We start from the raw sequence: 56328 nt of genomic DNA, 5'->3' as shown, positions 1-56328 counted from the left end.
GCCGGGCACTTCCGCCGCCAGCCCTTCCGCACGGAACTGGCGCACAACGCCGTCCGTTACAATCATTTCCCCATCAAGGGAGTTAAAGGTGCCAAGGCCGAAGTTGCCGTGCTGGAGCAGTTCATCCAGCGTGGTTTCCCCGTCGTACACCGCGTCCAGCAGGGCAGCCATGGTGGAGGTCTGGTAAAGGCGGTTCACTGGGGGTTTGCCCACAACCCCGTTCCCCAACGCCGCAGACCGCAGATCGATATCCGCTACCGGCTGCTTTACCATGCTCAACACTCCTTCAAACGCTTAACGGCCCATACTCATCTGACGCAGATGTTATAACGGCTTGAAGCAGTCTTCCAATATATCTTGGCGGTGTTATCCATATCGGATATATATGGGTTATGGACATCCGACACCTGCGCTATTTTGTAACCGTGGCCGAACATGGCTCCATTACCCGCGCGGCCGAAGCGCTGGGCATGGAACAGCCCCCCCTGAGCCAGCAGATCCGCCAGCTTGAAAAAAACCTTGGCGTGGTCCTGTTCGAGCGCCTGACACGCGGCGTCAAACTGACCGACATCGGGGCCGTGCTCCTCCCGCGCGCCAGAACCATTCTGGACCTGCAGGCCCAGTTTCTTTCCACCGCGCAAGGTCTGGCTCGGGGGGAAATGGGGCATATCCGTCTGGGTCTCGCGGGGGCTGTCTCGCTTTTGCCGGTTATCCCGTTCACTATCCGCCGGTTCCGGGAAATGGCGCCCGATGTCACCATTTTTCTGGAGGAGAGCAATACGCCCTCGCTATGCACCGCGTTGCACGAACCCAGCGTGGACATTGCCATTGTGCGCCCCCCTGTGCCCGACCCCGTGCGGCTTTCGGTTTTTCATCTGCTGGATGAACCCACGGTTATTGCCCTGCCGCGTGGGCACAAGCTGGCCGATACCCCCGTGATCAGTCTGGACATGGTGGCACAGGACCCGCTGATTATCTTCCCACGGGAACTGGGGCCGGGCTTTCATGACGCCATTCTCTCAGCCTATCAGGTGGCCGGGGTAACACCCGTTATGGGGCAGCAGGCACCGCAGATTGCGGGCACCATTCCGCTGGTGGCCGCAGGGCTTGGGGTTTCGGTTGTGCCACGCTCACTCAGCCAGATTCATGCCGGGGGGGTCACCTTCCATACCATTAGCGAGCCTGCCCCACGCGCCACACTGGCTGTGGCCATACGTGCGGGCCAGAACATGCCGCTGGTCACCCGCTTTGCCGGTGTGCTGCGCACGGCCTGCCGCAAATGGACAAACCGCCAGCCAGATCAGGATTTTTTTGATCTGGAAGATCAGACAGGACCAAAATGACCGTGCCACCGGGGCCTAAAACGCGTATTCCCTTGCGTCGGCCACGGCCCTGAGCACAAAAAACGTGCGGGTCTGGCGCACATGGGGCACCACACTCAGCACCTCGGCATGGAAGCGGTCAAAACCTTCCATATCTCCAACACGGATTTTTAAAAAATAGTCAAAATCTCCCGCCACAAGGTAGCAGTCCAGTACGGCGGGCTGGGCAGCCATGGCGGCCTCGAACATGGGAAAACTGTCTGCCGCACGCTCCAGTACAACCCCGACCAGCACCACCATGCCCAGCCCGACCCTGCTGGCGTTCACCCTGGCCTGCACGGCGGAAATATACCCTTCGTCAAACAGCCGCTGCACCCGGCGGTGGCAGGTGGCGGGGCTGACCTGCACCTTGTCCGCCAGATCGGTATTGTGGATGCGTCCGTTATTTTGCAACAGGCGCAGAATCTGCCGGTCCGTCTTGTCCAGACAATTTTCCATGGCTCCGGCTCTCCAATTACCCAAATATATGAAATTTTGTTATCTGCTTTTTATTAAAAGAGAAATTTTCCGTCATTGCAGTTCTACTTTTTGAATTCAAACTGTCTGACCCCGGCTCTCACCATTTCATAATCACATCTGGGTGCACAAGAGCAAAAATGCCCCCCCATTCTGGCCTGTCCATGAGAAAACAATAAAATTATTTGCCGCACAGGACGGATTTTGTTTAATTTTATATAAGTTGCAAAAGGACTTACACATTACCCCGGTTTATTGCACAAAAGAAACGGATACAGACCCGCCACGTTAACCGGTTTCTGTACCGGAACAATCTATCGACCCCGTTCCCGCCACCAGCACGGAGACAGACCACTTTGAGCACGCATGCACCGCCGCCATCCGATGCCCCGTCAGGCCTGACGACGGAAGGTTACCGGCAGGGTCTGGGTAAACGACAGATCCAGATGATTTCCGTTGGCGGAGCCATCGGCACCGGCCTTTTTCTGGGCGCGGGTAGCCGGTTGCAGGCTGTGGGACCGTCCCTTGCCATTGTTTATCTGGTTTGCGGCGTGTTTTCCTTCCTCATGCTGCGCGCCTTGGGGGAACTGGTCATGTACCGCCCCACCAGTGGCAGCTTTGTCTCCTACGCTCAGGAATTTCTGGGGAGCCCGGCTTCCTATGTTGCAGGTGTGCTCTCGTTCTTCAGCTGGGCCATGACCGGCATTGTCGATATTACCGCCGTTGCACTTTATATGCATTTCTGGGGTGTTTTTGCCGCTGTTCCCCAATGGGTCATGGCGCTGATGGCCCTGATTGTCATTACCTGCATGAACCTGATTGGCGTCAAATGGTTTGGGGAGATGGAGTTCTGGTTCTCCATCATCAAGATTGCCGCCCTGCTGGCCTTTCTGGTGGTGGGCACGGCCATTCTGGGCCTGCGTGTACCCGTGGACGGGCATAGCACCGGCATACAGCTTATTACCGAACATGGCGGGCTGTTCCCGCACGGCATGCTTCCTGCCCTTGTACTTATTCAGGGCGTTGTGTTCGCCTATTACGGTATAGAGATGATCGGCACCGCCGCAGGGGAATGCAAAAACGCGCGCGAAGTGCTGCCCTCGGCCATTAACAACGTGATCTGGCGGATCATGATCTTTTATGTCGGCACGGTTACCTTGCTGGTTCTGCTGCTGCCCTGGTCGGCCTATCAGGCCGGGGTTAGCCCGTTTGTCACCTTCTTTTCCCGCCTTGGGGTACCGGGGGTGGATTCGCTTATGAACATCGTGGTGCTGACCGCTGCCCTGTCCAGCCTGAACTCGGGCCTGTATTCCACCGGGCGGGTCCTGCGCGCACTGGCCGTAAACGGGACTGCTCCGCGCTACCTTGCCCATATGAACAAACAGGCCGTGCCAGCCGCCGCCATTTTAACAACCGTTGCCATTTATCTGGTTGGGGTGGGGTTAAACTACCTGCTGCCTTCCCAGATTTTTGAGATTGTTCTCAACATGGCCTCTATCGGCATTGTCAGCACATGGTGCTTTATCGTGCTCTGCCAGATCAAACTGCGGCAGGCCATTCGGGCAGGCCGGATTGCCCCCACGGGCTTTGCCATGCCCGGCGCACCCGTTACCGCTTGGCTGACCATTGCCTTTTTTATCAGCATTCTGGGGCTGATGCTGTTTGATTACCCAACAGGCACCTATTCCATTATGGCCATTCCAGCCCTTGCCGCCCTGCTGTTTGTAGGCTGGAAGGCTGCAAGCCACACGCCCCTTAACGTTGTGCCCCAGACCATACCTTCGGCTGAATTAACCGATGATGCCGATTTTACCCCACCCCGTACAGTGTAAACAGGCGTATTCCCTTCCCTGCGGCATCTGGCCCGCAGAGGGCACAGAGCACAAAAAAGGGGAGCCGGTCTGGCTCCCCTTTTTTACTGGGCCACACAGACCACCTAGTAGCCCGGTGGCGGTGGATAAGGCACGGGAGCGGGTACTACCGGATAGACCGGGTAAGGTGTTGCCACCGGGTAGGGCGTTACCGGATAGACACTCCCCGCAATGACATTGGAAATAATACCCGTGGCCACAGCCGCCAGCAGAAAGCTGCCGCCGTAGTTAATCCAGCGATAACCCGGTGGCGGCGCATACAGGCCACGATAACCGCGCCAGTTATCCACAAAAATACCGCCGCCATCATACCGGTCACCCCGCCGCCACATACGGCCATGCGGGCCGCGATAAGGGCCACCGCCCCAGCCCGGACCACCCGGCCGACCTCCCGGACCACCATGACCACCACCTGGCCTCCAGCCCGGATCTCCGGGTCTACCATGGCCGCCACCTGGTCCCCAGCCCGGGCCACCGGGACCACCATGGCCACCACCTGCCCCCCAGCCGGGACCACCGGGACTGCCCGGACCACCCGGACCACCGGGACCGCCGGGACCGCCGGGGCCGCCGGGGCCGCGCTGGGCATAAGCCGCAAGCGGTGCTGCGGCAACAAGCAGCCCCATAAGAAGCGCCATTGAACGTTTTGTTTTGAAGATCATGCTGAATCTCCTGCCTTCCACCCCATTAAGCCTACCATGATATGGCGGAAGTTTGTCGATTTCATAGCTGCCTGTCGTCGGGGTTAATCCGGCCTGCCCGCCCGGTGGTACGGGTGGCCCGCAGCAATGGCCTGCGCGCGGTAAACCTGCTCGACCAGCATAATCCGCACCAGCATATGCGGCCACGTGAGCGTACCAAAAGACAGGGTGGCATCTGCGCGTTGCAGAACGGAACTATCCAGCCCTTCCGCCCCGCCAATCACAAAGCAGGGCGTGCGCCCCGCGTCCTGCCATGCGGCAAGGCTGGTGGCAAAGGCAACACTGCTATACGTGCGCCCGCCTTCATCCAGCGCCACAACATGGCTGTGTACGGGACAGGCGGCCAGAATGGCCTGTGCCTCACGCCGTTTGATCTCATCGGGGCTGCCGCGGCCGTCCGGCAGTTCCACAATATCCAGCGCCGGACGCAGGCGCTTGAGATACCGCTCTACCAGCGCACGCTCGGACCTGTCCTTCATGCGCCCTACCGCCACGAGCCTCATACCCGGCACCTGTGGCGGCAGAATCGTCCGTCCTGTAAACCAGACATCCGCACTTACAGACGGGTCACGCCGTCTTCGTTGCTTTCATCCAGTTCCGCACCCCACATTTTTTCCAGCCCATAGAGCGCACGCGCTTCGGGCTTGAACAGGTGGACCACAATATCGCCCGTATCCAGCAGAACCCAGTCGGAACCATTCGCCCCTTCGACCAGCACGCGCTTGATACCAATATCCCGCAGCTTGCGCTCGATATGCTGGGCCATGGCGGCAATCTGGCGGTCGGCCAGACCGGTTGCAATCACCATTTTATCGGCAAAGGAGGCACGACCGGCAAGGTTGATCACAACCAGATCTTCCGCCTTGTCATCCTCCAGACTGGCGGTGATCAGCGCAAGGGACTGTTCGAGCAGATCGGGGGCAATGGCCTCACGCTTGGTGCGGGTTTTTGGCCCTGCTGCGGCTGCTTTTTTGCGCACAGAGCCGGGGGCTGCCGCCGCTTTGGGGACTGCGGCTGCACGGGTGGAGGCCGCACGGCCCCCGCGAGCGGTGGCCGTGGACGTGCGGGTGCGTGCGGGCGTCTCGGCGGGTGGCTTGGTGGTTATGACCGTTCTCCTGAAAACTGACTACTCTTTGGGGTGATGGGCTGATCCGTAGTGGCGTCAAACCCGCCCCGCTGACGAATGGCTGTTGCAGATATACTGTTTTGTGCCCCCGGAAGGAAAGCCCAAGCCGGGGGAGAAAGTGTAGCAAGCCGTGCTGCCTGCCGTGCAGGCACACGCCAGCGCGCCAGATACTGTGCCGCCAACCCGCCCAAAGCCCGCACATTCTGCCCCGGACGGGGGAAAACCGCCACAGGTACCTGCCGCACCAGTTGGTGCCAGTGCTTCCAGCGTGGCAATGTTACCAGACCATCCGCCCCCATCAGCCACACAAATCTGACATGGGGGAAGCGGGCCTTGAGCCGGGCAAGCGTGTCCACCGTATAACGGGTGCCGAGTCGGGCCTCCAGATCGGTAGCCACAATCCTGCGCCCATCCGCCAGATGGCGCGCAGTGGCCAGACGGGTGGCAAAAGAGGCCATCTCCCGCCCGGCCTTGAGCGGATTGCCCGGAGACACCATCAGCCAGACCTGATCCAGCCCTAGCTCCAGCATGGCCCGCCGGGCTATGGCCTGATGCCACCTGTGCGCGGGGTTGAATGACCCGCCCAGAAGCCCCACGCGGCTGTGGCGGTTATCCCCCCATGTGGGAATCCGGCACCCTGCGGGCTGCACTCCCCTGCCCGTTATGGCCGCCATATCTGCTTTTGTAACCAGCATACCCCGTTGTGGCCCATGCAGGTCGTGCGCCCTATCCTCCCCGAATATGCGAGGGTGAGTGTGCGCCACTGGCCTGTTATGGGCCTGCGCGCTCAGGAACGGACCTGACCGCTACCAAGCACCTCGTAGCGGAAGGTTGTCAGCTGTTCCACGCCAACTGGCCCACGGGCATGGAAGCGCCCTGTGGCAATGCCAATTTCCGCCCCGAACCCGAACTCCCCACCATCACAGAACTGGGTGGAGGCATTCCACATGACAACCGCACTGCTCACACCGTTCATGAACCGGGTGGCAACGGCTTCGTCCGCCGTAACAATGGCTTCGGTGTGGGAGGAGCCAAAGCGGGCAATGTGGTCGAGTGCCTCATCCACACCATCCACTACGGCTACGTTCAGCACGGCATCCAGCCATTCGGTGGCAAAGTCTTTTTCAGTGCCCACGGGCAGGTCGGGCATGATCTGCCTTGCGGCTGCATCCGCCTTGAACGTGCAGCCCTGCTCGGCCAGATCAGACACAATCTGGGGCAGCAGGACCGAAGCAATGGCTGCATCTATCAGCAGGGTTTCGGTTGCGCCGCAAATACCCACACGGCGCATTTTGGCGTTGAGCACAATCCGGCGGGCCATGGCATGGTCGGCTGCGGAATGGACATAGGTGTGGCACAGCCCTTCCGCATGCGCCAGCACAGGCACGCGGGCCTCACGCTGCACGCGCTCAACCAGCGAGCGGCCACCACGTGGAATAATCAGGTCCACAAGGCCAGCAGCGGTCAGCATGTCCGCCACGTGTTTGCGATCAGCATCCGGGGCGATCAGCACGGCATCTTCCGGCAGGCCCGCATTGCGCAGGCCGGTCTGCATGGCGGCATGAATGGCGCGCGCGCTATGCAGGCTTTCCGACCCGCCGCGCAGCAGCACGGCATTGCCGGACTTGATGCACAGCCCGGCCGCATCGGCCCCTACATTGGGGCGGCTTTCGTAAATAACGCCAATAACGCCAACAGCCGTTGCCACCTTGCGGATACGCAGGCCATTGGGGCGGGACCATTCCTCCAGCACCTGCCCTACGGGGTCGGGCAGGTCCGCAATGTCTTCCAGCCCACGGGCCATGGCCTCGACCCGCTCGGGGGTCAGGGTCAGCCGGTCACGGAAGGCATCCTTGGCGGTAGATGCGGCAAGGTCAAGCGCATTGGCCGCCAGAATGGCCGGAGCAGACGCCCGCAATGCGCTGGCCGCAGCCCATAGAGCCTTGTCCCGCTCGGAGGAGGAACTCTGCGCCAGCGTGCGCGCGGCCAGTCTGGCCCTGTGTGCCAGATCGTGCATGGAGCATGGCGATGGCACACCCTGTGCTGGTGCGCGCATATCTGCCGTGGCCACATGCTGCCGACTGTCTTCCTCCGTATTCATGCTGGCGTCCCTTATCTCCATTGTCCGGTTTTCTTTTTATCGTGTGTGGTCCGCCCACCGGGGCGGACCTGATCATGCGCTTTAGAGTGCCGTATCAGACATTAAAGCGGAAGAGCAGAATGTCGCCGTCCTTCACAACGTAGTCACGGCCTTCAATCCGCAGGCGTCCTGCTTCCTTCGCACCTGCTTCCCCATTATATCGAACATAATCGTCAAATGCGATGGTTTCGCAGGCAATAAAGCCACGTTCAAAATCATTGTGAATAACGGCGGCAGCCTGCGGGGCCTTGGTGCCGACCGTAATGGTCCATGCACGTGCTTCCTTGGGGCCTACGGTAAAGTAGGTGCTCAGGCCCAGCAGTTTGTACCCTGCGGCAATCACACGGTCCAGACCGCTATCGCTCAGGCCCAGCCCTTCCAGAAACTCGCGGCGTTCCTCGTTTTCGAGCTGGCTCACCTCAGCTTCGATCGCGGCGGAAACAATCACCACCGCAGCCCCTTCGGCTTCGGCCCTGGCCTTCACCTTTTCGGAGAACGCATTGCCGGTGGAGGCCGAGTCCTCATCCACGTTGCACACATACAGCACGGGCTTGCTGGTCATGAGCTGCAGGCGGCGGACAGTCTCCTCCTCCCCGGCGGGAATGGCGGTGCGCGCAGGGCGGCCATCACGCAGGGCATCAAGGATGGGCTGGATGATCTCGATCTGGGCCATGGCTTCGCTGTCGCGGTTGCGGGCGCGTTTTTCCAGCGCGGGCAGGCGTTTTTCCAGCGAATCCAGATCAGCCAGCATCAGCTCGGTTTCAATGATCTCCGCATCCCGGACGGGGTCCACGCCCCCTTCCACATGGGTAATATCATCATCCTCAAAGCAGCGCAGGACGTGGATAATGGCGTCCACCTCACGGATATTGGCCAGAAACTGGTTGCCCAGCCCTTCCCCCTTGGAGGCACCGCGCACAAGGCCCGCAATATCCACAAACTCAAGGCTTGTGGGCACTTCACGCTGGGATTTGCCAATAGCCACCAGCTTGTCCAGCCGTGGGTCCGGCACCGCAACGCGGCCCACATTGGGCTCGATCGTGCAGAACGGGTAGTTGGCGGCCTGCGCCGTGGCCGTGGCCGTAAGCGCGTTGAACAGGGTGGACTTGCCCACATTGGGCAGACCAACAATACCGCAGTTAAAACCCATCAGCCCTTGCTCCCTTGTGGCAGTGCAACCTTGGTCATAAACCGGTCGGCATGCCCATCCGCCAGCAGGGGGGCGGCATCGGCCATGCTGGCGAGCATGGGGTCGAGCCAGTCCTGCTGGTCTGTTTGTGTAAAATTACCCAGCACCCAGCCATGCACCCGTTCCTTGGCGCCGGGGTGGCCTATACCTATACGAACACGCCAGTAATCGGGCGTGCCCAGCATCTTGTCTGTCGAGCGCAGGCCGTTATGGCCCGCTGCACCGCCGCCACGCTTGATGCGCAGCCTGCCCGGCTCCAGATCCAGCTCATCATGGAAAAGCGTTATCTGCTCGGGGGCTATTTTGTAAAAGGCCGCCGCTTCCTGCACACTCTCGCCCGAGCGGTTCATGTAAGTCATGGGCAACAGTGCAAGCACCTTGTGGCCGCCTATGCGCCCCTCGGCTACCTCACCCTTGAAGCGGCTGCGCCACGGCGTAAAGCCGTATCTGGCGGCAATGGCCTCGACCGCCATAAAACCAACATTGTGCCGGTGCCGGCGCATGGAGGACTCGGGGTTACCCAGTCCGACCCAGAGCAGCATTGCGGATTCTGCCTTGTGTTTATGAACAGAAAGGGGGGCACATGCGCCTGCACGTGCCCCCGCGTTCCATAAGCTTCAGATAACCTGAACTTCCGATCAGGAAGCGCTGGCACCGTCTGCGGAAGAGGTGTCAACCAGCGGTGCGGCAATGGAGGCAACCACAAAGTTGGCTTCGTGGGAAACAGGCGTTGCGCCTTCCGTCCCCTGCACATCGTCCCAACGCACGTTGTCGTTGATGTCGAGCTTGGTCAGGTCAACAGTGAAGAACTCGGGGATGTTCTCTGCCGCCACTTCCACGTCAACCGTGTGACGCACGATGTTGAGCATGCCACCACGCTTGATGCCGGGGCACTTGTCTTCACCCACAAAGTGCACAGCCACTTCAACATGCACGCGCGAGCCAGCGGCCAGACGCAGGAAGTCGATATGGACGGGCGAATCCTTGACCGGGTGGAGCTGCACGTCACGCACCAGAGCGCGTTCGTTCTTGCCGCCTTCGATCTGGATGTCATACACGCGTGAGCGCCAGCCAGAGGTCTGGATTGCCTTGACAACCAGACGCGGGTCGAGCGCGATCAGCGTGGATTCCTGCTTGCCACCGTACACAACGCCGGGCACCAGGCCTTCACGCCTCGTCGCACGCGCTGCCCCCTTACCAGCCTTCGCGCGCGCAGAAGCTTGGATTGTTGTAATTTTGGACACCTTGACTTCTCCTGAAAAACTTGAGCACGCAGGCCTCCAGGGGTGCCTGCGCGGTGGCTGCGGCCTTACAGCAAAACCCCGCCACAGGCAAGGTCCGGCTTGGCTTGTGGCACCTTTATCCCGCCCTGTGCCCCATCTGGCACACCCCAACCCCGGCCGGAGCCTCCGCCATGACCCTGCCTTTTCAGCCCGTCCCCCACCTGCCTGCGGCCCCCGCGCCCACGCAGCAATTTGGCAGTGACCATGATACGGGCCTGTGCCCCCAGGCGCTGGAAGCCATAAGCCGCGCAGCCTCCGCCAGCGCTCCACCTTATGGGGATGACGCATGGACCCGCCTTGGGGCCAGAGCCGTGGCCGACCTGTTTGCCGCCCCGCAGGCCCGCGTGTTTTTTGTGTTCAGCGGTGCGGCGGCCAATGCGCTGGTGCTGGCAACACTCTGCCCGCCCTATTGCAGCATTATTGCCTCTGAAATCGCCCATGCGGACACCTCCGAGCGGGGGGCGACGGAATTTTTCTCCGGTGGGGCAAAGCTGGTCACCCCTCCCACGCAGGATGGCAAGCTGACCCCTGCCGCCATTACGCAGGCCATGCGCCGCGCACGTGGCCCCGGAGCCTCCACCCCGGCGGTCGTGAGCATAAGCCAGCCGACCGAGAACGGCCTGCTCTACGCGCTGGACGAAATACGCGCCATTGCCAACGCCTGCCACGACAACGGGCTACGCCTGCACATGGATGGCGCACGCTTTGCCAACGCCGTGGCCGCGCTGGACTGCACCCCCGCCGCCATGACATGGCAATCCGGCGTGGATGCGCTCAGCTTTGGTGGTGCCCGCAACGGCATGGCCATGGGGGATGCGGTGGTGTTTTTTACCCCCCAACTGGCTCAGGGCTTTGCCGAGCGTGCCATGCAGGCCGGGCAGATGGCCGCCAGAATGCGGCTCCTGTCCGCTCCGTGGCGGGGCATGCTCCAGTCCGGCGCATGGCTGGCCAATGCCCGCCATGCCAATGCCAGCGCGCAGGCTCTGGCACAGGCCATAACGGCGCTGGATGGGGTGGAACTGGCATGGCCCGTGCAGAGCAATGCCGTGTTTGCGCTCATGCCCGAGCATGTGGCCAACACCCTGCGCGCGCAGGGGTGGCGATTCCATACCCTGTTCGGGAGTGTTTACCGCTTTGTCTGTGCATGGGACACGCGCGCAGACTCCATTACCGCCCTTGCCGCGGACCTGCGCCGCAGCACACAGGGCTGAATAACGCGTAAAATGCCCCACAAGCGCTAAAACAGGCAGGCTAAGCCTGCACCAGCCTTGACATAACGCCCCTGCCCCTGCTTCCTCCACCCCAATTCTCTATGGCAAAACACGTGCCCGCCCGCAGGCCGGGCCACAATTTGTGGGACAAGACCATGCACCCTTACCGTACCCATAGCTGCTCGGCCCTTCGCGCAAGCAATGCTGGCACCACCGCGCGCCTGTCCGGCTGGGTGCATAGCAAGCGCGACCATGGCGGCCTGCTGTTTATTGACCTGCGGGACGAAACGGGCATGACCCAGATTGTCATCCCCGCCGGGTCGGATGTCATGGCAACAGCCGAACACATCCGGGTAGAAAGCGTGATTACCGTAACCGGTGAAGTGGTCCTGCGCGAGGAAGGCACGCGCAACCCCGACCTTGCCACCGGTGATATTGAAGTGCGCGCAAAAGACTTTGTCGTGCAGTCCCATGCCGCCGTGCTGCCCCTGCAGGTAGCCGGGCAGGAACATTATTCGGACGAGCTGCGCCTGCGCTACCGCTACATCGACCTGCGGCGTGAAAAAGTACACGCCAACATCCGCCTGCGCTGTGCCGTTATTGCCAGCATGCGCAAGCGCATGACGGACCTGAACTTTGTAGAACTGCAAACCCCTATCCTGACCGCCTCCTCCCCCGAAGGGGCGCGCGACTTTCTGGTGCCCTCCCGCAACCACCCCGGCAAGTTCTACGCCCTGCCGCAGGCACCGCAGCAGTTCAAGCAACTGGCCATGGTGGCGGGGTTTGACCGCTACTTCCAGATTGCTCCGTGCTTCCGCGATGAAGCCTCCCGCGCGGACCGCTCCCCCGGTGAGTTCTACCAGCTTGACTTTGAAATGGCCTTTGCCACGCAGGACGAAATTTTTGCGGTGATGGAAGAGGTCATGAGCGGGCTGTTTACCGAATTCGGTAACGGTCGCACGGTCAGCACCGCGCCGTTCGAGCGTATTCCCTACACTCGCGCCATGAAGGTTTATGGTTCCGACAAGCCGGACCTGCGCAACCCGCTGCTGATTACGGACGTCACGGAAGACTTTGCAGGCTCCGGTTTTGGCCTGTTTGCCCGCATTGCCGCCGATGGTGGTGAAATCCGCGCCATTCCCGCCCCCGGCGCGGGGGACAAGCCCCGCTCATTCTTTGACAAACTCAATGCCTGGGCGCGTGAGAACGGGGCTGGTGGTCTGGGCTACATCACCTTCAACGCCGAAGGTGGGCAGGGCCCGATTGCCAAGAACCTTGAGGCCGACCGGGCTGAAGCCATTCGCGCCAAGCTGGGGCTTAAGGCCGGGGATGCCGTGTTCTTTGCCGCAGGCAAGGGGCATGACGTAGCCAAGTTCTCCGGCCTTGTGCGCACCCGCATTGCCGAAGAACTGGACCTGATCGAGAAGAACGCCTTCCGCTTCTGCTGGATCACGGACTTCCCCATGTACGAGCTGAATGAGGAAACGGGGCTGGTGGACTTCTCCCACAACCCGTTCTCCATGCCGCAGGGCGGGCTGGAAGCCCTGAACACCAAGGACCCGCTGGATATTCTGGCCTACCAGTACGACATTGTATGCAACGGGATCGAACTCTCCTCCGGTGCGGTGCGTAACCACCTGCCAGATGTCATGGTGCGTGCGTTTGAAATTGCAGGCTACCCCGAAAGCGAGGTGGAAGCCCGCTTTGGCGGCATGCTCAACGCCTTCCGCTACGGAGCGCCCCCGCATGGTGGTTCCGCCCCCGGCGTGGACCGCATTGTGATGCTGCTGGCCGATGAACCGAACATCCGCGAGGTTATTCTGTTCCCGCTCAACCAGCAGGGCGAAGACCTGATGATGGGGGCCCCCGCCCCCGTAGCCCCTGAGCGCATGAAGGAACTTTCCCTCGCACTCAACCTGCCCAAGCCCAAACCAACGGTTAAAAAAGACTGATAACCGTTTTTTGAGACCACAAACAGTCATCCGGCTGGTTGCATGACCACGCCGGATGTTTTTTTGTAGGGGGTATGACCATACGCCCCCCGCGCCACCAGACCACCCTGCTGGCAGCCCTTGCCCCAGCCTGCCTTACCCTTGCCCTGCTGTGCCCGGCTGCACGCGCGGCGGCCCCCACATCCGCCCTTGTGTCGCAACAGGCGGTGTATGATCTGGGGCTGGTGGAATCTGCGGGCGGGCAAACGCTCTCTGCTACCGGGCGCATGAGCTACTCCGTGCTCAAGACCTGCCTTGGCTGGTCCTCCCACCAGAGGCTGGACATACAGAGTGTCACCCGCAAGCAGGGCGAGGAGCATCTGCTTTCCGACTATGCCGCGCAGGAAAGTCTGGATGGCCGCCACCTGACCTTTAAAAGTCAGGAAACACGTAACGGCAAACTGCTGCGCGTTGTCAGCGGGGAGGCAAGCCTTGCCCCCGATGGGTCCGGGGTTGTGCAGTATCGCCAGCCGCTGGCCAAAACGCTGCGCCTGCCCGTGGGCACCCTGTTCCCCGTAACCCATACGGCCCGTATTTTAAGTGCCGCCCGGCAAGGTGAAAAAGACCTGACCACCCCCCTGTTCGACGGCACCCTGCCTGATGGGCCGGAAGATGCCTATGTAACCCTGCTCACATGGTCGCCCCCTCCGGCTGGCAACACGCCGTACCAGCCCTTGCAGAAACTGGCCTCCGGGCACGTGCATATCGCCTTTTACGACCGCAACGCCCACACCATGATGCCTGAATACGAGATGGGCATGCGCTATTTTGCCAATGGCGTGTCTGACCAGCTGCATCTGGATTTTGGCGATTTTAAAATGCAGGGCACACTCAGCACACTCGACCTGCCCCCCACACCCACCTGCACGCAGGATACCGCACCTTAAGCACCCGCTCGGCGGGAGCGCGCGGCGGGGTGGACCTATGCCTCCACCGTGTCGCCCATGAACAGCAGGTTCTGGAAATCCATTCTCTGGTTCGGGCTTTTTCTGCGCCACTTCTTTTTATCCGCCCGCCGCCACACACGCGGCACAAACGGGTAGGCCCGAGGCAGGCAGCCGGACAGAAGTGCCGCCCAGCTCATGATCAGGATCGGGGTCAGGCTGGTGCTGGCCAAAGCCCCCATATAGGGGGAATCTGCCATAAGGTTCTGGGAAAAAGCCATGATGGAGGACACATCCAGTGCCTCATCCATCCACTGCTCACGGCTGCGGCCTGCAAAACCCCACTCTGCCAGTGCGGCTGCCACGGCTTCGGCCTCCAGCTTGCGGGTTAACTCGAGCGCGTGGTCCAGCAAGGGGGTCTGCACCGCTGCCAGATACGCAGCGTTTTTGCGCAAAGCCGCCCGCAGCCCCGCCACACCCGGCTGGTCAGTCTGTTCGGCCTCTGCCAGTTGCCCCATATCTTCCACCTCCCCCGCCAGAGCGGCGCGGACCAGCCGCCCCCGCTGGGAGGGGCTGAGTGCGGGCATAAGGGCTGCTGCAACCAGCGGGTTAAGCAGGGCCTGAGGAATATCGGGCGCATTGTCTGCCGTCTCCAGCATCTGGAGCAGGGCGGTGGCGGCGGCTTTTTGCTCATCCGTTGCATTGGTGTTTGCCAGCACGGCAGAAAGTGCTCTGAACAGGTCTGGGAGCAGGGCGCTGCTAAGGGCGTTGGTCAAACTCCCCCCTACTCCTGCGGAGGATGCGGGCATGAGTACGGCAACAGTCCCGGCCTCCATGTCCTGCGGGAATTGCACAATACCGCCGGGCAGAACGATTTCCCCCTCCTGAGGGCCTGCCATACCTTGCAGGGCGATGGCCAGCCTGCCGTCCTGCACGGTGTTGCCAACCAGCCCGTACAGCCCTGCCGTGGTGACAACCGCCCCACCCAGCGCGCCCGGTGTTTCCGGCGGCGCCCCAAGGGACTGGAGCAGAGGCAGGGCAGCGGCAATCCCGCCCGCAAGCGCACTGCCTCCCCCGCCAGCAGGCTGGCCCGCCATGGCTGTAGCCAGTTGCACAAGCCTGCTGGCCATGGCTTTCTGGTCTGCTGTGGCTGCGGGGTCATTCAGCACCGTATCTGCAGCCCGCATGATGTCTGCAACAAGGCTTGTGATCCCTGCCCCTGTGGGCGCACGCCCAGCCATGCTGATGGCGGTATTCTGGCTGGTTTCTGCCGCAGTGGCCGTATTATCCGCACTGGCCGTGGGCTGTCTGGCAGAGGACGCCCCGTCAAGCAGGGTTTTTGCCCCTTCGGATAATGTGAGCATAACCTCGGCCTGCTGGGCCTGTGCTGCAACCAGTGCCGTGCGCGCGCTCTGCATCAGTGCTGTGGAAGAGGGCAAGGCCCCGACAAGGCTGGACTGCACGGTAGCCTGCCCGGCCCCGGCATCGGCCATGCTGGTGCCTTGCCCGGCCTGCCCCAGCCAGTTACCCACGCCGGGCAGGCTGCCTGATCCTGTGGTTGCTGTCATGGCCTGCTCCGTAGCCTTTATGGCATGGTGGACAAAACCCGCCATGCCCCTCCCTGCGCGGTGCGTTACCCTGCCACACCGCGCAGGCTCAGGCCAACAGGATTAAGCGGCTTAGTGAACCTGCGTGCTGCTGGCAGGCGAGCCCTCGCGCAGAACACCCACCAGTTCCTGCAAAGCCTGCGGGTTGTTCTTGAGAACAGCCACATTGGCCGCATCGGGCACAGGCATATGCGCCCCCCCCTGACCGGGTGGAATATTGAGCAGGCTACCGGTCAGCCCCACACAGGTCAGGCTCATGACAAAGCTACGCGCATCCAGCCCGTGCGCCTTGAGAATGGCATCCAGCCCCGGCACCTGCCCCACAAGGGCGATCTGCTGGTCAAGCGACATGCCCGCATGCCCCGGCGGCTGTATTTTGGCAGCCTGAATAGCCCGGAGTGCTGCACTCAGCCGGGGCAGCACATCGGGGGCCAGCTTGTAGTGCAGGGCTGTATCCATGTCATGCTGCATGGTGGCGACCTGCTCGGGCGTGAGGGAGGGGGCCTGCGGCCTGCTCCCCCCAACGGGAGCAACGCTCTGGGCCTGTGCGGCTCCGGCCAGCAGCAGGGCCACAGCCCCCAGAACAGTGGACGCCTTGCGAATAAAAACCATGTTTTTCAACCTCTTCATGCTTCAATCACCCATTCACCCTTCCGCATGAGCGGCACGCGGCCACCCTGTGCGTCCAGCCCATCCACATCAATCTCACCCGAACCGATCATCCAGTCTATGTGGATCATGCTGGTATTGGCCCCACGTGCGGCCAGTGCGGCCTCGTCCTGCCCCTGCGTATCGCGCATGCATTTGGTGTAGGACTGGCCAAGGGCTATGTGGCTGGCGGCGTTTTCATCAAACAACGTGTTCTGGAATAGCAAGCCGCTGCGCGAGATGGGGGAGGAATGGGGCACAAGCGCGACCTCGCCCAGCCTTCTGGCTCCTTCATCCGTATCCAGCACGCGCTCCAGCACATCCTGCCCACGGGTTGCGTGCATTTCCACAATACGCCCGGCCTCAAACCGGACCCTGATCCCATCAATCAGCGTACCCTGATGCGAGAGGGGCTTGGTGCTGGCCACGGTCCCTTCCACCCGCAGGCGATGGGGGGTGGTGAACACCTCCTCGGTCGGGATGTTGGGATTGCACACAATGCCGTTGCCTGCTTTTTCCGCGCCGCCCGCCCAGTCATGCCCATCGGCCAGCCCGACAAGCAGGTCCGTGCCGGGGCCGGAAAAATGCAGCGCGTCGTAACGCACATCATTCAGGTAGGCTGCACGGCGGTGCAGAGTGGCGTTGTGGGCCTCCCACTGGGCTACGGGGTCATCCCCCGTAAGGCGGGAGACGGCAAAAATGGCCTGCCAGAGTTTTTCCACCGCCTGCTGTTCAGGCAGGTCCGGGAACACCTGCGTGGCCCATGCCGGGGTTGCGGCCGCCACAATGCACCAGTTCACATCAAAATTGGTAATGATCTCCATGGCCGGACGGTTAACCCGTGCCGCCGCCTTGCTGGCGCGGGAGACGTGGTCCGGGTTCTGCCCCGCCAGCAGGGCCGGGTTGGAACCGGTAATGGCCATGCGCGCAGCCCCTGCGCGAAAACCCTCCGCCATACCGGCGGACAGCCAGCCCGATGCCGTATCAAACGTGTTTTCCGCACCATATTTGTAGCGGGCCAGCGTGGTTTCCTCATCCGAATAGAATGTGGTGACCAGCGACGCCCCAGCCTTGTACGCATGTTCCGTAATACGGCGCACCAGCGGCACGGCATGCAGGGGAGCAGTCATGATAACCTGCTGCCCCGGAGCCACATTCAGCCCCGTGCGGGCCGCAACCTCGCCCAACCGGTCAAGCTGGGCTGCAAATTCGGCCGAAGCCAGATAGCCACCATGGGCCTGCGTGTTGCGTTCTGTCACGTTTATGCCTGTCCTTTTTTGTGGCGTAACCCTTTGGTGCTTATGGGATACGGATGGAGCGCGTCCGTCAACTCCGGGTTTTTGCGCCCTGCCCTGCTGGCTGGCCCCATTATGGGCCAACGCACGCTGCAAACCCGCCAGACCTGCCTTTTTTGCTGGCCAGCCGGGCAAAGCCTGCCGGGTGCCCCAGCCTACGGCATGGGCAGTTCAAACGGTTTTAACTCCGCTGGCAGGTAGAGCGGGTGGCACGGCCGCCCGGCGTTACTCAGCCGCAGCGCACAAACCGCAATGCCGTGGTCCTGAAGCATCTGCACAACCTGCGGCCCACGGGCGAGCAGCGCCTTGTGGTGGGGCGAGCCATAAGCCGCCACGACCAGATCGGCCTTGCCCGCCATGTCCAGCAAGGCGGCATCGTTGCCGGGGCCTATGGGGTCCGGGGTTTCCAGCAGACGCAACTGGTCCGTGCAGCGGTAGGCAAAGGTATTGCCAACATACAGGCCACCATAGCCCCATGCACGCGCATAACGCTGGCACTTGGCCACGGTCCGGTCATCCCCGTGTTCGGTTGCGACCGATGGGTTCATCATCAGCCACATGACCAGCGGCTTGTCCGCATCCCACACCCGGCGCAGGGTGTAGCGGTAGCAGTCGTCCGGCCCGCCATAGGTGGCGGTACTGACAACATCCCCCGACAGTTTGAGCGGGCGGGACTGGCCTACACGGTGGCCTGCAAACAGATCGTTCATGATACTCCGGCTGGCAGAGGGTTAGGCACGGCTTTCTCCCCCTCGTTTACGGCGCAATGGCGTGTGGCACAAACCCGCATGCCCCACCAGACCATGAACCCTGTGCGTTTGGCCGGATATACGCACAACACCCGGCATGGCGCGCACTCCCCTCCTGCCCGGCGGCCAAACCGCCAAACCGCCAAACCGCCAAACCGCCAAACCGCCAAACCGCCAAACCGCCAAGACCTGTATTCTGGAGGTGTTCCCCGGCACAACGGCATGCGCACAGACCTATCCGTTATGTGTTGCGTGCCAGTGTGCCGTGGTGGCCGCCCGGATTGCGTCCTGCTCATGCTGTATTTTTTCCGGATCATACCCAAGGGCCACACATTGGGCGTGTGTAATATACCCGGTTTGCAGCAAAAACAGGGCCAGTTGCTGTGGGTATGGCACCGTGCGCACGTATGGTGCCGGGCAGGCCGTACGCCCTTTACCCCATGCGGATTTATCCAGCGTGCACCATTTTAGCAGATAAGGTGATTGCGGGTTATAACGTGCCAGCATAGAGTGCCACCCGGCCTGCAATTGCCCGGCGTTAGCACTGGTTGCCACATAACCTGCCAGATACCCATTAACCTCGCGGCTTCTGGGGGCAGGCACATCCTCCTCAGTTGGCAAGACCCTGACGGACAGTTCCATGTACGGCCTGAAGCGGGGCTGCCGGGTGATGACATTCAGCTTCCCCTGCGCGTATTCATAAATAACGTCCGGCCCTACAGAAAAATCATACGAGGCAAAAACGGCATCAAACCGTTTATCCGGAAAAATGAACTGCCGCCCGCCATCATGAGCAACATCCACCACCGAGGGCGGCCCGAACCCATTCTGTTTGGGTAGCTGAACCGCATACCACTGACCTGCATCCCCTGCCCCCACAATAGCACTGACCAGACAGCAATGCGTTCCCCCCGTAAAACCGGACAGGAGAACCTGTGGCAGCACTGCCCCTTGCTCCAGATAGTAAAAAGACAGGTTGAGATCACTAAGTGTCCCTTTTCCTCCGCCCCCGAGCGCTGCAATAACCTGCCTGAAATCAGGGTGACCCGGAGCACTGGCCACCAGTGTGGCAACCTTGCAAAGCCCCCCTGAGCGTGAAAGCGTAGCCTGCTCCTCCCACTCCAGCAGGCCATGGGAGGGGCAGGGCTGGTGCTCGGCAAACTCCACCCGCATGCTCAACTCCCCGACAGTGACACTCAGAGGTTGAGAAAATGACCGATCCGCAGCGTTAAAAACAATTGCACTGGCAAACGGCCCAACATCCTGAGCGACAGCGGAAAAATCATCCTGCGCGGGAGCCGCCAGAGCCTGCGTGCCGCAGACAGCCGCCAGAAACAGGCACAGATGAAGGGGAAGCTTTAAATAACGCATGAACACACATCTCTTTTTTGTATCTTCTCTGCCCGACCCGCTTTGCGAGTGTGTGCGGAAGGTTTTGAATAGATTGTTATAAATTAAAGATACTTTTATAAATTAAAGACACTTCTTTTACGGGTGCGCTGCTTTCCACCGGGCCGTTGTGCGCGCAATAACCTGCTCCTGCGTTTGCCTTATTTTTTCCGGGTCATACCCAAGGGCCACGCATTGGGCGTGCGTAATATACCCTGTTTGCAGCAAAAACAGGGCCAGTTGCTGTGGGTATGGCACCGTGCGCACATACGGTGCCGGGCAATCCTCCTGCCCCGCTCGGCTCCACGCGGACTTGTCCAGCGCGCACCAGACGACACCGGTATTGTCCGTCTTGCGGTTATAATGGCGTAACATGAACTGCCACCCGGCCTGCAACTGGCCAAGGTTGGCACTATTGGCCACATATGCGGCCAGAAAGCCATTCACGGCCCCATGGTCAAACCCGCTCATGTTATTAGGAGCAAAGTCATGCCTGAAATACGCGCGCAAGAAAGGCCGGTAAACCGCCTGCGTGGTGACATTTCGTAACTGCCCCTGTGTGTATTCATAAATCACAATTGGCTTGACCGACCAGACATAGCTTTCAAACCTGTAATTGAAGCGCTCGTCCTGAAAGATAAGCTCCCGCCCGTTATCGTGTTTTATATCCACGACACCGGACACGCCATCCCCGTCCTGAGGTGGCAGTGCGCTCACATGCCATGCTCCAGTGCGGTCTGCGCCAACAAGAGCACTGACCGTGCAGCAATGCGCGCCGCCTGTGTAACCAAAGAGCAGGAGCTGAGGTGGCCCATCCCCCGCCTCCATCTGGTAAAGGGCAAGATGCAGCGTATCCAGCGCCCCGTTATCCCCGGTCAGCAGGGAGGCAATAACCTGCCGGAACGCCGGATGGTTCGGAGCCTGTGCAACCAGTGTGGCAACCGTGCAGAACTGCCCCTGCCCGGGGGAGAGTCCTTCTCCCTCATCATCCATCAGAATACCGCGGGTCGGGCAGGGCTGGTGCTCTGCCACCTCCACCTGCACGGAGACATCCGTAAACTTCAGCTCCATGGAGCGGGGTTTTATGTGCTCGAACCTGTCAAACACCAGTGCGCTGGCCAACGGCTGAACCGGGGCCGGGTCACGCTGGTCATCCACCCCCACCTTGGTTGCGGCAGGGGCCGCAGTGCTGGCAACAGTAGCCAGCAGCACACCACACAGACCAAGCGGCAGAAGGCCACGCAGCCGGGCGAACCAGATGTTTGAGCGGTGCATGCATGCCTCTCCGTGTCTGCGGTTTTCAGCCCAGCCTGCTTTGCGGGTGCAGGCGGGCGTTCAGCAGGGTCAGCACCAGCACTCCCAGTGCTGCTCCCCCTACAGTGAGCATAAGGGCGGGAGCAAGCCCTGCCCCGATCCACCCTGCAAGCCGGGTTTGCACAAGTGCGTTGCTGGCCGCAATAAGATTACCACACTGATACGCCAGCCCCGGAAACGTGGCACGGACAGAAGCAGGGGAGAGTTCGCTCAGATACGCCGGTACCACCCCCCACGCTCCCTGAATACAGAACTGGATGCACACAGCCCCCACCCCAAGCCAGAAAATGGAATGCGGCAGGGTCCACAACGGCAGCAGCGGAATAGTCAGCGCTGCGGCCACAGCAATGGCATACTGCCGTCCGATACGCTGGGAGAGCACGCCAAACACCACCCCGCCCGCAATGGCCGCCAGATTGTACAGCACAGCCAGCAGGGTAATGGAGGGAGGAGGCACATGCCGCTCAAGTGCCAGAAACACCTTGGGATACAAATCCTGCGAACCGTGGCTCATGAAGTTGAAGGCCGCCATAAGCGCCACCGCAAACACACACAGGGCCATGTTCTGGCGTGCAACCGCCAGCATGCCCGGCGGGCGCTCGGCCCCTGTCCCCTGTGCCTGACGGGCCAGCCAGTCCGGGCTTTCGGGCACACACAGCCAGATGTATAGGGCCGACACAATAGCCCCACCCCCCAGCACAAACAGCCCCCGCCAGCCCAGTACGGGCAGGAGCAGGAACATAAGCGAGGCCAGCAGATACCCGGCCGGATACCCGGCCTGCAAAATGCCCGATGCCGTACCCCGCCATGACGGTGGAACACTTTCCATGATCAGGGAGGTGCCAACCCCCCACTCCCCCCCAAGGGCCACACCGAACAGGGCACGCAGAACCAGAAAAACCGTAAGCGTGGGCGCAAAGGCCGATAAGACCTCGATCAGCGAGTAAATGGTAATTGTGCCGATCAGCACCGGTTTGCGCCCGTACGCATCCGCGGCGCGCCCGCATACAAAAGCCCCTATGGGCCGGGTGACAAGGGTTAGTGTGGGGGCCAGCAGCACCACCTCCAGCGAGGTGGAAAAACTGTGGGCGACATTATCAAGCGTAAACAGGACAATAAAAAAATCGCAGGCATCGAGCATCCACCCCAGAAAGGAGGCGGCTACCACATGCCGGGCTGTTGTACGGTCAATGGGGGAGAGAGCAGTGGCGGCCATTGGGAACTCCTGCTTGCCGGTTACCCACCTTGTGGCATGCCCGCCACTGGCTTTGCCATGTGGGAATAATCACGAATACGCCAGCACGTCTGAGGTCGTGCGGGCCTGCGCACACGACCGCGAACACCACCCATACCCTGCAAAAGAGGAAGGGAATCCCACGCAGGAATCGTTCCAACCCCACCACCGGGCACACACGACAGCCATGATGACACGGGCGTTGACCAGAGGGCGCGCACCCATGCTTAATGAATACGGATACTACTGTTTGTGTCTGGTATTATCAGCAGTTTTTCAAAATATCTTTGAAGGAACGTGGAATGTCTCAATGGACAGGCTTGTGGCGCGTGGCAGGCCATGACGGCAAGGACAACCGGATTGTTGTGCTCAAAGGTGAAGTGGAGGACGAAATTGATGAGAAAGATTACGTCCTGAACAAGATCCAGCCTCCGGTTGAAGATCTGGAATGGCGGAAAAAGTAAGGTTTCCGCCATTTGGTGGGTGGGGATGTTCCAAAATGAACACAAGGGGGGTGGAATATCCCACATCCACCAGACCAGCGCGCCGGGTCCGGCCCTGCCTGCCGGACCCGGTTGCATGCTCTGTATGAGCGCATGCCCGGCACCTGCCCTGTGGGGCCGTATACTCCGCGCCTGATGCTGCACATATGCTGGTAAACCCGGTGCGGTCTGGCCCGGATAAGCAGAAGGGCCGGGGCGTTACCGCCTCGACCCCTCCGGTCTTGCCGCGCTTAGCAAGATTCCGTTACGTACCGGCCTACAGAACCTCAGGCTCTGGCCTGCACGGCTTCTGACTTCCCGAAAGCCATCTGCCCCCATACCCGCTCCCGGAGCATGGGCACGATGGACTGATCGCTCAGGGCTGACAGATCACCCAGATCATTCGTATCGCCACTTGCGATCTTGCGCAACAGGCGGCGTACGATTTTGCCCGAACGTGTGCGGGGCAGATCGGGCACCAGATACACCGCCTCCGGCGCTGCGTACCGCCCGATCAACTGCACCACAAGGCGGCTTATACCCGCCTCATCCAGCCCGGTGGTTGCATCCTTGCGGGGGATGGCGAACACGACCAGCGCCTGCCCCTTGACCGGATGCTCCACGCCCACGGCCGCACATTCCACAATCCTGTGGTCCGCGCCCAGAGCGTCCTCCACCTCCGCCGTGCCAAGGCGGTGCCCGGCAATGTTGATCACGTCATCCATGCGGCCGGTTATCCAGTAATACCCGTCCTCATCCCGCCTTGCGCCATCGCCTGTAAAATACAGGCCCGGTGCGAGGGCAAAATACGTCTGGCAGAAGCGGGCATGGTCACCCCATATGGTGCGCGCCTGACCGGGCCATGAGCGCGCAATGCACAAAGCACCTTCCGCAGCACCCTGCTCCACCTTGCCCTGCTGGTCGAGTATGGCCATTTCCACCCCCGGCAGAGGCATGGTGGCCGAACCGGGCTTGAGGGATTGCACACCCGGTACGGGGCCGAGCACAATGCCTGCGGTTTCCGTCTGCCACCATGTATCGGCCACGGGGCAGCGTTTTTTGCCCACCACATCATGGTACCACAGCCACGCATCGGGGCTTATGGGTTCACCCGCAACACCCAGCAGGCGCAGGGAACCAAGGTTGTGCCGGTTCACCACCTCATCGCCTTCGGCCATCATGGCGCGTACGGCTGTGGGCGCGGTAAAGAGCATGCTCACCTTGTATTCATCAATCAGTTCAAACCACCGCCCCGGCCGGGGGTGAGTGGGCAGACTGTCCGAGATCATGGTCGTGCCACCATTGGCCAGCGGGCCATACACAACCGAGGTGTGCCCCGTAATCCAGGCCACATCGGCCGTGCACCACAGCACATCGCCCGGCTGGTGGGTATAGACCATGCCCATGGTGTAGGCTGCCCAGACCATATACCCGCCCGTTGCATGCACAACCGCCTTGGGCTTGCCCGTGCTGCCCGAGGTATAGAGCATGAACAGCGGGTCCTCCGCCCGCATGACGGCAGGCACGAAATCCGCCTCGAAATTATCCACAAAATCATGAAAATCGTAGTCCCGGCCAGGCAGCATGGGCACGGCTTCCTCCGATGTGCGCACGACCAGCATGGAGTGCACGCCACTATTGCCCCCGGCCTTGCGCAGGGCTTCATCCATGCTCTGCTTGTACGCCACGGGCTTGTTGCCACGCCATGCCATGTTGGCGGTAATAACAGCCACGGCCCCACTATCCACCAGGCGTTCGGCAATACCCTCGGCCGAGAACCCGCCAAACAGCACCACATGCACCGCACCAATGCGCGCGCAGGCCAGCATGGACACAACCGCCTCCGCCACCATGGGCAGGCAGATGGCCACGCGGTGCCCTTTTTCCACTCCCAGATGGGTCAAGGCATTGGCCAGACGGCAGACCCGTTCGTGCAGGTCCCTGTAGGTCAGGCTTTCCGAGCGCCCCGCTGCCTCGCGCTGGCTGATCAGGGCAACCTGATCGCCCCGCTCGGTCAGGTGCCGGTCTATGCAGCAGACCGAGGCATTCAGCGTGCCATCTGCAAACCAGCTTATGGACACGTCTTTTTCAAAACTTCCGGAAAAGCCCTGAGTGGGGCGGGAGCACCAGTGGATGCGCCGCGCCTGTTGTAACCAGAACCCGTCCGGATCGCGTTTTGCATGCTCACGCATAACCTGCAACTGCTCCGGCGTCATGATAGCCGGATAATGAGGGTAGTTGCGTGCCGGGATGAATGTTTGGTCCGTCATGGTCTTGTATCCCCTGATTCTTGTTGTTTGTATGGGACAGAAGTCTGCGGTTTTCAGGCTGCGTTGCGGTCGGGCTGTCCTATGTGCGGAAGAACCGTGGCCACGATGCCTGCATCCAGTGTTTCATAATCATAATACCGAAGCGTTTTGTACAGCTCCTCACGGGTTTGCATCCGCTCCAGCATGGCGTGTGTGCCCCCCGTACGCGCAATGGTGGCATACAGATCCGCCTGTGCCTTGTTGGCCGCACGCAGGGAACTGACCGGCCATATGATCATGCTATACCCCATGTCCTCGAACTCGGAGGCGGTAAAATAGGGGGAACGGCCGAATTCGGTCATATTGGCCAGCAGGGGCACATCTGGCAGGCGGCGCGCAAACTCCCTGAACATATCTTCCGATATCAAAGCCTCTGGGAAAATGGCGTCTGCTCCGGCCTCGTAATACAGCCTTGCACGGGCCACCGCGCCGTCCAGCCCTTCCGAGCCAGCGGCATCTGTGCGCGCGATCACCACCATGTCGCGCCGGGCACGGGCGGCGGCGGCCACTTTCTGCGCCATTTCCTGAGGGGAAACGAGCTTCTTGTCATTCAGGTGCCCGCATTTTTTGGGCAGAACCTGATCTTCAATATGCACGGCGGCGGCTCCGGCTTCCTCAAACGCGCGCACCATGTTCATCACGTTCAGGGTTTCGCCATACCCCGTATCGCCATCCACCAGCACGGGCAGGCCCGAGGCGCGCACAACCTGACGGATGAAAAAACACACTTCGTCTATTGTAATAATACCAAGATCAGGCAGCCCCATGCTGGCGGTCATGGCTGCCCCCGAAAGGTACAGCGCGCCAAACCCGCAATCCTTTGCCTGCAGGGCCGCCTGCCCGTTATGCGCACCGGGGATTTGCATAATGCCCTTGCGGTGCATCATTTCCATAAAGCGCTGGCCCGCAGGAGTTGCGGGCAGGTCTTTGCCTACCAGATAGGTCATGCGGCGTACTCCAGTCCATCACGTTCACGCAAAGGGATAAGCGGACGGGCGTCTGGCCCGGTATAATTGGCGGAGGGGCGGATGATTTTTCCATCCATCCGCTGTTCCATGATATGCGCACACCAGCCGGTCACACGGGCCATGACAAAAACAGGCGTGAACATGGCCGTTGGAATGTTCATGGCGTTGTAGGAAACAGCACTGAACCAGTCGAGGTTGGGGAACATCTTTTTCTGTTCAGCCATAACCCGCTCTATGCGCTCGGCTACGGTATAGAGCCGCATGGTGCCGTTGCGGGAGGAGAGGTCCCTCGCCGTTTCCTTGATAATTTCGTTACGCGGGTCGGCCAGAGTGTACACCGGATGACCAAAACCGATAATCACCTCCTTGGCTTCCAGCCTGCGGCGGATGTCCGCCTCGGCTTCGTCCGCCGTGTGGTAGCGTTGCTGGATGTCCAGCGCCACCTCGTTCGCACCCCCATGTTTGGGGCCACGCAGCGCGCCAATGGCGGCCGTTACGGCGGAATACATGTCCGACCCGGTGCCCGCCACAACGCGCGAGGCAAAGGTGGAGGCGTTAAACTCATGCTCGGCATACAGGATAAGCGATGTATGCATGGCCTGCACCCAGCTATCCGGAGGCGTGGTGCCGTGCAGAAGGTGCAAGAAATGCCCGCCTGCACTGGCATCATCCGTATGGGTGTCTATCCGCCGCCCGTGGTTGGAATAATGGTACCAGTAAAGCAGCATGGATGCGGTGGAGGCTACCAGCCTGTCCGCGATTTCCCGCGCGCCTGCGGTGGGGCAGTCACTCCGCTCGGGCAGGGCGCACCCCAGAACGGACACCGCCGTCCGCAGGACATCCATAGGGTGGGTGGAGGCTGGCAAACGTTCCAGAGCTGCCCGCACGATATCAGGAATATCGCGCAGGCTCATCAGGTGACGTTTATACCCTTCCAGTTCCGCCGTGTTGGGCAAAAAGCCGTAGATCAGCAGGTAGGCGACCTCCTCGAACGTACAGGTACGGGCGAGGTCTTTTATGTCATACCCACGGTAATGCAGGTCATTCCCGCTATGGCCGACCGTGCTCAGGGCCGTATTGCCCGCCACGGTGCCGGACAGGGCCACGGATTTTTTGGGTTTTGTGCGGTGCAGTTCGGTGTGCATTGCTGTTGCTCCCCTGCCTTGGTCTTTATGTGTCTGTCAGGACGTAAAGGCTGCGGTCTGCTGGGTATTTCTGGCACCCTGAGCAGACTGGCCGAAGTTGAAAATGCCTTCCACCTTGTTGATCTGCATGTCCTGTGGCGGAATAAGCAGTTCAAGCTGGTGGAGTTCCCCTGCCCCAAGTTCTGGCAGGCGCTGCACGGCGGCCAGAAAACGCTCAACTTCCGCCGGAGCCACAATACCTTCAGACAGGGTGCGGAACTTTTTAATGTAATCCGCACGCTGCCACGGCGTTGCCCCCAGCGTATGGGCGTTGGCCACGGCCAGTTCGTCTGCCAGCACGGTGCCATCTTTCATACGGATGACAATACGCCCGCCAAAGGCTTTTTTGTCAGGGTCGCTCTCATGGTAGCGTTGTGTCCATTCGGGCTTTTCAATCGTGTGGATTTTTTTCCACAACCGCACCGTATCGGGCCTGCGCGCCCGTTCGGGCTCGTAGGAGCGCACATGGTGCCAGGATCCGTCCTGCAGGGCCACAGCCACAATATACATGATGGAGTGGTCCAGCGTTTCCCGCGTGGCCTGTGGGTCAAACTTCTGCGGATCGTTGGAGCCGGTGCCAATCACGTAATGGGTGTGGTGGCTGGTTTCGATCAGCACGTCTTCCACATCTTCCCAGTTGCTGATTTTTTTGCCCATGCGGAAGGCAAGGTCGATCAGCGCCTGACTCTGGTATTCGGCTGAGTGTTCCTTGGTAAAGGAAGACAGAATGGCGCGCTTGGGTTCACCCATGCCCGGCAGGGGCACGGTGTAATGCGCATCTTTACCATCGAGCATCCATGCGATGACCCCATCCTCCCCTTCATAGATCGGGGTCGGGGATGTTTCACCCAGCATGGCGCGATCGACTGATTCCACCGCCATTTTGCCAGCATGGGCCGGGGCGTACGCCTTCCAGGACGAAATCTCGCCTTTGCGGCTCTGGCGCGTGGCGGTGGTGACATGCAGCGCCTGCCCGATAGCCTGATAAATGACCGAGGGCGGCAGGCGCAGCAATGTGCCAATACCAGCCGCGACTGATGGGCCAAGATGGGCCACATGGTCAATCTTGTGCTTGTGCAGGCATATGGCGCGGGCCAGATCAATCTGGATTTCGTAGCCCGTGGCAATGCCGCGGATCAGGTCCGCGCCACTGCGGTTGCACTGCTGCGCCACGGCCAGAATACCGGGAATATTGTCCCCCGGATGGGAGTATTCAGCCGCCAGAAAGGTGTCATGATAGTCCAGTTCGCGCACAGCGGTACCGTTGGCCCATGCCGCCCACTCCGCATGGACCCGCACATCCGGCCCCATGCCAAACACCGTAGCCCCGCCGGGCCTGCGATGGGCCAGCGCTTCTGTCCGGGCGCTCATGACCGAATGACGGTTGACCGAGGCCATGGCTACGGCGGCATTGTCAATCATGCGGTTGATGATCATATCCGCCACAGCGGATTCCACCGCAACCGGGTCTGCCGCGACCTGTGCAATTTTCCAGGCCAGCTGGTCCGCGCGGTTCAGGCGTTCACTTTCTGGGTGTACGCGCACTTCATGATTTTGCATTATTCCGGCCCTTGCCATCTTGTGATCTAGGGAAACAGTTGCAGACTGTTGCGTAAAGCAGCAGAGGAATAAGAGTAAAAAGAAGCGAAGGAATTCGCGTCCGTTGCAAAGTCTGTGAAGGTTGCCAAGCATGCCCAGAACCAAAACCAAGCTGTTTGCTGGCAACAGGCTCCGCCAGCTCCGCCAGCGTGAAGGTATGACACAGGCCGTACTGGCGGAGTGTGTTGGCGTATCGCTCAGCTATCTTAACCAGATGGAGCGTAACCATCGCCCCCTGCCCGACCACCTTCTGCAAAGTCTGTGCGAACGGTTTGCCCTGAGCCCCGCATGGTTTGCCGACACGCGAGAAGCCCATGCCGTGCAGGCGCTGCGCGAGACCATGGCCGACCCGATTTTTAAAACCTCTCCGTTACAACTCGTCAAAATGGCGGAAGCGGCCCGCCAGAGCCCCGAACTGTGCGAGGCATTTTTAACGCTCTACCGTGCATACACGTTTGAGCAGGAGCGGCACGCCCATGCCCCCTTGGCCAGCATGCCCCCGCTTGAACCTTATGAGGCGGTTGGTAACTGGGTGCAGGACCATAACAACTATTTTCATGAACTTGATTGTGCTGCCGAGGAATTTTACGAACGCCTCATCAGCACGGATACATCGCTGGACACAGCTCTTGCCAGACACCTGCGCAACCAGCACGGGCTGGGTATCACCCATAATACGGACATGCAGGAGCGTGGGCTGGTCTGGCGGATTGACCGGCATAAACATCAGATCCAGCTCCCCCATAACCAGCCGCCGGAAAGCACGCTGTTTTTTCTGGCCCAGATTATAGGCCAGTTGGAACATACCCGTCTGATGACAGACATTTTGCGCCGCGAAGGCCCAAAAGAGCGTAATGCGCAGGAACTCGCACGGGTGTATCTGGGCAATTATTTTGCTGGCGCACTCATCCTGCCCTATACGCGCTTCCTGCATAAGGCCCAGAGCATGCGGTATGATGTGGACGACCTGCGCCGCCACTTTGGCGTCAGCTTCGAGCAGGTAAGCCACCGCCTGAGCACCATGCAGCGCTTTGGCGCGGAAGGTATTCCGTTCTATTTTCTTAAACTGGATATTGCTGGCAATATTCTTAAAAGTTTTTCGGCCAACCGTTTTTCTCAGGCGCGCTTTGGTGGCCCCTGCCCGTTGTGGAACGTGTTCCGCGCCTTTGCAACACCGGGGCAGATTCAGGTCCAGCTTTCGCAGACAACCGATGACTCCATTTACCTGAATGTCGCACGTACCGTCGGGCGGGAAGGGCTGAGCTACGCCGACCGCCCCCGCCAGATTGCCATTGTTCTGGGCTGCACCATAACCGATGCGGCAAAAACCGTTTACGCCTCAGGGCTTGATCTGGCGGACCACACGCTGGTTGTGCCTATTGGGCCAGGGTGCCGGGCCTGCGGGCGGGAACTGTGCAGCCACCGCTCGCTCCCGGTTTCCGGCAGGGTGCTGGATACGGGCAGCAATGCGCGTGGGGTTGTCCCCTACAGAGCCGTGCCCGAACACTAAAAAACCCGCTCAGGGAGCGGGTCTGGCGCTGGTAGGGCAAGGGGGAGGAGGAGGAGGAGAAGAAAGAACCTTCCGGACTGACCGGGGATGCAAAACAGCCCGGAAGTTTAGGGGGGATAGTTTTTTACGGTAGTCACGACAACCACAGATTGTCGCGGTGATGCCCCTTGCCCCACCAGCAGAAACGCCTTCATCACCGCGACAAGATGATAATAAGAACGATTCTCATTAAAGCGCAAGTAAAAAAACAAGGGGGCGCGAATTTTTTTCGCTACCCCCTCGCGTTGTTCTTCCAAGCCCTTGGTTTCAAGCGCTTTTAGTGGGCAGCCCCCGTGGTGGAATTCCCCTTGGAGGCATCTGGTGTTGCCGCCGTCGAGGCTGCCGGAGCCGTAACGCCGGGAGCGGGAGCGGGAGCGGGAGCGGGAGCGGGAGCGGGAACCGTAGCAGGGGTGGTCGCAGGCGCTACAGCACCATGACCCTGAGCCGCAGCTTTTGCGGGAGGATGGGCCGGTGTCTGGGCCGATGCCTGAGCGGGGGGCTGGGCGTTTGCGTGCTGGTCCACAAAATCGTCCGAGACGAACACGATGCCATCCAGCAACTGGTCCAGCGCTTCCTTCGCCTGTGCGGCCTGACGACCTTCGGTCAGCACACGGGCGCGGTACAGGATATCTTTGGTCTGCTCCAGAGGAGCGAGGGCAATAATAAAGTCAGCATCTTCGCCCACAACCTGCAGGTTCTGCTGAGCCTGTGCGTTCTGCCCGGCCTTGAGCGCCTTGTTGGCCTTCTGGGCTGCCGCTTTTTTATCGGGAGCCAGAGTTTCGGTCAGAATGAACTCACCACCAACGGGAATCCACGTCACAGAACCGGTGATGGGCTTATGTGTGGCCGAAACAGGATGCTGGGGAGCAGGCTGCAACTGGTCTTCCGCCGCGTAAAACCGCCGGTTATCCTTTTGTGCAGCAACAAAACGCTTTTGCGCATCGTAAATCGGAGGAATAGCCGCATCCGTTTTACCCTGTGCCAGCAGATCACGCGCAACCAGCACATCCTGCAAGGCTTTCTGCCCATCTACAGACAGGTGGTGCAGCGCACGTCCGGCCTTGAACTTTTCCCAATCTGTATGAATGGCCCCGGCATGCGCTGCCGAAGCACTGACCATAAGAGCGGCCACTGCCGCAAAAGATGCCTTAAAACGCATAAAAACAATCCTGACTGAAAATGTTGAACACCCAAGTATTAAGGATTTCACCTCAACATCTGGTTAGTAAAATACGTTTCTCAAGATGCTGGACGCAAAAGATACAGCATTAAAAAAATTATTATTTTTGAAAATCTTTCTTTGCCAATCGGGCAAGTCCCAAACCCATCAACCATTTCGCAATACAGCCATGTTTTAAAAACAGACGCAACAGTGCCGACAGACCGGGCTACAGCCCTCTTTTTTTCTGCCGTCCTTATTACCCGGTTGACGCGCAGAAAAGGCCCATTGCGTCAGATTCGTCCACAGATTCTGCGGATGCAATATATATGGCGGTTTTCTGCCGATTGTTCCGAGAGTTTTACAGTGATGGGAATTTTGTTTTACACTATCGGGGAAGTTTTTCCCCTTGTACAACACCCCAAACCTGTACTACCCTAACCGGGCTACGGCTTGCCGGAGAAGACGAACGGTGAGGGACGCCAATATCCCAGCAAGGGGAGCACTGGTGCAAATCCAGTAGCCGTAGCAACATGGCGCGGGAGTTCGTCGGTAGAACAGTCTGCCATGAGTTTCGGAGCAATCCGATGGGAGCTTAATGGTCAGATAATGTGCAGGTTCAAGTCCTGCCCGCGTCCCCAGTTTCAGGTCCCAGCCGTCAAGTAATCCTTGATAGTTGGCGGGTGCCAGACCCGTACCGCTCTGCTTTCGCATCGGTCTCTCTGGTAATCGTCGGGTGCACACGGCGTAGATGCGGAGTGGCCCTTAGGGTCTTACATTCCGCAGCAGGCGGTGGAAGCCCGCCAACTATTGGGAAGCCTCCAATGGTTCAGTTCCTCGGAAATTCCGAGTAACTCACTTCCGCCGCAATCCCCATGCTATAGCGGCCAAGCCAACGGCTCTCCGCTGCCTGTGAGCGCCGTTGGTCAGATCATTTCCGTGAAGACACGAAAATGATCTTGTCACTTACCCTTCTGACAAGCACGCACCTGATCGCGCAACACAACATCCTGCCGCGCAATCTCAGGAAGCGCGACGAGTCCGGGATTCGCCCGTATCTCTGCCGCCGCCCGCTGCTGAAAGGCGGCGCTCCATGGCGTGATCTGGGGGCAGATAGGCTTGAGGGTTGGGGCTGAGCAACTCGCCAAAAAAGCGCAGAGAACAGCCAGAAACGGTGTTTTTATCGTCATAAGCAATTCACCCCGTCTCTGCATCTAACCGCTCCAAAAGCTGGTCTTTACTCTGCGGCCCCTGCGCCTGTGCCTGAGCCATGCCCTCAGTCGTGGTTGTCACGGCCTGAGAATCGGCGACCGCCGCTTTGTCAGTCTTCACACTCTGCGCATTGCGGCCCGCCTTTGTCGCATAGACCACAAGCGCGGCGAGCGCCCCAATCGTAATGATTGCGAGCGCTCCCCAGAAATAAGAGGTCAAGGCGAAGCCATCTGACCCGCTGCCTGCATACCTGCCAGCGCGGCGTTGAACTTGGTTGCCAGAGCGTTCAGGTCGGCAACGGCCCCAGCCACATCCGTTGCGGAGGATGCCCCGGCATTGGCAACATTTGCCGCAACCTTTACGCCGCCAATCGTGGATGCACTTGCTGCCGGAAGCGTATAGCCTCCTCCTGCCGCCGCCTCCGCAATGGCCCGCATAATGACCGAGGCGGCCTGCGGAGCGATGCCCACTGCGGCAAGGTCGTTTACTGTTACAGCCATGTCAAAATCTCCTTACGCGCCGCCAGAGGACGCGGAAGATGTGGAGGGAACGATTTTCGGAGCCGCCTTGTCCTTGGCCGCTACCACGATGGCATTCACGCCAGTCAGCACCTCGGTTGCACCAACAAGGACGCCGTCCAGATCAAACGAAACCTTGGCGGACAGCATGGGAAGCATCCCATCCAGCAGGGAGGTAACGCCTGCTGTCACTTTCAGCACGTTATCGCTCAGGGGGGCTCCGGTCACGGTGCCAAACAGGGTTTCGCCAGCAGACACAAGCGGGGTCACGGCAGGAGAATTAGTGGGTGCGATTGCAGTCGCCATAATGGGTTCCAGTCACGTTTTGGGTGGAGAGGCTTTTGCGGCAGCATCATCGGCGTTGGCGGCATGCCCTGCGTTCTGCCCAATGGCGTTTACGAGGGAATACAGCCACAGCCATTTGCTGCCGTCTTTTGGTCTCGGCCAATGCCGGGCGGCTATCGCGCATGTACCGGCGAGTACGATACCAAGGGATGCTACATCCGCCGCCCACTTTGCGGGCAGCATGGGGAGAACGTAGCTTAAGAGGGACGCGAGGAGCGTGGTGGGGTCCATATCAGGCGTCCATCGCGGCGCGGAAAAGCGGGATGGCCTGCTCCGTCACGCCTGCGCCTCCCAGCGTGTTGTAATGCTGCTTCCAGTAGGCCGCCCATGCTGCGGCATCGCCAGCGGAAGGCAACGCATCCGGTTGGCGGAACAGATGAACCCGGCACATGGCGGCAGCATAAACGGGGCTTGTTACAAGAGCCTGTGCGCTGGGCTGTCCACCAGCGAGCGCGGACAAAGGCTTTCGCAGATCGGAGCGATACCGAATGAAATTCGTCCACATATCGTCATGGGTGGCCGGTTCCATCTGCCAGAAGCCGAGGGCTGGGCCAGAGCCAAGCTGCTTGAGGTAAGTGTATCCACTTTCCTTTAAGCCAATGCCGAGAACTCCTTGCTGGGCGGATAGCGTATTGAGGGCAGCGGGCAGAGCAGCAAACGCAGGCTTAACCAGCAGATCACGCACATGAGGAAGGTACAGGCCGCTCATTGCGTCAGCCAGTGCAGCAGGTAAACGGTTCCGGCAGCTATTCCGCCTCCAAGCCCAGAAAATCCAGCAATGAGCGAGTTCTTGAAACTGCCCTGCTTCTGAACGGCGGTCAGAATTTCATTTAGAGTGGCCTGCTGCGTATCCTGCTTGGATTTGATCTTTACCACGTCAGCCTCCACCTGCCTCACATTGCTGGTGAGGGCGCTCATGCGCTCGGAGAACTCTGGACGAGTGATGTAAACACCAACCGGGTCTACGCTACTAAGAGCGGCGGCTTCACCCATGCTATACCTGCAAATTTGGGAAGAGAGCCGCCCTAGCTGCCGAAGCGCGAGAGGGCGAATTACGGTATCATGTTACCGTAAATATGCAGCGTGTACAAGGATTATGCCGTGAGTATATCTGTCGGCCGGGCGGGGAGCGCCGTGCTGGCGGTATCCGTGCCGCCAGCGATGGCAGCGATGGCTTTCACATACGCCTTCATATCCGCAGTAAAGACTTCACCCATAGCAGCAGCAAGATTAGCCTGTTGCTGTATCCATGTCTGCGCGGAGGTCGCTTGCGTTTTCAAGGGAATGGGCACAACTGGTGGAACATAGTCAACCAGCGCACCGTCAATGACAGCCATTGAACGAGTGCCTGTATTGCCACCCTTTGCGGTCCACTGGTCAGCCGTCAATGCGAACAATTCCTGTAGCGAAGGAAGACCCTCAGCAGAACTGAACATTGCCATGTCATACCAGCCACATGGCTTGTTCATGTCCGCATAAAAACGAGCTGGGTATAGTTCTAGTACATCTTTGACGCTCATGAGTAATATCCTGCCGCAAACACATCAAGCACGACGGTACCAGTATTACCGGCAAACTGCACACCACCCCCCCAACCAATCTTGAACACCTGAAACTGTGTATTCGTAATGGACAGACCCTGATTTCCGTTCCCTTCACATATCCCGACTGTGGAGTACCACGATCCTCCGCCGATTTCCTGAGTAGAAGGTATAACTACTTTCGGCGTCGTGCCCGGCTTGAAGGCTTTAGGGAAGGGTATCGTGACGATAGCGTTGTTCTGGAACGTAATCTGCACACGGAAAATCTGTAGCTTCAGCTCAGGGTCATCCAAGGGAAGATCGGTAAGGCTGGCCAGCACATTGCTTCCGGTTCCATCCCCCGTGACCGTTCTACCGTCCGCATTCTCCCATATGTCGGTGACGCGCTTGTTCGGGCTAACCGGAATGGATTTGATATACCGGCCTTCTGCTGTAACCGCGTTCAGTACGCCTTTGCTGACGAAGTCAGTTATGTCTGTAACTGTTGCCCCACCTGATAAAGTAACTTCCTTAACAAACTCAATACCGGCACCCGGTTTAAACCTGACATAATCCGTTAACCATTTTCCCGATGCATCAAACGATCGGATGTATAATATTCCATCATCGCCCACCCAAATATCCCACTGCGGCACGCCAGGACGCGTGAAGTGTATGGCTGGTTGATCGCCGGTAATCGTGACCGTCTCGGCGAATTGAACTGGGCCAGAAACTTTCTGCGCGCCCATAAACACGTTGCTACCGTTGAGGATAGCATACCGGGCGTCTGCATCTTTAGCCCCCACGGGCTGATATGCCGTCCAGTCAGTCACGGCCGGAACGGTCGTAACCCCGGTTAGGGCTGTATTATTCAATAGCGCCTTTAGCTGCCCCACATTCGCGGCATCGGCATTTGCAACGCCATCAGCCAGAAAGGTTATGCGGTTCGTACCCATATTCCAGTTACCTGTTATGGGGGCCGAACCATTCCTCAAAAGAACTGCATTGAGCGCAGCTTGAACGTCCTCAAGTGGCGTATTGTGCTGCGTTGTCATGATTTCCGTGCCGGGCGTGGCCTTGTACACGGAGGGGAGGGTGTAATTCCCGTTACCATCGTATGGCATATCAGTTTCTCTCTGCCGGCAGAGTTGCGCCGATTAGGGCTGCGGCAATGTTGGGGGCTATCTGGTTCTGTGTCGGCGCAACGGGCGCGAAGGCGGTGGCATCACGGGATAGGAGGGCGCGGGCTATAGCGTCCCGCGTTCGTTCGTTGCGGGCGTTAATTGCGCCGCTTGCCAAGCGCTCGCCAGCGCCAAGCGCCGCGTCACCAAAGCGAAGGTTGAGAAGTGAGCGCAGGACAGGTGTTTTCTGGTCGCCGGGGATGATCTGCTGAGCGAGCATGTTGCGGTCAGTCATGGACCCGCCGCGCGCGGCTTGCGTAGTGGCCGCAAAGGCCCGCTCTGCATCAACCGCATTATTCAGGCCGCCTGCTGCATCATCGCCAAGAATGAGCGCCATTTTCTCCCGGTTATATCCCTTGTCCAGCAGGGCCTTTGCTGCATTTGCATCATTCCGCGCCGTCCCCATCATCTGGGCAACCTGCTGGCGCGCCCCCTCAGTAAAGGCGGCTTTTTCAGACTCGCCCAGGCCCGCAAGAGTACGCTGGAGCATATCCGGCGTTGTCGCGTTGCTGAACACCTTCTGCCCATCCGCAAGGGCCTGTGCGACCTTGGAATAATCTGAGTAAATACCGCGCGCTGTGGCGTATTCAGGAGAAAGGTCATCCATTACGCCAAGAAGCTTCCTGCGCACATCCGCAACACTTCGGGAAGCCTCGTTGTCTTTAAACCCGGCTCCCGTTTTAATCTCCCCAATATTATCCTGCATGGCGCGCTGGATATAATGCAGGTCCTGTAGCGTCATTTTGCTGACGTCAGGTGCTATTTCAGGCCCGTGCATACCCATATTACCGGTTGGGGAATACAAAGACCGGCCTTCATTGCCAGCGAGAGTATTCGCCTTTGCAAGTGCCGACATAAACGCGGGCGTTTTGATGATTTCTTGCAGTTCCGGACTATCGGCAACAGGAACGGGCATCGCCTTGTCATACCACGGGGACGCAAGCGCTGAGCGAGACGAGGATATTCTGTCCGCACTATCAAGAATATTCGTGCGCGGCCCCATGGCGGCATCCATTGCGCCCTCTATGCGCTGCCCGGCTTGAGCCTGCCTGTTCATGAGCGCCTCAACAAGCTGCTTCTGAGCTGAACCGGGTGCCGATGCTACTGCGCGCGCGGCTTGCTGCATATTGGGACCAAGGTCTGCCAGCGTGGCGGCTGGACCAAGCCGCGCAAGCTCAGCCTCTGCCGAATCCGGCGAGAGCGCGTCGCTCTGTCCAAGTTGGCGTACAATAGATGCCGCCCGGTCCGCTGCCCTACCTTCCGAACCCCGCATAAGCGCGCGCACCAGAGATGAGCCTCCGCTTATGGCCTCACCTAACGCCTGACCGCCTGCCCCGCCGACCGCGCCCATGACAGCGCCCTGAGTAACATTATCACCGCGTGCGTAGGCGTCAGTTCCTCCTAGGGCCGCTCCCTCAAGTCCTGTCAGGCCAATGCGACCACCGGCAGCCAACGCGCCCGATGCCTGCGCGAGACGCGAGGGGATGGCGATGGAGGCCAGTGGGGCGGTGGACGCAATACCCCCCGCAACCTGCGCACCCGTGTTCAGGGCCGGATGCTGCTGTGCGAACTGTTGCTGGTCTGACGATATGTTTGCAAGTGCTTGGTGGTAACGTTCACCAATGCCACCCGATAAAGTCCCGGCTTCTGGCGTTGCGCCCCCGGTGAGATAGGAGAGGCCCGTATCCGCCGCTGCCTCTATTTTTGGCTGAAACCCTCCAACCAGCGGGAATCCCTGCACAAAGGAACGCGCCGCATCGAATACTGGATGCTGCGGGGCATCGGATTGCGTGCTCTTCCCAACCCCCATACTGTGCGCGATTTCATCCACAGTCGCGTTCTGCTGTTCCGGCGAGAGATTAAGAAACTCATCACCAACATCCACATCCCGGCCATTGATCGTGAGCGTAGGCATTAGCGGACACTCCACGTCACGCCGCTGGACGTTGTGCGCGTTCCAGACTGCGGGGCAGCTTGGTTGGGCTGAGACACACTAACAAGATCAGCATGAGCCTTTTTGAACTGCTCATAAGGGTTCGGAAGTTTGCGGATTTGGCTCTCTGCGTCCTGCCAACTGATCTGGCCGCGCTGGGCCTGCGCAGCGATCTCAGCAGCCTGTAGCTTGTTCTGCTGAAGCGCCTGCATAGTTCCCGCGATGATCTGGTTACCACGATCTGTATTCCCCAACTGCGGCAGACTGTTCATGAACATGCGAACGTCCGTGTCAGAAGATGAACCAGAACCAACAGGGCGCATTTGTGGGGCCATGCGATTAACAAGAGCCGTAAACGCCTGCTGCTGATCAAGACCTTTTACATTCACGCCAAGCGCCTGCGCGTATGGGCCAACGGCGGCCATAAACTGAGCACCCTTCCCGGTCCCGATATTGCGTGAAAGATCTGAAAGCTGCTGCAACTGACCAATCAACGCAGGAGCCTGCGCGCCTTCCGTGATGTAGCCGCCGATCCGGGTTGCGGCCTCATCGTCCGACTTCTTTTGAAACTCGCTCGTTGTCGGCCCGTTGTTCAGCGTGACGTTTACGCCGCTGTTACCAATCTGCATGACCTTGCCGGTCGCATCCTGCTGGTAGGACTTTGATGGGTCGAGCCCCATCTGCTGCGCTTGCTGCGGAGAAAGAACAGAATACGCTGGCCCCTGTTTTTGGGGCGCGTTCATCTGCTGCGCCATGCGGGCGGTTTCCATGTCATAATACCTGCGCCGCGCCACGTTTTCGGGGTCGGCCTGTTCCATCTGGTAGCGCTGCTGCACCTGCTGCAACTGCAACTGGTTCTGCAACAGGGCCGAAGCCACGCCTCGTGTCTGCTGGTTTGCGCGCGGGTCTGCCAGAACGCCCATGAGCGCCGACATGGAGGGGCCTGCCTGCGCCTGAGGGGGTGCCATATCGGGCGCTTGGGTGTAGTTATTGGCGGGAAACTGAGTCTGCTGGGCTTGCGCGGGGGGCGTGCCCGAACCACCCATTTTCTGCGCCGCCCAGTCCTGAACCTGCCCAGCTGTCATGTTGCGCAGGAATGGATTGGCCGCGACCTGCTGCGGACTCATGATCTGGGATATGGGTGTGTTCGGGTCTGCCTGTACAAGATTGGTGGCCGTTGGCGCGCCAGCAAAATGCGCCAGATATGCCTGCCCCTCCGTGGGGCTCTGCACGCCATGGGCGAGCATGTAGGCCAGATTATCGGTTGCAAGCTGCTTGGCTGCCACCTGAGATTGCGCCGGGTCTGTGCGCCCGTCTGCCGTCAGCCCAAGGTCTGGGTGTTGACGCATGAGCTCCGTCCACGTTGGGTTGGTAAACTGATACGCCCCTGTTGCACTGCTGTTGGGGTTGGTCGCATTGGCATTCCCTCCGCTTTCAGCTTGGCGCATATGGTCAAGAAAGTGCTGCGTTATCAGGTCCGTGGCGCCGGCCTGTGCCGCCTGCCCGACCGTGGGTTGTGCGGGGGATAGGAGAGCATGTGCAACTGGACTTATGCCGGGAGGAGCTTCTGTGTCGCGCGTAACAGGATTGCTTACGTCCGTACCAGCCCCGGAAAAGGGGTCGCTCTGAGCCTGCGGGCCTGCCAACTTCATAGCCTCATCAGACCCCAGATAAGGATTTACCTGTGGGTCTCGCGCGTCGGTCCCGGATCCCCCAAAAGCGCCGTCTCCACTCAGGGCCGCGACCATCGCCTTGTTATAATCATCGTTCGCGCGCTCGGCCTTCATGGCGCGGCCCTGCATAAAGCCACCCATAAAGCTGTCCAGCATGTTGGCAGCACCCTGTGCCCAATTGGTGGCCGGGGTCTGCTGCGACTGGCCAAGCAGGCTTTGTGCTATTTGCTTGCGCTGTTCAATTTCTTCCGGCGTGACTTCTTCGCCGTTTGCGCCCCAAATGAAACTGGCCATTACTTGCCCCCCATTGCCATGCCGCCCATGCCCATCGCGCTTGAGCCAAGCTGAAACAGGCCGCTGGTGAGTTGGTTGGATTGCGCCATTTTCTGCGCGTAATTGCTCTGCACCATGCCGCTGTAATCCACCCCGGCCACCTGCGTTTGCGGCGTTGCACTCGTCGCCGTATTGGCATTGTTGACCTGCGACTGAGACAGCAATGCTGACAGCTCATTAAGTGGCTGGTCGCGCTGCTGGTAATACTGGCTCAGATACTGGTTGCGCGCGTCATTATTGAACTGTCCACCGCTGAGAAGTGCGCTGTTGGTGAACTGCTGCCCCGTAAGGGCCGCGTTATTCTGGGCATTGAACTGGTTAAGCGCAGCTTCATTGCCGAATTGTGCCTGATTAAGCATGGCGGAGTTGCCGAATTGGGCTTGGCTCTGCTGCTGGTTGAATAGCTGGTTCTGGACAGATTGTGCGGTTTGTGTGGCCTGATCTGCCGCGCGGGTGTAATTGTCGCCAATTGTCTGTTCATTGGCGCTATAGGCCGCGCTCCCAGCCCGAACGCCCGATGCCAGCTCCTGTGCCCGCGTTGCTTCTGCATTGCGGCCAAGTGTCGGAGTGTATTGGTCCATAACGGCGTTTTTCGCGGCATTGTATGCCTGCGACACATCCCCGCCAAAACTGGTCTGGTAGCCGCTGCCAAGCCCGGTTGCGTAACCATTGCCCACGGATGTGCTGTAATTGCTCCCGGGGCTGCTGCTGTAGTCGCTTCCGAGGCTAGTTTGCAGGGCTGGGGCACCAGACGTATCGACAGCTTGCGACAGGTTGGACAGACCCGTGTTTGACAGGTTATTGGCCGTTGACGCGATATTGGTGGCAGACTGCTGCTGCTGGTCAAGCGTTTGCTGCTGCTGATTGTTCAGTGTGGTGGTCTGGCTGAACCGGGGCACGTTATATGTCTTGCCATCCGGGCCGGTGATCTGGGTCGTTCCCGTCTGATTATATATCACATTCCCGTACGGTGTGTACTGGTCAGTCATGTTCATAAGCTGCTGGGTTTCAGCAGTCATGGTATTGTACTGGCTCTGAGCGTCAGCCGTTTTGTACGGATCAGGGGCTTTTGGGCTTGAAACCATGTCGGTACCGGTATTCGTCTTTCAGAACGCCGATAACAATACCATTGCGGTTTGGGCCAAAATGATTGCGGAGGATTCCCTCACGCTTGCCGCCGACACGCTCTACGATATCAATCACGTTCTGTTTTTCTGTGACTGCCGTAAACCGTTCGACCTGAAGAATATCGAAAAGATACTGGCCCATTTCGCGCAGGAGGCGTCTAGTCCACCCGCTGCCTGCGATTGTAACATGAATGTCTGGGCCTGTGTACACGTTAAACAACATGCCCGCGATTATTTGCCCGTCTTTTTCCAGACCCATGCAGGTGAAGGGTGGGAAAAACTGCACTCCAAGCACCCGCTCCATAAAGGCCGGTATGCGTGGGTCGTTTTCGCCAGTGGATATAGTACGGAGCATGTGGGGAGGTTAGTACAGGCCCGCGTGTGAGTACATATTTTTCTGTACTTGCATCGTATTACGTGCGACTATTCCAGCATGGAAAATCACAGCATCATCGCAAAAATTGACCCTGATGTTCTCAGGGTTATTGATTTTATGCAGTACGGCGACCCCGGCCAAAATGGCGGCGGGATTGCTTGCAGCAGGCTGGTGGCTGTAGCAGAGGCCATTGGGGCGCTGGGGCCGATTTTATGGGCGCACCATCCGAAGGAAAGCCTCTATGCTGGAGCGCCCATTACTATAGGCCGATCTCTTGCCCCGTCAGTGATGGGCGGCAACAATAAGCTGCCATAAAATAGGCCCAGACAGCAGTCCGTGTGAGTGGTGGTTTTGCGGCGGCATGACATGGCCGCATGCTATGGCAATTTCATGGCCGCACCCTGTGCAGCGGTAAATGCCCGCATAGGGTGCCAGCGTTCCGGGATGGGACGCATTGTTCGCGTCAAAAGCGCTCCCAAAATCTTGGCTTAAAAAGCCGCCGTCTTTATATAAGGCCATGCCTGTCCCCCATTAAAAACAGCAGCACAGCAGTAGCAAACGAGTCCCGTCAACGCGTGTGAGTACAGGGGTTTGAAAAAAGTGGGTCTATGAAACGCGGAACGCTATATAGGCTAGAAGAAAAATAACAATGATAAAAAGAGCTACTATATTTTTATAAAGGGATTTTATCTCACAATATATTGTAATAGTATTGAAGGTTGCATTTGCCGCATCCTCTCTGGTGTGAGATATTAAAGTAAGCAATTGCTCTCTTGATAGCTTTTCATCTATTATTTGGCCTCTATTAAAAAGAGTATCATTTGTTATTTGGTTTGATAATGACTTATTGAAATCAATAATACTTTGTCCATCAATGCGCCTCAGCCTTGATGCTTGTCCCGGCTCATATTCCTTCATTCCCCCAACACCCTCTTAATACGCCGCAACCGGCGCTCATAATCAGCAACGCGCTCACGCGCCCATCGGTGTTCCACGATAAGCTGACCAAGTATCATGCCGTCAACAGGCCCATTATCTATGGCGGCGGCTTTCTGCCTCTCCATCTCTTCACTAAGGCGATCGCACTCAGCCTGCGCCCCAGATAGAAGATGGCGCAATTCCTCCGCTTCTTCGCTAAGAAAAACTGCTAGTGGAGCTTCGTTGGGATTAGTCATCCCGAGACGATGGACGATCTCCGAGTTTATGCTGCGGCCATTACGCGCCGCCGCTTCCTCTATCTCTCTCTTAAGCTTCTCTGATGCCCTGAATCGCATCATTGGATCATCGCGTGCCATAGGCCGCACCCTGTGAGGTTTTTTCTCTTGCTACAAGAGCACACAGTGTGCTTAATAAAGTCACACCGTGTGATGCGGTGCAGAAAAGGAGAGCAAATGAGCCGAGAGCACCCCTTGGTCCGGGTAAGATTTCCCCCGGAAATATTACAGGCACTTGAAACAAGCCGCTTCATTAACCGGCGGTCTTTGACTTCGGAGATCGTTTTCGGGCTGGAGCAGTATCTCAACAGCATCGAAGCAACAAAAAAGGCGTCAGGCCCAGCCGTGGAAAGCAAACCTGACGCCTCTCGTGAAACAACCACAAAGGAATAATGGCCGTGCGTACAAATAACACAGAACTGACCATTCTTTCCACCACTATCCGCCGGGACGCAGAAGGGCGGTATTGCCTGAACGATTGCCATAAGGCTTCGGGTGGAGATGCCCCCAAGGCACCAGCGCAATGGCTGCGGAATGACCAGACTAAGGCATTGATAGAGGAATTGAGCGATGTGCAAATTTCCACATCGCCTGTTTCAACAAAAAAAGGCGGCGCAAACCAAGGCACTTACGCCTGCAAAGAACTGGTCTACGCCTACGCCATGTGGATCAGCCCGTCATTTAACCTTCAGGTTATCCGGGCCTTTGATGCGCTAGTAACGGGGCAGATTCCCAATTCTTCTCCCAAACCCAAACGCATCCGCAAGCCCGCGTTTGATACAGCCTTCACCCGCTGCATGAACGTGGTGGCGCTTCTACCCAACGTGGACGAAAACCAGAAGGTTCTTATGGCCGCGCGCGGTACGCACACGCTCACGGGCATCAACCCGCTTGAGGCTATGGGGTATTCTGCACTCCCGGCTGCCACGGAGGATAACTACCAGACGCCAACGCAGCTTGGTAAGCCGTTCGGCCTGCCACCCCGGCGTGTTAATCAGATCCTCGTGGATGCGGGCTTGCAGGTCCATACCCCCGGTTCATCCACGGGCAGCGATTGGAGCATGACCGACAAGGGGCTTGCTTACGGGAAGATGTTCGATACGTCCCGGCGTGGCGGAAAGGGTTCTCAGCAGCAGCTCAAATGGAAGCCGTCTGTTGCGGAGTTCCTGCGCCCTTTCTCCCAAACGCCAGCGTAAGCGCCGTAACGGCCAGCCATACCTTCGGGGGTGGCAACGCTGGTGGGAGGATGAGCGAGGCGGAAATATCTGATGCTGTTCTTTTCATCGCACAGGCTTTTCCTGAGCATCGCGCGAGATACGGAACGACGATTGAAAAGGGTAGGGCGAGGCTGAGAACGGCTGCTCGAGCCATCATGCAGCTTTGGCACGATCTGGAACAGGAGGAGAGGGCTCTATGCTCAAACTGATCTGGAACACACTGCGGGGACGATACCGGATTTCCGGTATCAACTCAGCAATCCACCTGTAAGATAGGTCACATCCACCCGCACAATTTCGTTATCAAATGGGGCAAGGTTCCCGCTGGTGACTTGCAGGCATGGGGAAATGGCATACCCCATGCCTGAAACGGGTGCCCACTTCTTCTGGGGCGTCAATGTGCTGCTGTCGTTCCAGAGTGATTGATCCCAGATTGCCTGATCCCATATTCCAGAATCAGAGACTGCCGCTGACTGGGGGGCTGCCGGGATAGTCAGAACGTAGTCATACATCATACCGATTGACCAACTGATCTGACTTGTCCCGCGCATCATGACATTGGCATCTCGCGGCATTTTCGCCCCAAAAGTACCACCAAGATCATGGAACAGCGGTGCGTATATTGCCGTGAATGGCACGCCCATATCCATGCCGGTCTGCCACGCGCCAGCAATCCGCCCCTCAGTTGTGCCGAAGTAAAGCTGCCCGCCCATATCCGCAAAGCAAAGGGGATTCCAGTTTGTAAACCGCGCCCATGCGCTGGTATTCATGTTTACCACCAGTATATATGGTTGGTAATTATCGGAAGCTGGAATGGATACGGCCACCATCTGCATTTCAGGCCAAACCGTTACCTGCCAGTTGCGCGTTGGGCGCTCTGCAACAGCCTGCATCCAAGCGTCCTGAATGGGGTAGGAAACCGCACCGGGCGCAAGGTTAGATGGGTTGCGGTTGACGGCCTGTGTGAGCGGAATAAGACCCGCGTCCGTTGCAATAAGCAGGTCCCCACCATTGCGGATGAAGGCTCTCTTTCCACGCGGCTTGTCCACCCTATAGAGGCCAACCTTTCCCCATGTGGATGAAAGATTAGGGTCGTACCCCTGATAAACCGCTACCTCTCCGGCATCTGTCACAAAAACGCACTGCTCTGACAGGCCGTTGCTGCTGGAATTATCCAGAGACCACGATGAGCCGAACAGGAGCGAGCCGCCCGCAGGAAATACGCCGCCCAACGGCAGCGGCGTAACGGGCCCTGCGACGGCTCCCGCAGCCATATACCAGACGTTCATGGTGCCGCTCTCGATGAAATAGAGCCGCGCCATATAGGACCAGACGAATGAGAACTTTGACGGGTCAACGGTAGATATGGATGAGCCAGACGCCACCGTTATGCCGGGCCAATATGTGGAGCTAGCCCCAGACAGGACAGCAGACCCGCCAGACGAGCCAGATACAGATTCCCCAGACTGGAACGCAGTTGCGTTCGTGCTGGTCACATACAGTTGTGACCCCTGCTGGAAGATAACGCGGCCCTTTGCACCCGAAGTCGCCCCCGTTACCACCTCACCATCTGCAAAGTCTTTGGTGATGGTGCCTAGCTGGAGCAGAAGAATGTCGCTACCGGTTAGCGGCCACCAGTGCGTACCATCGTAGAGCTGAACCGGGTCAACGCCATTGACGGCAATAAGGAACACGCCGCCGTCTGTTGCAAATTGGGTGGAGACCCACTCTCCGCCCGTCAATCCAGTCACGGCGGCCGCGGGGGCGGATGCGCTGGTAATGTCCCAGATGGTTCCGCCTATGGCTGCAAACAGCTTTTCAATGCCGCCATCGTTATACGACATAAGCGATGAGCAGTCTGCACTCGGGTCTGGCTGGGCATAAAGCGCGCACCCGCGCCGAATGCGCACAGTCTGAGGCGTGGGCCACCAGTTATCCAGCGCAACTGCCCCGGGGGTATCGCTGGTATTGGCAATGAGGTTCTGGTTGCTTATCCAACCAGCCGTTGGCGGTGGGAAACTGACAACCTGCGCCTTGCGACCGCGCGCGCCAGACTGAACTGGCGTCCTCATCGCGCCAGAGCCCATATGCCAAGGCGGTTCAGACCGTTCCTACTGCTGCGAATAGGCTTGCTACCGTGGTCCTTGGAGGCAATCTGGGACAACCGCACCTCGTAATTCTGCATATCCTCTGCATAATCCAGACCTTCGGCCTGCTTCCAGCGCCATACCATCGCCAGCACAAGCAACTGCTGATCCAGCAGGAATGTATCGCTATCCGCCGTGAACTGCGGCTTTAGGGTGCCATCATCGCCACGCACCAGATTGGATGCAATGTACCAAAAGCACGGATTTTCATTGATGCGCGGCGCGGGCATAAGGTGCATCTGACCGCTGTAGATGATCCAGTATCCCGGAATGGTGGATGGCATGAACCGCTGCAACTGCGTCCACTCATCAAGGTCTTTTGCGGCCTGATAATTCACTGACCAGATTGACGAATGCACATCAGATTTGACCAGCATCCGGCCATAATCGGCAGGTAGGTCAAAATCTGCTGTTTGGCCGTCCGTGGTGAGTGTGCATTGCTTGGTCAGGGCCAGCCAGTCATGCTGCTGGGCAATATCAAGGATGGCCTCCGAGATAATGGCCTGCATCTTGATCTGGAAGGCCTCTGTTCCAGTGAAAAGGCTATTCTGGTCCTGCGCCAGCAAGCGCCGGGATGCCTGCTTGAAACAGTCCAGAACAGTCATGGTCAGACTTCCTCTGCCATACGCAGCAGCGTTTCGCGGGAATGGTTGCCGCGCAGGACACCGCCCGAACGCTCTTTTACAAAGGCCCGGAGTTTGTCGTCACTCATATGGGCAAACGCATTCTCTGCTGCATTTGAGGCCACAGATGCGGCCTCAACAACGGCAGCCTCCACCACGGCCTGTGCTTCGAGCTTGGCTTTCAGTTCTTCAATCTGGCGCTTCATAGCCGCCATCTGGTCTGCCGCTTCGCCGCCGCGCGCCTGATCAGCCATCCAGAGAGCAGCCATGCGCTTGAGTTCATTCCCTACAACGCCAAGAGCTTTCAGGCTGGCTCCTTCGAGCGAATGAACCGCCTCAATGGAATACACCCGCAAAGCCCGGCACAGGCTGATCTGCGATTGCGAAATGCCGTACGGCGTCAGTTCCTGCAAAGGCGTGCCACTACCGGACTGCGCGGCCCCCGTCTTGAACTGCCGGTATTCTGCGCCAAACCGCTCTGCATAGGTGATTGGCTGCCCAGCCTGCACCTGCCAGATGCTGTCAGCCGGAACGATAGGCCGGTAATTCTTTTCACCGGCAATGCGGAGTTCGCAAAGCTCGATGGTTTTCATCACGGGGCGCTTCTCGCGCCGGGAAGCCTCAACATCCTCCACCGTTTCGTATTTGAAGAACGGTGTCACCTCATAATCAGTGAACGGCTTATCAACGCGGCTGAATGATGGTTCCATGGTATCCCCTGAAAGAAAAATGGGGGAGCGGTAAAGCTCCCCCTAAGCGTCAGATGGCTGCTGCTTTGGCCCAGAAGGAGCCACCAGCAGGGACGGCCACAGGAGCCGTGTAAGCCCCACCAGCCGAAGCTGTAGCGTTCCCGCTATCGTCAATAGCAATGGCCGCGCCTGCCGCCAGAGCCGCCGCGCTGGTTGCCCAGACGCGCTTGTAACCGTGCTCGTCAAACGACACGTCCCCATACTCGGGGGATACGGTGCCATTGACGTCAAACCACGAACCGTCTGCGGGCATCACATCGTCAAGAGACGGGCCAAGGGAGGGGTTGGTGCGAATCGTCATATCCGTTCTCCCTTACGCCGCTGCCGGGGTGGTATCGAGCCGCCACGTATAGCGGGGGTTTTTGTTGATCATCTCGCCATTCCAAACGAGATACTGAACAATGGCGTCCTGGTTGATCGGGCGCGCGCCGTCCCCCTCGAACAGCGGAACCATGTTGCGATTGGGGTGGTAGCGGATTTCCAGCGCCTTGCTGTCGATGCCGTAGATCGTGTTAGCAGGCATCACCGTGCCAACGCCGTTGGCGCACAGCAGCGCAACCGGGCCAGCAGGCGTTGCCAGTTCCAGCGCATCGAAGCCCAACTTTTCCATATCGCTGCTGGTAATGCGCTGGATGGCCGTCATGCTGGTCTGCACAGTGTCATAAGACACCACATCCGCGATGATCAGGTCAGCCTTGCGCGTACCCTTGGAGCGATTGGCAATGATGCGGCGCAGGATACGGGGGGCTGTCGTTACGTCCCACGTTGCCCCAATATCAGGAAAATCTTTGGTCGCCTTGAAGTAGCTGGTGCGCCACATCGGAACCTGCGCGCGGTCAATGCTGCCGTACACGCCCACGTTCGGGACAATCGGCACGGCACCACCGAAGCCGATCATTTCGCGGCCACCAGCGCCAGTGCCGTCACCATGAATGGCCTCTTCCATGGCATTCTTCATGGATTCCTCAGCGTTCTCCATGTAGGTATCCACCAGATCAATGATCTTGGCGCGCCCTTCGTTGGCGAGAATTTCAGTGCCGGTCAGCGAGAAACCAACGGCCACGTTCTTGGGCGTGAACACGGCACTGTTAATGATTTCCTTGGGCGCGTTGCCCAGCTTGTCATAACCCGTGAACCACTGCGCATCCAGCTTGTCGATGACGAGCGTGATACGAATATCCGGCCCGTCATAGGGCTTGAACAGGTTGTTTTTGCGCAGCACCGCCAGAACCGGGTTGCTGTTGAAAACAAGATCCTGAATATCCTTGGAGCGGTCTTCGAGAGATGCCGTAAGCACCTGCCGAAGCCGCACATTGCTTGTGATTGCCATGCGGCCAACCCTTACGAATTAAGCCCCTGCGCGGTCCAATGCCGCTTCAATGGAGGCCCTACGTGAAACCTTACCCCTACGCACCGGGTTTGCTGATTGACCCGAAGAAGGAGCGCCTGAAACTTGTGGAGATTTGCCCGCACGCGCTGGGTTGGCAGTCTGGGCTGTTGTCTGCGCCTGATCGGCGGGGCTGCTGGCGGACACAGAGCGCGGGCTTAACCGCTCAGCCATGTCATATGCAGCCTCAAGCCGATCTGAGGGCGCTAGATCATTCGGTATCATACCAGAATTGAGGCACCGTACAACAGTTTCCTGCAATTCAGCAAAACGCGGCTTAGATGCGGCAAAAGGCGCGATAACCTCCGCGCTAACACGCGCAGCCTGCTCTTGCGCCAACTGCTGCTGCAACTGCTGTTCGCGAGGTGAAACCTGCGCCTGCTGCGGCTGCGCCTGAATGCGCGGCATCATCATGTGCGCCTGATATTCAGGGCTGTTTTGCAGAACCATCTGAGCGTACTGATCGGGCCGCATACCGATGCGCTGGAGAATATCCCCGACCGCCTGCACAGGGTTCTGCTTTAGCAGCCGGTCAAGGTCAGTATAGACCTCAAGGGCCTGCGAGAGCTTTATGCCATTGCGCTCGGCAAAATCCTCAAATGGCTTGAGGGATTCCCTGAACTGCTGGTTTTCGGAACTGCGCTGAACAGCGGCTTCATAATCGCGCTCAAGCCGCGCCACCTCAGCCTTGACGGAATTCGGAGTGTTGGCCCATGTTTCCTTGGCTTTTGGCAAGAACCGCTTGGGGGCCTGCGGCTGCTTTCTGTCATCGGCCTCTGGCTTGCCGTCTGGCTTCGGCTCACCTTCGGGCTTTTCGCCATCCTGCCCGCCTGCGGTTTCTTCGACCTTATCCGCTTGAGTGTCAGGCTTCGGCTTGACGGTCTCATGCGGCTTATCAGCAGGCTTCCCGCTCTCTACCCCGTCCTCTTTTTCCAGCTTGTTCGCCGCAGCCTCAATTGCTGCACGGCGGGATTTGGGAGCTTCCGGCTCTGCGGGCTTTTCTGGCTCTGGCGCGTCCTGCTGGGGAGCACCACCACCAACAGCCACGCTTTCCGTATCGGGCGCAAGCTGCGTCGAAGGAGTGTCTTGGGTGGTATCAGTGAGTGTTTCGCTCATGCCTGCATTCCCTCGCCCCGGTCAACGGCGGCTATTGCTCTGTCCACGGAATCGCGCGCCTTGTTCTTATCGCGCACATAATTTCCCCGCTTTTGCTCGCGTGGTTTCTGGTCGTTGCCAACCTCGATGTATTCTTTGCCCTGCGGGTTGCCGTCTGCACGATAAGTGCGCCGCAAAGCACGCTTGGACGTGTAAAACTGTCTGTCCGCCATACTCTGCGTTTCGTCTATCGTGTCAGTAATAAGCATGGGGCAAGGAAGTTCTGACCGCGCAGCGCGTTCAGAAGGGACGCGCCGATATGTCGCGCGCCCGCGACCATCATCAAACCAAGCGTATTCAACGGCATCTTGCATGCACGGTAACATAGTACCGTATTGCGTGAATGTACACATATTTTAGGTGGGTGGAGTAGAGTCACTTTCACTCTGCGGCACCACATATGGCCCGTAAATTACATCACTCATGTCCATATCGGTCACATCGGGCGGCATATCTGCCTCAACCGGCCACGGATAGGCAACCTTGGTATCGAGCCTGCTAAATTCACGCTGTTTGGTCATTGATTACCACCGGCTGCATAAGGGCCTGATCCTGCTCAAACTGGGCCTGCCCAACCTCAGAAATGGCACGAACGCTGTCGTTATCTGCCGTCTGGCGCGCGGTCTGGGCATTCGCAATAAGCGTCTGCGTTTCAGCCCTGACATGCTCAATTCGGGCCAGCGTTTCAGCAAGATCGGCCTGCGCCTGCTGGTATTCGGTCTGCATACGAGCAGCCTCCATCTGCAAGGACTGCTGGCGCTGTTGCGCTTCTGCGCTTGCCTTCTGCTGGTCAAGCTGCAACTTGGCTGCCGCAAGCTGTGCATCGGCTTGGACCTTTTGCATCTGCGCTTGAGCCTTCTGCTGCTCGGCCTGCGCCAACTGCTGTTGCGCCTGGGCAAGTGCTGGATCTTGACCTTGCTGCTGGCTCTGCATCTGCTGCTGCACAATCTGGGGGGCCTGCTGGGTAAACTGCTCGATCAGGCCATCAAGCTGCCGTCCCACGCGATACGGAGCCAGAGCAAACTTGAGCAGGCCACCCGCCAATTCCGCGCCAGATGGGCCAAGTTGTAAAAGCTGCTGCACACCAGCGCTCGCTTGCGAGAACGCCCCAAGAAACTCATTGCGAGACTGCTTCTCCGCCGCCTCATCCGGCATGATCGTGCTGTCAGTTTCGATTTCAATCGCAAATGAGCGGGTCCGTTCGTCACGCAAGAATTTTACCACCTGATCAATGGTGGTTGTTTGCTCAAGCTGCTGCACCTGCTGCTGCGCCTGCATCTGGATGTGTTGTGCCTGCTGGAAAAGAACCTGCATGGGGTCAGGCTGCGGTTGCGGCTGGCCTTGTGGCTGACCATTCTGTGGTGGCATCATTACGCTGGCGCTCCCTGCGTAATTTGCTGCGGTGGAGGCCCACTCTGCGGCTGCATGGGCATCTGTGGCGGACGCCCGGCCTGCAACTCACGCTGCACCCGCATCTGCGCCTGAACCTCGCGGGCCTGCTGCTCGATATGCACAAGTGCGGCCTTAGATTGGGCCTGTATGGATGCAACCTGCTTTTTTATGTCGGCATCAGTCGGCATCTTCGTCAGGCTCATTTGCAGCAGTTCCTCGCCGCTGAAATTGGCGCAGATAATTTCGCCCGCAATAGCGCAAATGGCCTGGGCGTGGTCAACCAGCGCGTCAACCTTCTCGCGCACGCGCACGCTGCCGTACTGGCTTTTGAGCTGCTGCGCGCCGAGCGTTTCCTGCGCATCGGAAGCCCCGCGCATAATATCGCTGATACCTGAGAGTTCGTAAAAATCGCTGATAAGCTGCTGCCGTGCCTGTATGAGGCCTGTTACGGTATTGGCGAACATATCCAGCGGGAGCCAGTTCACCATATCGCCGCTACCCACAAGCGAAGATGCTGGAACCGGTATCAGCATCATATCATCGTCAGCTTCGTCCAGCAGGGTTTGCACGGCTGAGCCCACGTCCCCACCGGCAGGAATCAGGCCACGCACCCGCACCTGATCAAGCAGGCCATATATGCGCCCGGTAAGGTCGTTGATCTGGTCGAGCGTGCTTGAGTACCGGTTATAATCGGGAACAGGGATGAGCGTCTTGCGCTTGAGCGTCGCATATGCGGGCTTCGGACATGGGAAAAAGCTATCCAACGCGAGGAATGGCTCTTGGCTATCCAGAATGGTCGAAACGCCCTCGGCCACCCAATAAACGCGGTCGTCAACCCGGCTCCAAACCTCCCATACAGGAGCTTTTTCGCTTCCATCCGTCATGCCGCGCTGGTCATTGGAGGATGTGAATGCTGCATTCGCATATCCGCTGTCGGACCCAAACCTGTCACGCATCTCCGCCTTGGTCATCCATGCGCAACGAGCAACCCAACCAACCTCTGCCCATTTGCGAGCTGGCTCATGCAGGAAGTCGCGGGGCTCAAGGTGCTCCACCACAACGCGGTTTACGCCATCATCCTCGAAACGTATCCACGACACGCCGCGTCCGGTAAGGATAAGATCATCACGAACGCCTTTCATAACCGCGTCCACGCAGGTCTTATCGAGCGCAGTGGTAAGCGCGCGCTCCAGCATCTCGGAAACTTGGTCAAGGAACGGGTCGCGGATGGAAAACCGCGTACTGACCACTGGAGAAGGAGGCCGCGCATAAATTGCAGGCTTCAATATCTCCGTGCTTGACCAGAACAGATCGAAATCCGGGTCTTTATAAGCGGAGACGCCGCCAATTGATCGTGACAGCGAGAATATCTTGTCGATATGCTCACACTGATCATACCAAGGCTGAAATTCTTTGGCGGCCTGCGCTATGGCAGTCAGTAGAACATCAGATGAAACCTTGTTGTCTGGGTTTTCCAGCGTATCGGCAGCCTGGGGCAGTGCATCCACTTTTACCGTCTCCGGCGTGAAATTGGCTTCAACTTGGGAGGGGAAATTCCCTCAACCGCAAGCACATTTTGCATGGTAGGTGGCGGGGGAGATGGTGCAGCCGTCCGCGCTTCGCGCCATGATAGCGCAAGATAGCGGAAACTGTCAGCATAATGTGACGCCCAATCGTGCTCTGGCCCCATGCTGAACGCTTTTTTGTTATCGTCCCATTTCCGCTTGTAGCCTTCGAGGGCTGAAAACCCCGTCATTTCCGTGTCGCTATCAAAAACACATAATGGCAACGTGCGCCGGGTCGCATTTATGCCATCCATTAGGCCCACGCTATGCACAAGCTGGGGCTTAAAGCCCATGGCCATCATAGTTTCAATACGGGTGCGGCCGCCTGTCCATTCCCGCGCCTTTGCATCATGCGGGACGTAATCTATTCCCTTTGTCCAGCACTTTGCAGCGTAAGTCTCCCGCATGTAGTTCTCGTAGTAATCGAGGCCCACGCCAGACTGTGAGTGGCAGCCGAGTATGAGTATCTGAGGCCCGACAACTTGGAAGTGCCAAAGGGCCGTATCATCGCTGATACCCAAATCCCACGACGTATGAACGGGATAGCCTGGAACTGCTTCAATTCTACACAGCCGCGCCTCGTTGCGCACGGCGGCCAGCTCCCGCGTGTAGAACGCTCCAAGTATCGCGGCAGTCCACGAGCACATATATTCTTGGTCAAACTGCGCCTGACCCAGATCTTCGCCGTAGATAGACACATATTCAGCCAGAGCCTCCGCCGCCTGCTCTGGAGACAATGCCCCGGTGTCGTTAATTGTGAGCCTTTGCGCGAACCACTCTGGAGACTGTTCTGCGTGCTGGAACATTGTGTAGGCGTGGTTCTTGCCGCGAGGTGTCGTAATGAACGCGGCCCAGCCATCGTTTTCTTGCAACATGGGCCGGATGTAGCCCCATGCAGACGGGTTACACAGCGCCCACTCGGAAAACGTCACGCCAGCAATGCCAGCCCCCACAAGGCTGTTGTACCGATCAGATCCGACAAGCTGCCATGTGCTGCCGTTCACCAAGCGGATAAACATTTCCTGCTCGTTGGTGGTGGCGCGCAGTTCTGGAGGAATGGCTTCATCAACGCGCCGCTTTCCGGTATGCGGGTTTACAGCAGTCCAGAGCGCCTTTCTGGCCTGCGCGTATTCTGGCAAGCAATGCCAGTACGAGCCAACACGCTCAAAGGCCGCATTAGCCGTGCTCCGCAACAACAGATCGTCCTTGCCAGCACGACGGTGCCAAACGCCAAAGAACCGCTTCCCGCCATTCGATAGGTAGCGCCACGCATCGCGCTGATAATCCCGCGGTTTCCATCCGCCAGCGGGTAGAACTATTTCCTCCATGCCGCCACATATTTGGGAATGAGTATTTTGGCACTGAGAGCGCAAAGCAGCGCGCCGCCCACATCATGCCATCCGGGCACGTAGCACGTAACCAAGGCGCACATCAGGCACCACGCAAGGGTTAGCGGATGGAGCGGCTTGGTCAGCAATCAAGCGCCCTTGTTGATGATAACCGTCAGGCCCGTATTGCCGTCATCATCCTCGAATTTCGTGGGGGCCTTGCCCCATGCGCGGTCCAGCAGGGCATTGGATGCAGCAACACTTGCGGCTGGCTCGTTTGATCGCGCCCAATGGGCCAAGCGCTCAATCGCCAGCATCGTGTGTTCGCGTGCTGCCTCTTTTACTTCCTTGATAGACTTCGGGCGGCCACCGGGGTTTCCAGAAACGCCCTTTTGGAATGGCTTCCCTCTTGGTTTTTTCTTTTGCTCAGCGGTTTTGTTCTCAGCAACCATTTTTCTTACTCAGAAATTCCCTCAAGTCGCACTGCAATGCCCCAAGATCACGTGCCAGTTTTTTGCGCCGCGCCTCGAAAAGACGCACACTTGTGACGGGGCAAAAAACTGGCACCAAGCAAGCAAACCGCGAGAGGTAAGTAGATCACTCCAAACCCCCCGCCATTATCTGCACACAACGCCGCTCAGGCCTTGGTGTGTATTTAGTGAACTCATTCCCGCCGATATGCCAACCACCACACTCGCGGCACGGATAGGCGTCAAGAGAACGCTCATGGGCTTTCCGCATCAGGCGCGCACGCTGCCCGGCCTTCTTCCGGCCCGCAAAGCGTAACTTGCCCTCACAGCGGAAAGAGCCGTTCATTTTTCCATATTCCCCACCAAAGCCTTCTGCGCCTCAGTCAACGGCACCCCGGCCCGCAGGTTACAAAGCGCGCACGCCACATCCCAGTTCCGGGGTGGTGCGTAGATTTCGGAGTTTGTGGGCTTGAAGGGGGAGGTGGTCATTTGCGCATCGCCCTTTTCCCCATCACGAAAATATAGCTGCCCAGATAGATGAGCGGCCCCAATGGACCGAGTAGCAATATGCCCGAGATTGACCACCGCTCATGCCGCGAAAGATTGGCCGAAGTAGCAACCTGACATATCAGCCACACATTGCCCAAAACCATCCAAGCCGCGAGCCATGTTTGCCAATGTTGGGATATTTCCTGCATCCCTCCACAGAATCACAAAACCCCACGAATGTACAGCGAAAACGCGCGCAACCCTGCGTTTTTACGTGTCGATATTTTGCGACAGTACCCGCTATCCACAGGGTTGTACACACGGATAAACGAAAGCCGCCCAGCGCCAACTGAGCGGCTTTCAACCCAACCAACCGCAGAACCCGAACTGTACGCCAAATAACGACCTCTGTACAGCCTATTTCGGTCCACGCACCCAATCATCCCACAACGGCAAAACCTCCTCATCCAACAACCCCTCCTCTGGCGCATGAAGCGGGACCGGGTGCACCTCGACCACCGGCAATCGCACCGGGCCGCAGTTCTCCATCGTCATGAAGTCTACCAGCTCGTCGGGGTCTGGTTCGTGGCCAGTTCCCCATTCGGTCATGCGCCGCACCCTTGCATCAGGTGCGCACGAGATGCCTTTTCCCAC

The 56328-nt window shown here is 58.8% G+C and carries 58 protein-coding genes, 1 tRNA gene and 1 pseudogene (1 of these 60 only partly in view); 10 read left to right on the top strand and 50 right to left on the bottom strand.

What is annotated here, in order from left to right:
* A protein-coding gene (gene budA / locus HNR55_RS12875) for an acetolactate decarboxylase (protein ID WP_086645801.1) crosses the window boundary here: on the bottom strand, positions 1–273 show its start. It extends 510 nt beyond the left edge of the window; 273 of the gene's 783 nt are visible here — the first part of the coding sequence; the start codon lies at positions 271–273; its stop codon lies beyond the left edge, outside the window.
* A gap of 119 nt (positions 274–392) precedes the next feature.
* Between budA and HNR55_RS12870 the strand changes: the two genes are divergently transcribed.
* Positions 393–1343, top strand: coding sequence for a LysR family transcriptional regulator (locus HNR55_RS12870; protein ID WP_166116018.1), 951 nt, complete (start codon positions 393–395; stop codon positions 1341–1343).
* Between the two features lie 15 nt (positions 1344–1358).
* On the opposite strand, the gene HNR55_RS12865 is transcribed toward HNR55_RS12870, so the two are convergent.
* Complete coding sequence (locus HNR55_RS12865; protein ID WP_166116016.1) at positions 1359–1820, bottom strand: Lrp/AsnC family transcriptional regulator; 462 nt, start codon at positions 1818–1820, stop codon at positions 1359–1361.
* A gap of 374 nt (positions 1821–2194) precedes the next feature.
* Between HNR55_RS12865 and HNR55_RS12860 the strand changes: the two genes are divergently transcribed.
* Positions 2195–3670 carry an amino acid permease gene (locus HNR55_RS12860; RefSeq protein ID WP_242005590.1) on the top strand — a complete coding sequence of 492 codons (1476 nt, stop codon included), beginning with the start codon at positions 2195–2197 and terminating at the stop codon, positions 3668–3670.
* Positions 3671–3774: 104 nt separating this feature from the next.
* Here HNR55_RS12860 and HNR55_RS12855 read toward each other — a convergent pair whose 3' ends face one another.
* The 8 genes from HNR55_RS12855 to HNR55_RS12820 form a co-directional block, all read right to left on the bottom strand.
* On the bottom strand, positions 3775–4371 hold the full coding sequence (locus HNR55_RS12855; protein WP_166116014.1) for an RcnB family protein: 597 nt from the start codon (positions 4369–4371) through the stop codon (positions 3775–3777).
* Positions 4372–4454: 83 nt separating this feature from the next.
* Positions 4455–4913, bottom strand: coding sequence for a 23S rRNA (pseudouridine(1915)-N(3))-methyltransferase RlmH (locus HNR55_RS12850; RefSeq protein WP_166116013.1), 459 nt, complete (start codon positions 4911–4913; stop codon positions 4455–4457).
* 53 nt (positions 4914–4966) lie between these two features.
* Positions 4967–5389, bottom strand: a complete 423-nt coding sequence (gene rsfS / locus HNR55_RS12845; protein ID WP_086645795.1) for a ribosome silencing factor — start codon at positions 5387–5389, stop codon at positions 4967–4969.
* A gap of 122 nt (positions 5390–5511) precedes the next feature.
* Positions 5512–6210: a nicotinate-nucleotide adenylyltransferase gene (locus tag HNR55_RS12840; protein WP_166116051.1), complete on the bottom strand. Its 699-nt coding sequence runs from the start codon at positions 6208–6210 to the stop codon at positions 5512–5514.
* A gap of 113 nt (positions 6211–6323) precedes the next feature.
* Positions 6324–7637: a glutamate-5-semialdehyde dehydrogenase gene (locus HNR55_RS12835; RefSeq protein WP_373318171.1), complete on the bottom strand. Its 1314-nt coding sequence runs from the start codon at positions 7635–7637 to the stop codon at positions 6324–6326.
* Between the two features lie 94 nt (positions 7638–7731).
* Complete coding sequence (gene ychF, locus HNR55_RS12830) at positions 7732–8826, bottom strand: redox-regulated ATPase YchF (protein ID WP_166116011.1); 1095 nt, start codon at positions 8824–8826, stop codon at positions 7732–7734.
* Positions 8826–9407, bottom strand: coding sequence for an aminoacyl-tRNA hydrolase (pth, locus tag HNR55_RS12825; protein ID WP_166116009.1), 582 nt, complete (start codon positions 9405–9407; stop codon positions 8826–8828). Before pth ends, ychF begins: the two co-directional genes overlap by 1 nt.
* A gap of 96 nt (positions 9408–9503) precedes the next feature.
* The gene (locus HNR55_RS12820) at positions 9504–10109 is read right to left on the bottom strand and encodes a 50S ribosomal protein L25/general stress protein Ctc (RefSeq protein ID WP_166116007.1); all 606 of its coding nucleotides are present in this window, start codon (positions 10107–10109) and stop codon (positions 9504–9506) included.
* A 170-nt stretch (positions 10110–10279) separates the two neighbouring features.
* Here HNR55_RS12820 and HNR55_RS12815 point away from each other — a divergent pair, with 170 nt between their 5' ends.
* The 3 genes from HNR55_RS12815 to HNR55_RS12805 all read left to right on the top strand — a co-directional run bounded on the left by HNR55_RS12815 (position 10280) and on the right by HNR55_RS12805 (position 14237).
* A complete protein-coding gene (locus HNR55_RS12815) occupies positions 10280–11359 on the top strand; it encodes a threonine aldolase family protein (protein WP_166116047.1) in 1080 nt (359 codons plus the stop codon).
* 155 nt (positions 11360–11514) lie between these two features.
* Positions 11515–13311 carry an aspartate--tRNA ligase gene (aspS, locus tag HNR55_RS12810; RefSeq protein WP_166116045.1) on the top strand — a complete coding sequence of 599 codons (1797 nt, stop codon included), beginning with the start codon at positions 11515–11517 and terminating at the stop codon, positions 13309–13311.
* Positions 13312–13385: 74 nt separating this feature from the next.
* Positions 13386–14237, top strand: coding sequence for an EipB family protein (locus HNR55_RS12805; RefSeq protein ID WP_166116005.1), 852 nt, complete (start codon positions 13386–13388; stop codon positions 14235–14237).
* Positions 14238–14272: 35 nt separating this feature from the next.
* On the opposite strand, the gene HNR55_RS12800 is transcribed toward HNR55_RS12805, so the two are convergent.
* From HNR55_RS12800 to HNR55_RS12770, 7 genes are all read right to left on the bottom strand, one after another.
* The gene (locus HNR55_RS12800) at positions 14273–15847 is read right to left on the bottom strand and encodes a hypothetical protein (RefSeq protein ID WP_166116004.1); all 1575 of its coding nucleotides are present in this window, start codon (positions 15845–15847) and stop codon (positions 14273–14275) included.
* Positions 15848–15913: 66 nt separating this feature from the next.
* Positions 15914–16471, bottom strand: coding sequence for a hypothetical protein (locus HNR55_RS12795; RefSeq protein ID WP_166116003.1), 558 nt, complete (start codon positions 16469–16471; stop codon positions 15914–15916).
* Positions 16468–17748 (bottom strand): aminopeptidase, encoded by a 1281-nt coding sequence (locus HNR55_RS12790; RefSeq protein WP_373318170.1) that lies wholly within the window; start codon positions 17746–17748, stop codon positions 16468–16470. The genes HNR55_RS12795 and HNR55_RS12790 overlap by 4 nt, the downstream gene beginning before the upstream one ends.
* A gap of 191 nt (positions 17749–17939) precedes the next feature.
* Positions 17940–18494, bottom strand: coding sequence for a DUF1643 domain-containing protein (locus HNR55_RS12785; RefSeq protein ID WP_166116001.1), 555 nt, complete (start codon positions 18492–18494; stop codon positions 17940–17942).
* A 273-nt stretch (positions 18495–18767) separates the two neighbouring features.
* Positions 18768–19904, bottom strand: coding sequence for a thylakoid lumen protein (locus tag HNR55_RS12780; RefSeq protein ID WP_166115999.1), 1137 nt, complete (start codon positions 19902–19904; stop codon positions 18768–18770).
* A gap of 117 nt (positions 19905–20021) precedes the next feature.
* Complete coding sequence (locus tag HNR55_RS12775) at positions 20022–21197, bottom strand: thylakoid lumen protein (RefSeq protein ID WP_166115998.1); 1176 nt, start codon at positions 21195–21197, stop codon at positions 20022–20024.
* 25 nt (positions 21198–21222) lie between these two features.
* Positions 21223–22452, bottom strand: coding sequence for an MFS transporter (locus HNR55_RS12770; protein ID WP_166115996.1), 1230 nt, complete (start codon positions 22450–22452; stop codon positions 21223–21225).
* A 320-nt stretch (positions 22453–22772) separates the two neighbouring features.
* On the opposite strand from HNR55_RS12770, the gene HNR55_RS12765 reads away from it, so the two are divergent.
* Complete coding sequence (locus HNR55_RS12765) at positions 22773–22934, top strand: hypothetical protein (protein WP_166115994.1); 162 nt, start codon at positions 22773–22775, stop codon at positions 22932–22934.
* Positions 22935–23239: 305 nt separating this feature from the next.
* Here HNR55_RS12765 and acs read toward each other — a convergent pair whose 3' ends face one another.
* From acs to HNR55_RS12745, 4 genes are read right to left on the bottom strand one after another with little or no spacing between them, the layout of a single operon-like run.
* A complete protein-coding gene (gene acs / locus HNR55_RS12760; protein ID WP_166115992.1) occupies positions 23240–25222 on the bottom strand; it encodes an acetate--CoA ligase in 1983 nt (660 codons plus the stop codon).
* A gap of 53 nt (positions 25223–25275) precedes the next feature.
* Positions 25276–26208 (bottom strand): methylisocitrate lyase, encoded by a 933-nt coding sequence (gene prpB / locus HNR55_RS12755; RefSeq protein WP_166115991.1) that lies wholly within the window; start codon positions 26206–26208, stop codon positions 25276–25278.
* The gene (gene prpC, locus HNR55_RS12750) at positions 26205–27374 is read right to left on the bottom strand and encodes a bifunctional 2-methylcitrate synthase/citrate synthase (RefSeq protein ID WP_166115989.1); all 1170 of its coding nucleotides are present in this window, start codon (positions 27372–27374) and stop codon (positions 26205–26207) included. The genes prpB and prpC overlap by 4 nt, the downstream gene beginning before the upstream one ends.
* Before the next feature lie 36 nt (positions 27375–27410).
* Positions 27411–28973: an MmgE/PrpD family protein gene (locus tag HNR55_RS12745; RefSeq protein ID WP_166115987.1), complete on the bottom strand. Its 1563-nt coding sequence runs from the start codon at positions 28971–28973 to the stop codon at positions 27411–27413.
* A gap of 130 nt (positions 28974–29103) precedes the next feature.
* On the opposite strand from HNR55_RS12745, the gene HNR55_RS12740 reads away from it, so the two are divergent.
* The gene (locus tag HNR55_RS12740; protein ID WP_166115985.1) at positions 29104–30522 is read left to right on the top strand and encodes a helix-turn-helix domain-containing protein; all 1419 of its coding nucleotides are present in this window, start codon (positions 29104–29106) and stop codon (positions 30520–30522) included.
* A 520-nt stretch (positions 30523–31042) separates the two neighbouring features.
* Here HNR55_RS12740 and HNR55_RS12735 read toward each other — a convergent pair.
* A pseudogene (locus tag HNR55_RS12735) lies at positions 31043–31720 on the bottom strand (YfdX family protein); the annotation flags it as partial.
* 535 nt (positions 31721–32255) lie between these two features.
* Here HNR55_RS12735 and HNR55_RS12730 point away from each other — a divergent pair.
* Positions 32256–32361 (top strand) — tRNA-OTHER (locus tag HNR55_RS12730).
* A gap of 556 nt (positions 32362–32917) precedes the next feature.
* Here the strand turns inward: HNR55_RS12730 and HNR55_RS12725 are convergent.
* The 12 genes from HNR55_RS12725 to HNR55_RS16765 all read right to left on the bottom strand — a co-directional run bounded on the left by HNR55_RS12725 (position 32918) and on the right by HNR55_RS16765 (position 41917).
* Entirely contained in the window at positions 32918–33151 is a 234-nt protein-coding gene (locus tag HNR55_RS12725; protein WP_166115981.1) for a hypothetical protein, read from the bottom strand.
* Positions 33148–33432, bottom strand: coding sequence for a head fiber protein (locus HNR55_RS12720; protein WP_184382720.1), 285 nt, complete (start codon positions 33430–33432; stop codon positions 33148–33150). The genes HNR55_RS12725 and HNR55_RS12720 overlap by 4 nt, the downstream gene beginning before the upstream one ends.
* A 12-nt stretch (positions 33433–33444) precedes the next feature.
* Entirely contained in the window at positions 33445–33756 is a 312-nt protein-coding gene (locus HNR55_RS12715; protein WP_166115980.1) for a hypothetical protein, read from the bottom strand.
* Positions 33757–33768: 12 nt separating this feature from the next.
* On the bottom strand, positions 33769–34026 hold the full coding sequence (locus HNR55_RS12710) for a hypothetical protein (RefSeq protein ID WP_166115978.1): 258 nt from the start codon (positions 34024–34026) through the stop codon (positions 33769–33771).
* A 1-nt stretch (position 34027) separates the two neighbouring features.
* Positions 34028–34504 (bottom strand): hypothetical protein, encoded by a 477-nt coding sequence (locus HNR55_RS12705; protein WP_166115976.1) that lies wholly within the window; start codon positions 34502–34504, stop codon positions 34028–34030.
* Positions 34501–34788, bottom strand: a complete 288-nt coding sequence (locus HNR55_RS12700) for a hypothetical protein (RefSeq protein WP_166115974.1) — start codon at positions 34786–34788, stop codon at positions 34501–34503. Before HNR55_RS12700 ends, HNR55_RS12705 begins: the two co-directional genes overlap by 4 nt.
* Positions 34789–34889: 101 nt before the next feature.
* Positions 34890–35315, bottom strand: coding sequence for a hypothetical protein (locus tag HNR55_RS12695; RefSeq protein ID WP_166115973.1), 426 nt, complete (start codon positions 35313–35315; stop codon positions 34890–34892).
* Positions 35312–36439 carry a hypothetical protein gene (locus HNR55_RS12690; protein ID WP_166115971.1) on the bottom strand — a complete coding sequence of 376 codons (1128 nt, stop codon included), beginning with the start codon at positions 36437–36439 and terminating at the stop codon, positions 35312–35314. Before HNR55_RS12690 ends, HNR55_RS12695 begins: the two co-directional genes overlap by 4 nt.
* Before the next feature lies 1 nt (position 36440).
* A complete protein-coding gene (locus HNR55_RS12685) occupies positions 36441–38411 on the bottom strand; it encodes a hypothetical protein (RefSeq protein ID WP_166115969.1) in 1971 nt (656 codons plus the stop codon).
* Entirely contained in the window at positions 38411–40396 is a 1986-nt protein-coding gene (locus tag HNR55_RS12680; protein WP_166115968.1) for a lysozyme family protein, read from the bottom strand. The genes HNR55_RS12685 and HNR55_RS12680 overlap by 1 nt, the downstream gene beginning before the upstream one ends.
* Positions 40396–41520 carry a hypothetical protein gene (locus tag HNR55_RS12675; protein ID WP_184382718.1) on the bottom strand — a complete coding sequence of 375 codons (1125 nt, stop codon included), beginning with the start codon at positions 41518–41520 and terminating at the stop codon, positions 40396–40398. The genes HNR55_RS12680 and HNR55_RS12675 overlap by 1 nt, the downstream gene beginning before the upstream one ends.
* Positions 41495–41917 carry a GNAT family N-acetyltransferase gene (locus HNR55_RS16765; protein ID WP_221441739.1) on the bottom strand — a complete coding sequence of 141 codons (423 nt, stop codon included), beginning with the start codon at positions 41915–41917 and terminating at the stop codon, positions 41495–41497. The genes HNR55_RS12675 and HNR55_RS16765 overlap by 26 nt, the downstream gene beginning before the upstream one ends.
* Positions 41918–41995: 78 nt before the next feature.
* Between HNR55_RS16765 and HNR55_RS12665 the strand changes: the two genes are divergently transcribed.
* Entirely contained in the window at positions 41996–42253 is a 258-nt protein-coding gene (locus tag HNR55_RS12665) for a hypothetical protein (protein ID WP_166115963.1), read from the top strand.
* Between the two features lie 291 nt (positions 42254–42544).
* Here the strand turns inward: HNR55_RS12665 and HNR55_RS12660 are convergent, their stop codons facing one another.
* Positions 42545–42856 carry a hypothetical protein gene (locus tag HNR55_RS12660; RefSeq protein ID WP_166115961.1) on the bottom strand — a complete coding sequence of 104 codons (312 nt, stop codon included), beginning with the start codon at positions 42854–42856 and terminating at the stop codon, positions 42545–42547.
* Positions 42853–43233: an Arc family DNA-binding protein gene (locus HNR55_RS12655; protein ID WP_166115960.1), complete on the bottom strand. Its 381-nt coding sequence runs from the start codon at positions 43231–43233 to the stop codon at positions 42853–42855. Before HNR55_RS12655 ends, HNR55_RS12660 begins: the two co-directional genes overlap by 4 nt.
* Positions 43234–43550: 317 nt before the next feature.
* Here HNR55_RS12655 and HNR55_RS12650 point away from each other — a divergent pair, with 317 nt between their 5' ends.
* Positions 43551–44348, top strand: a complete 798-nt coding sequence (locus tag HNR55_RS12650; RefSeq protein ID WP_198911925.1) for a KilA-N domain-containing protein — start codon at positions 43551–43553, stop codon at positions 44346–44348.
* A 269-nt stretch (positions 44349–44617) separates the two neighbouring features.
* Here the strand turns inward: HNR55_RS12650 and HNR55_RS12645 are convergent, their stop codons facing one another.
* The 14 genes from HNR55_RS12645 to HNR55_RS12580 all read right to left on the bottom strand — a co-directional run.
* Complete coding sequence (locus tag HNR55_RS12645; RefSeq protein WP_166115957.1) at positions 44618–46441, bottom strand: hypothetical protein; 1824 nt, start codon at positions 46439–46441, stop codon at positions 44618–44620.
* Complete coding sequence (locus HNR55_RS12640) at positions 46438–47121, bottom strand: phage adaptor protein (RefSeq protein ID WP_166115956.1); 684 nt, start codon at positions 47119–47121, stop codon at positions 46438–46440. Before HNR55_RS12640 ends, HNR55_RS12645 begins: the two co-directional genes overlap by 4 nt.
* 2 nt (positions 47122–47123) lie before the next feature.
* Positions 47124–47849 carry a hypothetical protein gene (locus tag HNR55_RS12635; protein ID WP_166115955.1) on the bottom strand — a complete coding sequence of 242 codons (726 nt, stop codon included), beginning with the start codon at positions 47847–47849 and terminating at the stop codon, positions 47124–47126.
* Positions 47850–47898: 49 nt separating this feature from the next.
* Positions 47899–48189 carry a hypothetical protein gene (locus tag HNR55_RS12630; protein ID WP_166115954.1) on the bottom strand — a complete coding sequence of 97 codons (291 nt, stop codon included), beginning with the start codon at positions 48187–48189 and terminating at the stop codon, positions 47899–47901.
* A gap of 12 nt (positions 48190–48201) precedes the next feature.
* The gene (locus HNR55_RS12625) at positions 48202–49218 is read right to left on the bottom strand and encodes a phage major capsid protein (RefSeq protein WP_166115953.1); all 1017 of its coding nucleotides are present in this window, start codon (positions 49216–49218) and stop codon (positions 48202–48204) included.
* A gap of 18 nt (positions 49219–49236) precedes the next feature.
* A complete protein-coding gene (locus tag HNR55_RS12620; protein ID WP_166115952.1) occupies positions 49237–50391 on the bottom strand; it encodes a hypothetical protein in 1155 nt (384 codons plus the stop codon).
* The gene (locus HNR55_RS12615; protein WP_166115951.1) at positions 50388–50639 is read right to left on the bottom strand and encodes a hypothetical protein; all 252 of its coding nucleotides are present in this window, start codon (positions 50637–50639) and stop codon (positions 50388–50390) included. The genes HNR55_RS12620 and HNR55_RS12615 overlap by 4 nt, the downstream gene beginning before the upstream one ends.
* 147 nt (positions 50640–50786) lie before the next feature.
* The gene (locus HNR55_RS12610) at positions 50787–50951 is read right to left on the bottom strand and encodes a hypothetical protein (RefSeq protein WP_166115950.1); all 165 of its coding nucleotides are present in this window, start codon (positions 50949–50951) and stop codon (positions 50787–50789) included.
* Entirely contained in the window at positions 50935–51801 is an 867-nt protein-coding gene (locus tag HNR55_RS12605) for an HlyD family secretion protein (RefSeq protein WP_166115949.1), read from the bottom strand. The genes HNR55_RS12610 and HNR55_RS12605 overlap by 17 nt, the downstream gene beginning before the upstream one ends.
* On the bottom strand, positions 51801–53330 hold the full coding sequence (locus HNR55_RS12600; protein ID WP_166115948.1) for a hypothetical protein: 1530 nt from the start codon (positions 53328–53330) through the stop codon (positions 51801–51803). Before HNR55_RS12600 ends, HNR55_RS12605 begins: the two co-directional genes overlap by 1 nt.
* A 2-nt stretch (positions 53331–53332) precedes the next feature.
* A complete protein-coding gene (locus HNR55_RS12595; protein WP_166115947.1) occupies positions 53333–54715 on the bottom strand; it encodes a hypothetical protein in 1383 nt (460 codons plus the stop codon).
* A 149-nt stretch (positions 54716–54864) separates the two neighbouring features.
* Entirely contained in the window at positions 54865–55167 is a 303-nt protein-coding gene (locus HNR55_RS12590) for a DUF5681 domain-containing protein (RefSeq protein WP_166115946.1), read from the bottom strand.
* A 360-nt stretch (positions 55168–55527) separates the two neighbouring features.
* The gene (locus tag HNR55_RS12585) at positions 55528–55674 is read right to left on the bottom strand and encodes a hypothetical protein (protein ID WP_166115945.1); all 147 of its coding nucleotides are present in this window, start codon (positions 55672–55674) and stop codon (positions 55528–55530) included.
* A gap of 417 nt (positions 55675–56091) precedes the next feature.
* Positions 56092–56328 (bottom strand): hypothetical protein (locus HNR55_RS12580; RefSeq protein WP_221441738.1); only part of this gene is annotated, 237 nt, incomplete at its 5' end.

The organism is Acetobacter lovaniensis, from assembly GCF_014207635.1.
In the GTDB taxonomy this organism is placed as follows: domain Bacteria; phylum Pseudomonadota; class Alphaproteobacteria; order Acetobacterales; family Acetobacteraceae; genus Acetobacter; species Acetobacter lovaniensis.
Note: the sequence above shows the minus strand (reverse complement) of the source record. Positions and strands in the feature narration are given on the sequence as shown.

Coding starts and splice junctions, on each gene's coding strand:
- HNR55_RS12870 (WP_166116018.1), top strand. CDS start 393: ATGGACATCCGACACCTGCGCTATTTTGTAACCGTGGCCGAACATGGC.
- HNR55_RS12865 (WP_166116016.1), bottom strand. CDS start 1,820: ATGGAAAATTGTCTGGACAAGACGGACCGGCAGATTCTGCGCCTGTTG.
- HNR55_RS12855 (WP_166116014.1), bottom strand. CDS start 4,371: ATGATCTTCAAAACAAAACGTTCAATGGCGCTTCTTATGGGGCTGCTT.
- HNR55_RS12850 (WP_166116013.1), bottom strand. CDS start 4,913: ATGAGGCTCGTGGCGGTAGGGCGCATGAAGGACAGGTCCGAGCGTGCG.
- HNR55_RS12840 (WP_166116051.1), bottom strand. CDS start 6,210: ATGGCGGCCATAACGGGCAGGGGAGTGCAGCCCGCAGGGTGCCGGATT.
- HNR55_RS12835 (WP_373318171.1), bottom strand. CDS start 7,637: ATGAATACGGAGGAAGACAGTCGGCAGCATGTGGCCACGGCAGATATG.
- ychF (WP_166116011.1), bottom strand. CDS start 8,826: ATGGGTTTTAACTGCGGTATTGTTGGTCTGCCCAATGTGGGCAAGTCC.
- pth (WP_166116009.1), bottom strand. CDS start 9,407: ATGCTGCTCTGGGTCGGACTGGGTAACCCCGAGTCCTCCATGCGCCGG.
- HNR55_RS12815 (WP_166116047.1), top strand. CDS start 10,280: ATGACCCTGCCTTTTCAGCCCGTCCCCCACCTGCCTGCGGCCCCCGCG.
- aspS (WP_166116045.1), top strand. CDS start 11,515: ATGCACCCTTACCGTACCCATAGCTGCTCGGCCCTTCGCGCAAGCAAT.
- HNR55_RS12805 (WP_166116005.1), top strand. CDS start 13,386: ATGACCATACGCCCCCCGCGCCACCAGACCACCCTGCTGGCAGCCCTT.
- HNR55_RS12800 (WP_166116004.1), bottom strand. CDS start 15,847: ATGGCGGGTTTTGTCCACCATGCCATAAAGGCTACGGAGCAGGCCATG.
- HNR55_RS12795 (WP_166116003.1), bottom strand. CDS start 16,471: ATGAAGAGGTTGAAAAACATGGTTTTTATTCGCAAGGCGTCCACTGTT.
- HNR55_RS12785 (WP_166116001.1), bottom strand. CDS start 18,494: ATGAACGATCTGTTTGCAGGCCACCGTGTAGGCCAGTCCCGCCCGCTC.
- HNR55_RS12780 (WP_166115999.1), bottom strand. CDS start 19,904: ATGCGTTATTTAAAGCTTCCCCTTCATCTGTGCCTGTTTCTGGCGGCT.
- HNR55_RS12775 (WP_166115998.1), bottom strand. CDS start 21,197: ATGCACCGCTCAAACATCTGGTTCGCCCGGCTGCGTGGCCTTCTGCCG.
- HNR55_RS12770 (WP_166115996.1), bottom strand. CDS start 22,452: ATGGCCGCCACTGCTCTCTCCCCCATTGACCGTACAACAGCCCGGCAT.
- HNR55_RS12765 (WP_166115994.1), top strand. CDS start 22,773: ATGTCTCAATGGACAGGCTTGTGGCGCGTGGCAGGCCATGACGGCAAG.
- acs (WP_166115992.1), bottom strand. CDS start 25,222: ATGACGGACCAAACATTCATCCCGGCACGCAACTACCCTCATTATCCG.
- prpB (WP_166115991.1), bottom strand. CDS start 26,208: ATGACCTATCTGGTAGGCAAAGACCTGCCCGCAACTCCTGCGGGCCAG.
- prpC (WP_166115989.1), bottom strand. CDS start 27,374: ATGCACACCGAACTGCACCGCACAAAACCCAAAAAATCCGTGGCCCTG.
- HNR55_RS12745 (WP_166115987.1), bottom strand. CDS start 28,973: ATGCAAAATCATGAAGTGCGCGTACACCCAGAAAGTGAACGCCTGAAC.
- HNR55_RS12740 (WP_166115985.1), top strand. CDS start 29,104: ATGCCCAGAACCAAAACCAAGCTGTTTGCTGGCAACAGGCTCCGCCAG.
- HNR55_RS12720 (WP_184382720.1), bottom strand. CDS start 33,432: ATGGCTGTAACAGTAAACGACCTTGCCGCAGTGGGCATCGCTCCGCAG.
- HNR55_RS12715 (WP_166115980.1), bottom strand. CDS start 33,756: ATGGCGACTGCAATCGCACCCACTAATTCTCCTGCCGTGACCCCGCTT.
- HNR55_RS12710 (WP_166115978.1), bottom strand. CDS start 34,026: ATGGACCCCACCACGCTCCTCGCGTCCCTCTTAAGCTACGTTCTCCCC.
- HNR55_RS12705 (WP_166115976.1), bottom strand. CDS start 34,504: ATGAGCGGCCTGTACCTTCCTCATGTGCGTGATCTGCTGGTTAAGCCT.
- HNR55_RS12700 (WP_166115974.1), bottom strand. CDS start 34,788: ATGGGTGAAGCCGCCGCTCTTAGTAGCGTAGACCCGGTTGGTGTTTAC.
- HNR55_RS12695 (WP_166115973.1), bottom strand. CDS start 35,315: ATGAGCGTCAAAGATGTACTAGAACTATACCCAGCTCGTTTTTATGCG.
- HNR55_RS12690 (WP_166115971.1), bottom strand. CDS start 36,439: ATGCCATACGATGGTAACGGGAATTACACCCTCCCCTCCGTGTACAAG.
- HNR55_RS12685 (WP_166115969.1), bottom strand. CDS start 38,411: ATGCCTACGCTCACGATCAATGGCCGGGATGTGGATGTTGGTGATGAG.
- HNR55_RS12680 (WP_166115968.1), bottom strand. CDS start 40,396: ATGGCCAGTTTCATTTGGGGCGCAAACGGCGAAGAAGTCACGCCGGAA.
- HNR55_RS12675 (WP_184382718.1), bottom strand. CDS start 41,520: ATGGTTTCAAGCCCAAAAGCCCCTGATCCGTACAAAACGGCTGACGCT.
- HNR55_RS16765 (WP_221441739.1), bottom strand. CDS start 41,917: ATGCTCCGTACTATATCCACTGGCGAAAACGACCCACGCATACCGGCC.
- HNR55_RS12665 (WP_166115963.1), top strand. CDS start 41,996: ATGGAAAATCACAGCATCATCGCAAAAATTGACCCTGATGTTCTCAGG.
- HNR55_RS12660 (WP_166115961.1), bottom strand. CDS start 42,856: ATGAAGGAATATGAGCCGGGACAAGCATCAAGGCTGAGGCGCATTGAT.
- HNR55_RS12655 (WP_166115960.1), bottom strand. CDS start 43,233: ATGGCACGCGATGATCCAATGATGCGATTCAGGGCATCAGAGAAGCTT.
- HNR55_RS12645 (WP_166115957.1), bottom strand. CDS start 46,441: ATGAGGACGCCAGTTCAGTCTGGCGCGCGCGGTCGCAAGGCGCAGGTT.
- HNR55_RS12640 (WP_166115956.1), bottom strand. CDS start 47,121: ATGACTGTTCTGGACTGTTTCAAGCAGGCATCCCGGCGCTTGCTGGCG.
- HNR55_RS12635 (WP_166115955.1), bottom strand. CDS start 47,849: ATGGAACCATCATTCAGCCGCGTTGATAAGCCGTTCACTGATTATGAG.
- HNR55_RS12630 (WP_166115954.1), bottom strand. CDS start 48,189: ATGACGATTCGCACCAACCCCTCCCTTGGCCCGTCTCTTGACGATGTG.
- HNR55_RS12625 (WP_166115953.1), bottom strand. CDS start 49,218: ATGGCAATCACAAGCAATGTGCGGCTTCGGCAGGTGCTTACGGCATCT.
- HNR55_RS12620 (WP_166115952.1), bottom strand. CDS start 50,391: ATGAGCGAAACACTCACTGATACCACCCAAGACACTCCTTCGACGCAG.
- HNR55_RS12615 (WP_166115951.1), bottom strand. CDS start 50,639: ATGCTTATTACTGACACGATAGACGAAACGCAGAGTATGGCGGACAGA.
- HNR55_RS12610 (WP_166115950.1), bottom strand. CDS start 50,951: ATGACCAAACAGCGTGAATTTAGCAGGCTCGATACCAAGGTTGCCTAT.
- HNR55_RS12605 (WP_166115949.1), bottom strand. CDS start 51,801: ATGATGCCACCACAGAATGGTCAGCCACAAGGCCAGCCGCAACCGCAG.
- HNR55_RS12595 (WP_166115947.1), bottom strand. CDS start 54,715: ATGGAGGAAATAGTTCTACCCGCTGGCGGATGGAAACCGCGGGATTAT.
- HNR55_RS12590 (WP_166115946.1), bottom strand. CDS start 55,167: ATGGTTGCTGAGAACAAAACCGCTGAGCAAAAGAAAAAACCAAGAGGG.
- HNR55_RS12585 (WP_166115945.1), bottom strand. CDS start 55,674: ATGACCACCTCCCCCTTCAAGCCCACAAACTCCGAAATCTACGCACCA.